The sequence below is a fragment of the Aureimonas frigidaquae genome (assembly GCF_001463905.1).
Lineage (GTDB): Bacteria > Pseudomonadota > Alphaproteobacteria > Rhizobiales > Rhizobiaceae > Aureimonas > Aureimonas frigidaquae.
The window spans coordinates 1-55,375 of record NZ_BBWR01000011.1 but is presented as its reverse complement, the minus strand read 5'-3'; the positions used below and the strand labels follow the sequence as shown (position 1 = coordinate 55,375).

Annotated in this window: 52 protein-coding genes, 2 tRNA genes and 1 pseudogene (1 of these 55 cut by a window edge); 27 read left to right on the top strand and 28 right to left on the bottom strand. The window is 67.4% G+C overall.

Annotated elements, in window-relative coordinates:
* Together cobD and cbiB are read left to right on the top strand one after the other, a co-directional pair.
* Positions 1-976, top strand: partial view of a threonine-phosphate decarboxylase CobD gene (gene cobD, locus AUL30_RS11830; protein ID WP_062228097.1) — the 3' portion only. 26 nt of this gene lie to the left of the window's left edge; only the last 976 of its 1,002 coding nucleotides appear in the window; the start codon falls outside the window, past its left edge; its stop codon occupies positions 974-976.
* A complete protein-coding gene (gene cbiB, locus AUL30_RS11825; protein ID WP_062228096.1) occupies positions 973-1,920 on the top strand; it encodes an adenosylcobinamide-phosphate synthase CbiB in 948 nt (315 codons plus the stop codon). Before cobD ends, cbiB begins: the two co-directional genes overlap by 4 nt.
* Here cbiB and cobS read toward each other — a convergent pair.
* Complete coding sequence (cobS, locus tag AUL30_RS11820) at positions 1,912-2,685, bottom strand: adenosylcobinamide-GDP ribazoletransferase (protein ID WP_062228095.1); 774 nt, start codon at positions 2,683-2,685, stop codon at positions 1,912-1,914. The two genes, cbiB and cobS, sit on opposite strands and share 9 nt — an antisense overlap.
* 117 nt (positions 2,686-2,802) lie before the next feature.
* Here cobS and cobT point away from each other — a divergent pair, with 117 nt between their 5' ends.
* Positions 2,803-3,825 (top strand): nicotinate-nucleotide--dimethylbenzimidazole phosphoribosyltransferase, encoded by a 1,023-nt coding sequence (gene cobT, locus AUL30_RS11815; protein ID WP_062228094.1) that lies wholly within the window; start codon positions 2,803-2,805, stop codon positions 3,823-3,825.
* Between the two features lie 6 nt (positions 3,826-3,831).
* Here cobT and AUL30_RS11810 read toward each other — a convergent pair whose 3' ends face one another.
* From AUL30_RS11810 to AUL30_RS11785, 6 genes are all read right to left on the bottom strand, one after another.
* The gene (locus AUL30_RS11810; protein ID WP_062228093.1) at positions 3,832-4,023 is read right to left on the bottom strand and encodes a hypothetical protein; all 192 of its coding nucleotides are present in this window, start codon (positions 4,021-4,023) and stop codon (positions 3,832-3,834) included.
* A gap of 10 nt (positions 4,024-4,033) precedes the next feature.
* Positions 4,034-5,239, bottom strand: a complete 1,206-nt coding sequence (locus AUL30_RS11805) for an OpgC family protein (RefSeq protein ID WP_062228092.1) — start codon at positions 5,237-5,239, stop codon at positions 4,034-4,036.
* A gap of 14 nt (positions 5,240-5,253) precedes the next feature.
* Entirely contained in the window at positions 5,254-7,059 is a 1,806-nt protein-coding gene (mdoH, locus tag AUL30_RS11800) for a glucans biosynthesis glucosyltransferase MdoH (RefSeq protein WP_062228091.1), read from the bottom strand.
* Between the two features lie 57 nt (positions 7,060-7,116).
* A complete protein-coding gene (locus tag AUL30_RS11795; protein ID WP_062228090.1) occupies positions 7,117-7,446 on the bottom strand; it encodes a hypothetical protein in 330 nt (109 codons plus the stop codon).
* Positions 7,443-9,098 (bottom strand): glucan biosynthesis protein, encoded by a 1,656-nt coding sequence (locus AUL30_RS11790; RefSeq protein WP_244490807.1) that lies wholly within the window; start codon positions 9,096-9,098, stop codon positions 7,443-7,445. The genes AUL30_RS11795 and AUL30_RS11790 overlap by 4 nt, the downstream gene beginning before the upstream one ends.
* 169 nt (positions 9,099-9,267) lie before the next feature.
* A complete protein-coding gene (locus AUL30_RS11785; RefSeq protein WP_244490806.1) occupies positions 9,268-9,768 on the bottom strand; it encodes a MarR family winged helix-turn-helix transcriptional regulator in 501 nt (166 codons plus the stop codon).
* A 187-nt stretch (positions 9,769-9,955) separates the two neighbouring features.
* Between AUL30_RS11785 and AUL30_RS11780 the strand changes: the two genes are divergently transcribed.
* Together AUL30_RS11780 and AUL30_RS11775 are read left to right on the top strand one after the other, a co-directional pair.
* Positions 9,956-10,693 (top strand): Crp/Fnr family transcriptional regulator, encoded by a 738-nt coding sequence (locus tag AUL30_RS11780; protein ID WP_157070103.1) that lies wholly within the window; start codon positions 9,956-9,958, stop codon positions 10,691-10,693.
* Between the two features lie 29 nt (positions 10,694-10,722).
* The gene (locus AUL30_RS11775) at positions 10,723-11,130 is read left to right on the top strand and encodes a dihydrofolate reductase (protein ID WP_062228088.1); all 408 of its coding nucleotides are present in this window, start codon (positions 10,723-10,725) and stop codon (positions 11,128-11,130) included.
* Here AUL30_RS11775 and AUL30_RS11770 read toward each other — a convergent pair.
* Genes AUL30_RS11770 through AUL30_RS11750 form a run of 5 tightly spaced genes read right to left on the bottom strand, consistent with a single transcriptional unit; the run spans position 11,090 to position 15,930 of the window.
* Positions 11,090-11,683 (bottom strand): anthranilate synthase component II, encoded by a 594-nt coding sequence (locus AUL30_RS11770; protein ID WP_062228087.1) that lies wholly within the window; start codon positions 11,681-11,683, stop codon positions 11,090-11,092. The genes AUL30_RS11775 and AUL30_RS11770 overlap by 41 nt on opposite strands.
* Entirely contained in the window at positions 11,680-13,050 is a 1,371-nt protein-coding gene (gene pabB / locus AUL30_RS11765) for an aminodeoxychorismate synthase component I (protein WP_062228086.1), read from the bottom strand. Before pabB ends, AUL30_RS11770 begins: the two co-directional genes overlap by 4 nt.
* An 8-nt stretch (positions 13,051-13,058) precedes the next feature.
* On the bottom strand, positions 13,059-13,697 hold the full coding sequence (locus tag AUL30_RS11760; RefSeq protein ID WP_062228085.1) for a LutC/YkgG family protein: 639 nt from the start codon (positions 13,695-13,697) through the stop codon (positions 13,059-13,061).
* Entirely contained in the window at positions 13,694-15,124 is a 1,431-nt protein-coding gene (locus tag AUL30_RS11755) for a LutB/LldF family L-lactate oxidation iron-sulfur protein (protein ID WP_062228084.1), read from the bottom strand. Before AUL30_RS11755 ends, AUL30_RS11760 begins: the two co-directional genes overlap by 4 nt.
* Complete coding sequence (locus AUL30_RS11750; protein ID WP_062228083.1) at positions 15,121-15,930, bottom strand: (Fe-S)-binding protein; 810 nt, start codon at positions 15,928-15,930, stop codon at positions 15,121-15,123. The genes AUL30_RS11755 and AUL30_RS11750 overlap by 4 nt, the downstream gene beginning before the upstream one ends.
* A 297-nt stretch (positions 15,931-16,227) precedes the next feature.
* Here AUL30_RS11750 and AUL30_RS20135 point away from each other — a divergent pair.
* A pseudogene (locus AUL30_RS20135) lies at positions 16,228-17,247 on the top strand (acyltransferase family protein); the annotation flags it as partial.
* Positions 17,248-17,269: 22 nt separating this feature from the next.
* Here the strand turns inward: AUL30_RS20135 and AUL30_RS11740 are convergent.
* Genes AUL30_RS11740 through AUL30_RS11730 form a run of 3 tightly spaced genes read right to left on the bottom strand, consistent with a single transcriptional unit; the run spans position 17,270 to position 20,553 of the window.
* Positions 17,270-18,565: an O-antigen ligase family protein gene (locus AUL30_RS11740; protein ID WP_062228081.1), complete on the bottom strand. Its 1,296-nt coding sequence runs from the start codon at positions 18,563-18,565 to the stop codon at positions 17,270-17,272.
* Between the two features lie 10 nt (positions 18,566-18,575).
* Entirely contained in the window at positions 18,576-19,814 is a 1,239-nt protein-coding gene (locus AUL30_RS11735; protein WP_062228080.1) for a polysaccharide biosynthesis/export family protein, read from the bottom strand.
* A gap of 55 nt (positions 19,815-19,869) precedes the next feature.
* On the bottom strand, positions 19,870-20,553 hold the full coding sequence (locus tag AUL30_RS11730) for a sugar transferase (RefSeq protein WP_062228079.1): 684 nt from the start codon (positions 20,551-20,553) through the stop codon (positions 19,870-19,872).
* A 617-nt stretch (positions 20,554-21,170) separates the two neighbouring features.
* On the opposite strand from AUL30_RS11730, the gene AUL30_RS11725 reads away from it, so the two are divergent.
* On the top strand, positions 21,171-21,416 hold the full coding sequence (locus AUL30_RS11725) for an exopolysaccharide production repressor protein (RefSeq protein ID WP_062228078.1): 246 nt from the start codon (positions 21,171-21,173) through the stop codon (positions 21,414-21,416).
* A gap of 110 nt (positions 21,417-21,526) precedes the next feature.
* Complete coding sequence (locus AUL30_RS11720) at positions 21,527-22,519, top strand: glycosyltransferase family 2 protein (RefSeq protein WP_062228077.1); 993 nt, start codon at positions 21,527-21,529, stop codon at positions 22,517-22,519.
* On the opposite strand, the gene AUL30_RS11715 is transcribed toward AUL30_RS11720, so the two are convergent.
* Complete coding sequence (locus tag AUL30_RS11715) at positions 22,477-23,475, bottom strand: glycosyltransferase family 2 protein (protein WP_083507889.1); 999 nt, start codon at positions 23,473-23,475, stop codon at positions 22,477-22,479. The genes AUL30_RS11720 and AUL30_RS11715 overlap by 43 nt on opposite strands.
* Before the next feature lie 490 nt (positions 23,476-23,965).
* Here AUL30_RS11715 and exoK point away from each other — a divergent pair, with 490 nt between their 5' ends.
* The 6 genes from exoK (at position 23,966) to AUL30_RS11680 (ending at position 31,216) form a co-directional block, all read left to right on the top strand.
* On the top strand, positions 23,966-24,745 hold the full coding sequence (gene exoK, locus AUL30_RS11705; RefSeq protein ID WP_062228212.1) for an endo-1,3-1,4-beta-glycanase ExoK: 780 nt from the start codon (positions 23,966-23,968) through the stop codon (positions 24,743-24,745).
* Between the two features lie 102 nt (positions 24,746-24,847).
* A complete protein-coding gene (locus AUL30_RS11700; RefSeq protein WP_062228075.1) occupies positions 24,848-26,017 on the top strand; it encodes a glycosyltransferase family protein in 1,170 nt (389 codons plus the stop codon).
* Positions 26,014-27,000: a glycosyltransferase family 2 protein gene (locus AUL30_RS11695; RefSeq protein ID WP_062228074.1), complete on the top strand. Its 987-nt coding sequence runs from the start codon at positions 26,014-26,016 to the stop codon at positions 26,998-27,000. Before AUL30_RS11700 ends, AUL30_RS11695 begins: the two co-directional genes overlap by 4 nt.
* Positions 26,997-27,944 (top strand): glycosyltransferase, encoded by a 948-nt coding sequence (locus tag AUL30_RS11690; RefSeq protein WP_062228073.1) that lies wholly within the window; start codon positions 26,997-26,999, stop codon positions 27,942-27,944. Before AUL30_RS11695 ends, AUL30_RS11690 begins: the two co-directional genes overlap by 4 nt.
* The gene (locus AUL30_RS11685) at positions 27,934-28,866 is read left to right on the top strand and encodes a glycosyltransferase family 2 protein (protein ID WP_062228072.1); all 933 of its coding nucleotides are present in this window, start codon (positions 27,934-27,936) and stop codon (positions 28,864-28,866) included. Before AUL30_RS11690 ends, AUL30_RS11685 begins: the two co-directional genes overlap by 11 nt.
* Before the next feature lie 43 nt (positions 28,867-28,909).
* A complete protein-coding gene (locus AUL30_RS11680; protein WP_062228071.1) occupies positions 28,910-31,216 on the top strand; it encodes a polysaccharide biosynthesis tyrosine autokinase in 2,307 nt (768 codons plus the stop codon).
* A 3-nt stretch (positions 31,217-31,219) separates the two neighbouring features.
* Here AUL30_RS11680 and AUL30_RS11675 read toward each other — a convergent pair whose 3' ends face one another.
* The gene (locus AUL30_RS11675) at positions 31,220-32,038 is read right to left on the bottom strand and encodes a metallophosphoesterase (protein ID WP_083507888.1); all 819 of its coding nucleotides are present in this window, start codon (positions 32,036-32,038) and stop codon (positions 31,220-31,222) included.
* A 228-nt stretch (positions 32,039-32,266) separates the two neighbouring features.
* On the opposite strand from AUL30_RS11675, the gene AUL30_RS11670 reads away from it, so the two are divergent.
* Both AUL30_RS11670 and AUL30_RS11665 read left to right on the top strand, forming a co-directional pair.
* On the top strand, positions 32,267-32,527 hold the full coding sequence (locus AUL30_RS11670) for a GlsB/YeaQ/YmgE family stress response membrane protein (protein WP_062228070.1): 261 nt from the start codon (positions 32,267-32,269) through the stop codon (positions 32,525-32,527).
* Positions 32,528-32,615: 88 nt separating this feature from the next.
* A complete protein-coding gene (locus AUL30_RS11665; RefSeq protein WP_062228069.1) occupies positions 32,616-33,587 on the top strand; it encodes a DUF808 domain-containing protein in 972 nt (323 codons plus the stop codon).
* A gap of 9 nt (positions 33,588-33,596) precedes the next feature.
* Here the strand turns inward: AUL30_RS11665 and AUL30_RS19415 are convergent, their stop codons facing one another.
* Positions 33,597-34,331 carry an SH3 domain-containing protein gene (locus AUL30_RS19415; RefSeq protein ID WP_083507887.1) on the bottom strand — a complete coding sequence of 245 codons (735 nt, stop codon included), beginning with the start codon at positions 34,329-34,331 and terminating at the stop codon, positions 33,597-33,599.
* A 195-nt stretch (positions 34,332-34,526) separates the two neighbouring features.
* Between AUL30_RS19415 and AUL30_RS11655 the strand changes: the two genes are divergently transcribed.
* Positions 34,527-34,838, top strand: coding sequence for a response regulator (locus AUL30_RS11655; RefSeq protein ID WP_083507903.1), 312 nt, complete (start codon positions 34,527-34,529; stop codon positions 34,836-34,838).
* Here AUL30_RS11655 and AUL30_RS11650 read toward each other — a convergent pair.
* Entirely contained in the window at positions 34,805-35,959 is a 1,155-nt protein-coding gene (locus AUL30_RS11650; RefSeq protein WP_062228066.1) for a sensor histidine kinase, read from the bottom strand. The two genes, AUL30_RS11655 and AUL30_RS11650, sit on opposite strands and share 34 nt — an antisense overlap.
* Before the next feature lie 116 nt (positions 35,960-36,075).
* A complete protein-coding gene (gene bluB / locus AUL30_RS11645) occupies positions 36,076-36,723 on the bottom strand; it encodes a 5,6-dimethylbenzimidazole synthase (protein WP_244490805.1) in 648 nt (215 codons plus the stop codon).
* 126 nt (positions 36,724-36,849) lie between these two features.
* On the opposite strand from bluB, the gene AUL30_RS11640 reads away from it, so the two are divergent.
* Both AUL30_RS11640 and AUL30_RS11635 read left to right on the top strand, forming a co-directional pair.
* Complete coding sequence (locus AUL30_RS11640) at positions 36,850-37,587, top strand: DUF3750 domain-containing protein (RefSeq protein WP_062228065.1); 738 nt, start codon at positions 36,850-36,852, stop codon at positions 37,585-37,587.
* A gap of 130 nt (positions 37,588-37,717) precedes the next feature.
* Positions 37,718-39,646, top strand: a complete 1,929-nt coding sequence (locus AUL30_RS11635) for an AI-2E family transporter (protein ID WP_062228064.1) — start codon at positions 37,718-37,720, stop codon at positions 39,644-39,646.
* Positions 39,647-39,686: 40 nt separating this feature from the next.
* On the opposite strand, the gene AUL30_RS11630 is transcribed toward AUL30_RS11635, so the two are convergent.
* Positions 39,687-39,761 (bottom strand) — tRNA-Thr (locus AUL30_RS11630).
* A gap of 163 nt (positions 39,762-39,924) precedes the next feature.
* Between AUL30_RS11630 and AUL30_RS11625 the strand changes: the two genes are divergently transcribed.
* Positions 39,925-40,000: transfer RNA gene (locus AUL30_RS11625), tRNA-Phe, on the top strand.
* Between the two features lie 14 nt (positions 40,001-40,014).
* On the opposite strand, the gene AUL30_RS11620 is transcribed toward AUL30_RS11625, so the two are convergent.
* Positions 40,015-40,476 carry a response regulator gene (locus tag AUL30_RS11620; protein ID WP_062228063.1) on the bottom strand — a complete coding sequence of 154 codons (462 nt, stop codon included), beginning with the start codon at positions 40,474-40,476 and terminating at the stop codon, positions 40,015-40,017.
* A 234-nt stretch (positions 40,477-40,710) separates the two neighbouring features.
* Between AUL30_RS11620 and poxB the strand changes: the two genes are divergently transcribed.
* A complete protein-coding gene (gene poxB, locus AUL30_RS11615) occupies positions 40,711-42,441 on the top strand; it encodes a ubiquinone-dependent pyruvate dehydrogenase (protein ID WP_062228062.1) in 1,731 nt (576 codons plus the stop codon).
* 18 nt (positions 42,442-42,459) lie between these two features.
* Here poxB and AUL30_RS11610 read toward each other — a convergent pair whose 3' ends face one another.
* Positions 42,460-42,945 (bottom strand): 2,4'-dihydroxyacetophenone dioxygenase family protein, encoded by a 486-nt coding sequence (locus AUL30_RS11610; RefSeq protein ID WP_157070120.1) that lies wholly within the window; start codon positions 42,943-42,945, stop codon positions 42,460-42,462.
* A 20-nt stretch (positions 42,946-42,965) separates the two neighbouring features.
* A complete protein-coding gene (locus tag AUL30_RS11605) occupies positions 42,966-43,730 on the bottom strand; it encodes a FadR/GntR family transcriptional regulator (protein WP_083507886.1) in 765 nt (254 codons plus the stop codon).
* Between the two features lie 80 nt (positions 43,731-43,810).
* Here AUL30_RS11605 and AUL30_RS11600 point away from each other — a divergent pair, with 80 nt between their 5' ends.
* From AUL30_RS11600 to AUL30_RS11585, 5 genes are all read left to right on the top strand, one after another.
* On the top strand, positions 43,811-44,590 hold the full coding sequence (locus AUL30_RS11600) for an SDR family oxidoreductase (RefSeq protein WP_062228059.1): 780 nt from the start codon (positions 43,811-43,813) through the stop codon (positions 44,588-44,590).
* Positions 44,591-44,681: 91 nt separating this feature from the next.
* Positions 44,682-46,358, top strand: a complete 1,677-nt coding sequence (locus AUL30_RS11595; RefSeq protein ID WP_062228058.1) for a thiamine pyrophosphate-dependent enzyme — start codon at positions 44,682-44,684, stop codon at positions 46,356-46,358.
* A gap of 95 nt (positions 46,359-46,453) precedes the next feature.
* Positions 46,454-46,621: a hypothetical protein gene (locus tag AUL30_RS19760; protein ID WP_157070102.1), complete on the top strand. Its 168-nt coding sequence runs from the start codon at positions 46,454-46,456 to the stop codon at positions 46,619-46,621.
* A gap of 123 nt (positions 46,622-46,744) precedes the next feature.
* The gene (locus AUL30_RS11590) at positions 46,745-47,203 is read left to right on the top strand and encodes an RrF2 family transcriptional regulator (protein ID WP_062228057.1); all 459 of its coding nucleotides are present in this window, start codon (positions 46,745-46,747) and stop codon (positions 47,201-47,203) included.
* Positions 47,204-47,216: 13 nt separating this feature from the next.
* A complete protein-coding gene (locus AUL30_RS11585) occupies positions 47,217-48,596 on the top strand; it encodes an FAD/NAD(P)-binding protein (protein ID WP_062228056.1) in 1,380 nt (459 codons plus the stop codon).
* 113 nt (positions 48,597-48,709) lie between these two features.
* On the opposite strand, the gene AUL30_RS11580 is transcribed toward AUL30_RS11585, so the two are convergent.
* The 3 genes from AUL30_RS11580 to oiaX form a co-directional block, all read right to left on the bottom strand.
* Positions 48,710-50,017: an MFS transporter gene (locus tag AUL30_RS11580; RefSeq protein ID WP_062228055.1), complete on the bottom strand. Its 1,308-nt coding sequence runs from the start codon at positions 50,015-50,017 to the stop codon at positions 48,710-48,712.
* Positions 50,018-50,095: 78 nt separating this feature from the next.
* On the bottom strand, positions 50,096-51,424 hold the full coding sequence (locus tag AUL30_RS11575; RefSeq protein WP_062228054.1) for a four-carbon acid sugar kinase family protein: 1,329 nt from the start codon (positions 51,422-51,424) through the stop codon (positions 50,096-50,098).
* 22 nt (positions 51,425-51,446) lie between these two features.
* Positions 51,447-52,718 (bottom strand): 3-oxo-isoapionate-4-phosphate decarboxylase OiaX, encoded by a 1,272-nt coding sequence (oiaX, locus tag AUL30_RS11570; RefSeq protein ID WP_062228053.1) that lies wholly within the window; start codon positions 52,716-52,718, stop codon positions 51,447-51,449.
* 118 nt (positions 52,719-52,836) lie between these two features.
* On the opposite strand from oiaX, the gene AUL30_RS11565 reads away from it, so the two are divergent.
* Positions 52,837-53,550, top strand: coding sequence for a transcriptional regulator NanR (locus tag AUL30_RS11565; protein WP_062228209.1), 714 nt, complete (start codon positions 52,837-52,839; stop codon positions 53,548-53,550).
* 19 nt (positions 53,551-53,569) lie between these two features.
* Here AUL30_RS11565 and AUL30_RS19950 read toward each other — a convergent pair.
* Positions 53,570-55,375: hypothetical protein (locus tag AUL30_RS19950; protein ID WP_192843062.1), on the bottom strand; the 1,806-nt coding region annotated here is incomplete at its 5' end.

Sequence of the window (55,375 nt, the reverse complement as noted above, 5' to 3'; positions counted from 1 at the left end):
CGGCGCGCTCGACGCCGCCATGCAACGCTACGGTGGCGCGCGGCAGGACTGGCTCGACCTGTCGACCGGCATCAACCCGGTGCCTCCGCCGCTGCCGGCCCTGTCGCCGGACGCCTGGGCGCGGTTGCCGGAAGCCATGGACGAGGAGCGGCTGCTATCGGCCGCGCGCAGCTTCTACGGCCGGGGCGAGGCCATCGTGGCGGCGCCCGGCAGCCAGGCACTCATCAGCGCCTGGCCGCGGCTCTTTGCGCCACGCCGGGCCGCCGTTCTCTCGCCCACCTATGGGGAGCACGCCGCCAGCCTGCGCGCGGCGGGCCATGCGGTCCTTGAGATCGCCGATCTCGACGCCGTGCCGGACGATGTCCGGCTCCTCGTCGTCGTCAATCCCAACAATCCGGACGGGCGGTTGAGCGATCCGGCGCAGCTGCGGGCGCTTGCCGGGCGCCTTGTGCGCCGGGGCGGGCTGCTTGTCGTGGACGAAGCCTTCATGGATGCGACACCGGAGCAGAGCCTGGCGGGCGAGGCGGTGGAGGGGTCCGGGCTTCTGGTGCTCAAATCCTTCGGGAAGTATTTCGGCCTGGCCGGGCTGCGCCTCGGCTTTGCCTTTTGCGGCGCAACGCTGGCGGGCCGGCTGTCCACGCAGTTCGGGCCCTGGGCCGTGTCGGGACCGGCGCTCGCCATCGGGGCGGCGCTTCTTCAAGCCGAAGCACAGACCGGGCATATCCGCGCCGATCTGCATGCGCAGGCCCGGCGCACGGCAGAGGTGCTGCAATCGGGCGGACTGACGGTTCGGGCGATGACGCCCTTCTTCTGCCTGGTCGATCATGAGGACGCGCATCGGCTCCATCAGGCGCTCGCAGCGCGCCATGTGCTCACGAGGCCCTTCGCCTATGCGCAGCGCTGGCTGCGGATCGGCAATCTGGCCGATGATGCGGCAGCCGATCGTCTGCGGCTGCGCCTGGCGGAACGTCCATGAGCGCGCTCGCCCTCCTGACGGGCACTTTGATCGACAGGGTGGTGGGCGATCCGCCCGGCCTGTGGCGCCGCGTTCCACACCCTGTCGTCCTGTTCGGCGCGGCCATCGGCGCCTGCGACCGGCGCTGGAACCGCACCGACCGCTCCCCATCCTGGCGCCGGCGGGCCGGGGTGCTCACCGTGCTCCTGCTTACGCTCAGTGCCATCCTGGCAGGCCTGGCGCTCGAGGCGTTGTTTTCGCAGCTCGGCGCGCTTGGCCTTGTCCTGCAGGCACTCGTCATTGCCGTGCTTCTGGCGCAGCGCAGCCTGGCCGAGCATGTGCGCGCCGTCGAGCGCGGGCTCGGCCGCTCGCTGGAAGAGGGCCGGGCGGCCGTGTCGATGATCGTCGGGCGTGACCCGAACCAGCTCGACCGACCCGCCATCTGCCGGGCGGCTATCGAAAGCCTGGCCGAGAATGCGTCCGACGGCGTTGTGGCGCCCTTTCTTTATGCCGCGTTCTTCGGCCTGCCGGGGATCCTCGCCTACAAGATGGTCAATACGGCCGATTCCATGATCGGCCATCTCGACGACCGGTACCGGCATTTCGGCTGGGCTGCGGCACGGCTGGACGATGTCCTGAACTGGCTGCCCGCCCGGGCGAGCGCGGCGGCCTTCGCCCTCCTGTCCCGCTCACGCGCGGCCTGGCAGGCGGCGCGGCGTGACGGGCCGCAGCACCGGTCCGTCAATGCCGGCTGGCCGGAGGGTGCCATGGCCGGGGCGCTGGGCCTGGCGCTGGGCGGTCCGCGCCGCTACGGCGCGCTCGTCGTGGATGCGCCGTTGATCAACGCCACCGGGCGGCGCGATGCCACGCTGGACGATATTGCGCAGGCGCTCCGCCTGTTCCGGCGGCTGTGCAACCTCCTCCTCGCGCTTGCGCTGGTCCTGGTGCTCATTGCGCTAGGCTGAGAGGGCTAGCCCTGCCAGAATGGCGATTTCCAGGAGTTGTTGCAACGCGCCGAGCGTATCGCCGGTCTGGCCGCCGAGCCGGCGCAGCAGCACGGCGCGGAAGCCGGCACAGGCACCGAGTGCCAGAACGAGGGCAAGGCCCACCCCGGCGGCACCCGCCGCCGTCCAGCCAAGGATTACAAGGCCGAGTGCGGCGGCGCACAGTGCGGCCCGGCTGGTCCGGGTGTCCGGCCGGCCCTGTCCGTGGGCGATGCCATCCGCGCGCGCGGGTGGCAGCGCGTGCCACAGCGCCACCATGCCGCCGCGGCTCGCGGCCGCGGCCGCCAGAAGCGCCGCCGCGCCGCCCGCCGCCGATGCTTGTGCGATCTCTGCCAGAAGCGCCACGCGCAAGAGGACGGACAGGATCAGCGCGAGGCCCCCATAAGTGCCGAGGCGGCTGTCCTTCATGATCTCCAGCGCGCGGGCGCGCGGATGATGGCCAAAGAGCCCGTCGGCCGTATCGGCCAGCCCGTCCTCGTGGAGCGCACCGCTGATCAGGATGCCGAGCGTCACGGCCAGCAGCGCCGCCGTAACCGGCGACAGGCCGGCCGCCACGGCCGCCCAGAGCAAGAGGGCGCCCGGCAGGGCGATCAGGCATCCGGCAAGGGGAAAGGCGGCAGCGTCGGCGGCAAGCGGATGCGGCTCGCCGGCAAAGGCGTCTGCGCTAACCGGATAGCGGCTCAGAAAGGCGAGCGTGCGCCGCAGTCTGGCAAGCGGGCGGTTCATGCCGGTTCGTGACGCTCCCATCTGGCGTTGCGGGTTGGCGGAAGTGGTTTGCGTCCGCCCTGTCGATTGCCTATCACCGGCAGCGTTCTATTGCATTCCCTACAAAGAGCGAGTCCCATGTCGGCCACCGGTCTCCCCTTCGATGACATCCGCGCCCTCCTGCGCCAGATGCCGCAACAGGACGGCCGTGCCCGCCACGATGCGCGGCACCGGCAGGAAAGCCTGACCAAGCCCTCGGGCGCGCTCGGCCGGCTCGAGGATATTGCCGAGTGGATGGCGGCCTGGCAGGGTCATGCCCCGACCGTGAACCGCCCGGTCGTCGCGGTCTTTGCCGCCAATCACGGTGTGGCCGCGCGCGGCGTTTCCGCCTACCCGCCGCAGGTGACGCAGCAGATGGTGGAGAACTTCGCGGCCGGCGGGGCGGCGATCAACCAGCTTTGCGCCACCTTCGACCTGGGGCTGAAGATCTTCGACCTGGCGCTCGATCATCCGACCGGCGACATCACCCAAGAGGCCGCCCTGTCCGAGCGGGACTGCGCCGCCACCATGGCCTACGGCATGGAATGCCTGGCGGGCGAGCCGGACCTTCTGTGCATCGGCGAAATGGGGATCGGCAATACGGCCGTGGCCGCAGCGCTCCTGACCGCGCTCTATGGCGGCACGGCCGAGGAGTGGGTTGGCCCGGGCACCGGGCTCGATGCGGAAGGGATGCGCCACAAGGCGGCGCTGGTCCAGGAAGCGGTGGATCTGCACCGCAACCACGTGTCCGATCCGCTGGAGGCGCTGCGCCGCCTGGGCGGGCGTGAGATCGCGGCCATGGCGGGCGCCATACTGGCGGCGCGCATGCAGCGTGTCCCGGTGATCGTGGATGGCTTCGTGGCCACCGCCGCGGCGGCCGTCCTGTACCGCCTGGACCCGGCCTCTCTGGATCACTGCCTGTTCGGCCATGTTTCGGCGGAGCCGGGGCACCAGCGTATCCTGCAGGCCATGGGCAAAGTGCCGCTTTTGGCGCTCGGCATGCGGCTGGGCGAGGGGACGGGCGCGGCCCTGGCGGCTGCGATGGTCAAGGCGGCAGTGGCCTGCCACAACGGCATGGCGACCTTCGCCCAGGCCGGCGTCACCGACCGGCCGGCCGTTTGAGGGTGCCTATTCCTCGTCGGCCGGCTTGTAGTTGATGAACAGCGTGAAGATGCCATAGGCCGCGATCGCCAGGGTGATCGCGCCCCAGAGCTGCTGCCCGTTCCACCATTCGACCGCCGACCAGGCAAGGCAGATGCCGACGATCAGCACGCGGCGCCAGAGCGGTCGAAAGAAGGGGTGGTTGCTGTCGCGATACATGAACCGTCCTCTATGGCGTGCGGCGCAGGTTGGCCGGCACCGCAGCCGGGCCTGTGGCGATGGGCCGTTGCTCGGTCGCCGCGCGGGGCGCGGGAGCGCCTGCTGCGCGACTGACCGCCTGCCACCAATCCAGGTAGCGCGCAAGCGCGAACTGGATGGAGAGGCCCAGGACGACGATCGCCGTGTCGTAGGCAAGCGTCGTTTCGTTGCCGAAGCGCAGCGCCTGCGCCCAGAGCGACAGGAAGGTGCCGACCGCAAAGACGGGCAGCGAGTGGCGGCCGAGCATGGTGAAGGGATTGTCCCGCCCGACACGGCTGAAGGCCGAATGCGCCGGTGCATGCGCGAAAACGTAGACGAGCGCGGCCAGATGCAGAAGACGCGGCACCGAAGCGAAGGTCTTGTCGAAGCCGACGAAAAGCGAGGGGAGCGGAATCATCCGCTCGAGAGACCACCATCCGAAGCCGATGAAGGCCCAGGAAAAGGCAAGATAGCCGAGCGCCGCAATGTAGAGCCGGGGGTAGTAGGCAACGGCCGCACGCCCGCGCATCTTCTCGAAGCCGCAATAGAGGCCGGCGGCGAAGATGAGCTGCCAGGCGAGCGGATTGAAGAACCAGCCGCCGGGATTGGGATAGTTCGGAATGTTGATCCGCACGAGCCCGACGACGAGCCAGGTGACGGCCGAGCCTGCCAGCATGCCCTTCAGCCCGACGGCCCGGATCGCATAGAGCATGACCGGCAGAAGCAGGAGCAGCACGCAGTACATGGGCAGGATGTTGAGATAGCCGAGCTGGTTGCCGAGCGTGGCGATGCCGTAGAGGGCGTCGAGCGGCTGGGTCAGGAGCGTGCCGAGCCCGATCTCCCGCAGCACGGCCCCCTTGCCGCGCGCCAGGGCGAACCAGATGAAGAGCGAGAGGATCGCCATCGTCAGCGCGATGTGGACGAGGTAGAGCACCCCCGCCCGCCGCGCCGCCTTCAGCGCGGCCACAAGGGGGGAGCCCTGGAGGAACGGTCGGCCATAGGCATAGGCGCTGGCAAAGCCGGCCAGATAGACGAACAGTTCGGCCGAATCCGAAAAGCCGAAATTGCGGCTTGTATAGTTTTCCCACAGCACGCCGGGAATGTGGTTGACGAAGATCATCACCAAGGCGATGCCGCGGAAAAAATCCACCCGGTAGTCTCTTTCCGGACGGAAAGAGACATCTGCATGATGCGTCATGGATGCATTGACCTTCAGCCTCTGGCGGCCGTCTCGACCTTTACGGTCCGCGAGTCCCTTCGCGGTTGAGATAGTGTCTTCTGTTCGCCGGCAAGGCGTTGGCGCCAGGCTTCTGAGGCGCGGATCACGGGTTCGGGAGCGATCTCGAACGGCGTGGCGAAGATCGACATGGCGCGTGCCTTGTCGCCCAGAGTCGGGTCCCCCGTGAAGGAGATAAAGAAGGGCGCGACGAGCAGCGGGAGCGCGATCGGCAGGACCCACAGGAAGAGATTGATCGCATAGATGAAGGTCGTCACCAGGAGCAGCGCCCCGACGATCACCATCCACCAGCTCGCCGCGAAGGCGGTCGAGAGCGGCAGCCCCTCATCGTCGCGATCCGTCGATGGCCACCCGCTGTCACGCGCCATCAAGATTTCGGCAACGGCCTTGGACTGGAACAGCATCATGATCGGCGCGAGCGCGCTGGTCAGGATAAGCTCGCAGGTCGCGCCCATCAGGACGGCGATGCTGCCGCCGAAGCGGGCCGCCCGGTGCGAAAAGGCCGTGCGGAAAGCGATCAGCGTCTTGGGCAGGAGCAGCAGCGTGAAAATGCCGAGCAGGAGCAGGAGCGCCTTGGTCGTCTCCGGCCGGGGGAAGACCGGAAAGAGGCTGTCGCCCGGGAAGTAGTTCGGCGCTGGCGCCAGGATCGGATCCAGCATGGAGACGATCAGGAAGACGAGCCATATGGGCGAGGCGGCATAGGCCATGATCCCGCTGATCATGGCAACGCGGCTCCAGAAGGCGATGCGCGGTGCCGCCACCAGGCGACCGTGCTGCAGATTGCCCTGGCACCAGCGGCGATCCCGCTTGGCATATTCGATGAGGTTCGAGGGTGCTTCCTCGAAGGAGCCTTCCAGCTCGGGATCCACACGCACCTTCCAGCCGTCGCGCGCCAGAAGCGCAGCCTCGACGAAATCGTGGCTGAGGATATGGCCACCGAAGGGCGGCTGGCCCGACAGATGCGGCAGGCCGCAGCTCTGGGCGAAGGCACGCGTCCGGATGATGGCGTTGTGGCCCCAGAACGGGCCTTCGCGGCCCTGCAGGGCGGCGATCCCGCGTGAGAAGAAGGGCGAGTATAGGGCTGCCGAGAATTGCAGCGCCCGGCCGAACAGAGTGCGCCGGTTGATGATGAGCGGCTGCGTCTGCAGGAGGGCCAGCTCGGGATCGTCGTCCATGCGGGCGACCATCTCGACCATCGTCTCCGGCCGCATCAGGCTGTCGGCGTCCAGCACGAGCATATAGGCATAGGCCCCGCCCTGCTGGGTGACGAATTCGGCGATGTTGCCAGCCTTGCGGTTGGTGTTCTTTTCCCGGTGGCGGTAATAGAGATGGGTTCCCGTCTCCAGCGCGCCGGCCACTTCGAAGACGGCGCGGCGTTCCGCTTCCACCGCTTCCGGCTTGGTGGAATCGGACAGGATCAGGACGTCGAACCCATCGAGCCGCCGGATCCGCCGAAGGCCCTCGATCATGGCGGCGACACGCGCCATGACGGCGGCCGCGTCCTCGTTATAGACGGGCATCAGAATTGCGGTGCGGTTGGATGAGACGGGGGCCAGGACGCCCGCGCGCCGCGTCGGCCGGGTGCGGGAAAAGAAAATGCCCGCCACGGCGGTGTTGAAGCCCCAGGCGAGCCACATGCAGCAGACGATCAGAAGCACGATCTGCGCAAAATGCAGCCATGTGGCCCCGTTGGCCGTGATGACGGTCGCGAAAAGGAAGCCGGCCAGCACCGCAAGCGCAAGCGCCACCAGCGCGAAGATGAGTCTGCCTAGGACGACCAAGTGCTCTTAAATCCGATGTTCCGGGCGCGTAACGCCGACGCGCGAGGTTATGGACCTTCAATCGTGCGAAGTCACGCCGTAATGCGACCGCAGGATGGGCTGCTCGGGCATGTCCAGCCTGCCGCGCGGCGGCGGCAGAACCAGCTTGCGCAGAAAGGCCAGCGCCTTGCGCTTGCCGAGCCGGGCCGCCAGCAGGACCACCTCCGGCTCCGGCCCGTGGCGCTTCTCGAAGGCCAGCCGTTCCACGATGGCCGCACGTACCTCATCCTCGGAGAGGTCCGGCCGGCCGACGAGAATGCCGGCCGGGATATCGGGAACCGTCCCGTGCAGACCCGCGCTCGCGCCCGTACCCGTGCCCGTCATGTCGGCCGGATGCGCGGCGATCATTGCCCGATCCACTGGTAGAGCCAGGTTTCGCTGACCACGCGGCCGCCGACGGCCAGCTTGGCCCGCAACTCGACCGGCGCGTTATCCAGCTTTTCCAGTTCGAGCGACAGGCGCCACCCGCCGCCCGGCAGGCGGTTGACGCCCACATGCTCGATGCGCGCATTGGCTGGCACGTCCACGATGGGCTCGACCACCGATCCGGCCGGCATGTTGGCCGCCGTGCCGCCATCGAAATTGATCTCGAAGCGGCGGGTGCCGATATCGCCCGTATGGGCGGCATTGCCGCCCAGCCCGGCGAAGCTGCCCAGGACGACGGCGACGTCGCTGCGCATCTCCTCGAGCATGCCCCAGCGCATGCGGTAGCGGAACTCGTACTGGCTGCCGGCCTCCGGCCGCTCCTCCGGAACCCAGAAGGCGACGATATTGTCGTTCACCTCGGACTCGGTCGGGATCTCCACGAGCTGCACCACGCCGCGGCCCCAATCACCCTGCGGCTCGATGATGAGCGAGGGGCGGACCTCGTAGCGGGCCTCGACATCCTGGTAATGGTCGAACTCACGGTCGCGCTGGAGAAGGCCGAACCGGCGCGGCGACGACTCGCCGAAATAGGACAGGGCCAGCTCGGTCGGGTTCTTCAGGGGGCGCCAGAGACGCTCGCCATTCACGCGCTCGATGAACAGCCCGTCGCTGTCGTGCACCTCCGGACGGAAGTCCTCCCGCTCGGGGTGGTCGTTCTCTCCGAAGAAGTACATGGAGGTCAGCGGGGCGACGCCGAGCCGTTCCACGGGCTGGCGGAAATAGAGACGTTTGGTAACGTCGATCACCGTTTCCGCGCCCGGCCGGATCAGGAAGGAATAGGCGCCCGTCACGCTCGGGCTGTCCATTTCCGCGAAGATCTGGATCGTGCGATCGCCTTCCTTGGGCTGGATCAGGTAGAAGGCCGAGAAGCGGGGGAATTCCTCCGCCACGCTGGTGGCGGTGTTGAGCGCGAGGCCGCGCGCGGACAGGCCGTAGCGATTGCCCATGCCCAGCGCACGGAAGTAACTGGCGCCCAGGAAGGACACCAGCTCGTCGAAGCGATCGGGCCGGTCGAGCGGATAGTTCAGCCGGAAGCCGGCAACGCCCGGGAGCTGGAGGTTCTGATAGAGCTCGGCATCCAGCGGCGCGAGGAATTCGAAATCCGAGCCGGAGAAGGGATAGAGCGAAAAACGCGTCCCGTCGCCGATCAGGACGCGGGTCGTCACCTTGTAGAGGAAGCCCGGGAAATAGGCCTGAAGGTGGAAATTGAACGGATCGTTCGCCCAGACGGTGCGGTCGCGCCGGAACAGGATGCGGCGATAGCCGTCGTAATCCAGGTCCTGGATCGGCTGCGGAAGATCGTTGGGCGGCCCGGCATAGGGCTGTGCGGCGCGGTTGCGCATGGCTTCGGACAGGGCATCGAAGCTGAAATTGTTCAGATCGACCACGGTCGGGTCGGCCGGCGGGGGAGCCTCCGGCGCCGGGGCCGGGGCAGCATCGGGTGGCGGCGTTTCCTGCGTGGGGACCGGCTCGGCGGTCTGCGCATAGGCGCGCCCGGCCAGAATTGCCGTCATGATGCCGCCGAGGCCATAGCCCATGGCGGCGCGTCGCGTGGTCGAGAACGGGGAATTCAAGGGATCGAGATTCTTCTTCCGGGATCGTGATGTGAGCATACGCAAAAACGCCGATTGTTCCAGCACCCTACGCGGTGTTGGGCGCACCATACATAAAGCTCATGAACGGCTTCTGAACCGTTTGAACCATCATTGGGCGAAATTTACGGCGGATTGCGATGCGAAAAGGTCAGCGATGCCGGCGAAGCTTGGTGGCGAGGAGCGTTTCCATGCGGTTCATCGCCGTGGCGAGCGTATCGGCCTCTTCCACGGTCATGGCCCCGGCCAGTTCCTTTTCGAGGCGCGCCCAGACGGCTTCGACGCGCGGACGGATTTCCAGTCCGGCCTGCGTCAGCACGACCATGGTGCGGCGTGCATCCTCGCTGCTCACGGTGCGCTGCACCAAATTCTTGTCGACGAGCCGATCGAGCATCTTGGATACGGTGGACGGCCGCACGGCGATCCGGTCGGCAAGCTCCGACACGCTGATTGCGCGGCCCGGCTCCAGCCCGGCGACAAGCTGGTCCTGTCCGAGATGAAGGTCGATCTCTGCCAGCATCAGCGTCAGGAACGCGCGGGTCGACTTGGAAATCGACAGAAGCGAACGCACCAGCGGCAGGTCGCTCGGCTCGGGATCAGCAGCGCTCGTTCCCGAACGGTTCGCCCGGAGAGGGTATGAAAGTTCATCCATGAGCGATCTATAGAAGCCGGGGAGGGGAAGTTGCATTTAACGGCTTAAATCCTGCCGACTCGCGGGCCAATCGAATAAAGCTTTGACGGGCACCTATTGCCGGCTCACAATTCCAGGGTGAAAGCATGAAATATCATAACGTTACATCGTCCGGCCTGTGGTCATCGGCTCGCGAGTTCATGCGCAGATGAAGAGTTGTCTGGTTGCCAAGCTTTCGCACTATCTCGACCTGACGCGGGAGGAGAGCCGTTTCCTGGCGACGATGGAGGGGCGCACGGAGCGCTACCCGCGGCGCCGGCCCATCATCGCCGGCAATGCAGAGTTTTCGGATATCTATGTCGTGCGTCAGGGGTGGCTCTACGCCCATACGACGGACCTGGAAGGAGACCAGATCGTCACCGAACTGTTTCACCCCGGCGATGTGGTCGGCGTCAGCCAGCTCGGCTGCGCACAATCGACCCTCGTCTACACGGCCGCGACGGATGTCGAACTGTGCCCTTTTCCCAAGGCCGGGCTGCGGGAGGCTTTCGCCAACTATCCTCGGATCGCGGCCCTGTTCTTCACGTTCGTATCGCTGGAGCGGGTATCGATGATGGATCGGCTGCGGGCCGCCTCCAGCATGAATGCACGCGACCGCGTCGCCCTGTTCCTGATGCAGTGCCGCGCGCGCCAGCGCATTGCCGGCGCGCTCGAGGGCGGGGCCTTCGTCAATCCGCTGTCGCAGGAGCTGATCGGCGATGTGGTCGGATTGTCGGTCGTCTCCGTCAACCGCGCCTTGCGCCTGCTCGAGGAACAGGGTCATCTGCGGCGCGACGGGCGCGTGATGGAGCTTCTCAACCCGGAGCGGCTCGGCTACGAAATCGACTTCGTCGACCGCATGTACCAGATCGACGCGAGCTGGTTTCCGGAAGCCGCGAGCGCCTGATCCACCGCGCGAAGGGGAGGAAGAACCACATGGCGGACATCCGCGTCATCTGCGCCATCGGGCAGAGCGGTCAGATCGGACTGAACGGCGTTCTGCCGTGGGAGGGGGCGCGCGAGCGTCCCTTCGTGGAGGATGTGGAGCGATTCTTCGAGATCACGCGGGGGCACGTCCTGATCGCCGGTCCGCGCACAGTGGCATCCTTTCCCGACTTTGCCCGGTCGGACCGCACCATCGTGGAGATCCGCTCACACGAAGACCCGGCAACGGTCCTGTCGCGCTTTTCCGACCGGGTCGTCTATATCGGCGGCGGGCCGGCGGTGTGGGACGTCTATGCGCCCTTCGTCCGGCACTGGGACGTCAATCGTATGCCATATGACGGGCCGGCAGATCGCTGGTTCAACCCGCAGTGGCTCGTGGCGTCCGGATCCGCGCTGTAAAATTGGCGAGTATCTCCATCCCGTGTGGTGTCAGCACGGATTCGGGATGGAACTGGATGCCGTAGGTCGGGTGAAGGCGGTGGGTCAGCGCCATGATCTCGCCCTCCGGCGAGCGCGCATCCACCACCAGCGCCTCGGCCATGACGGGCGTTTCCTGCACGATCAGCGAGTGGTAGCGGCCGGCTTGCGCCAGATCGGGTACGCCCTGGAAGAGGTTGTGCCCCGTATGATGCAGGGGTGAGGCCTGGCCATGCAGCGGGCGCCCGGCATGGGTGACCACCCCGCCGAAAGCCGCGCCGATGACCTGATGCCCGAGGCAGACGCCCAGGATCGGCAGCCGCCCGGACAGCTGCGTGACGAGATCGATCGATATGCCGGCTTCACGCGGGGTGCAGGGCCCGGGCGAGATGACGATGGCGTCCGGCGAAAGGGCCAGGATCCCCTCGATGTCCGTGCCGTCGTTGCGCAGAACGGTGACGTCCTCGCCCAGACGTTCCAGGTAGCGCGCCAGGTTGAAGACGAAGCTGTCGTAATTGTCGATCATCACGATCATGCGTCGTCTCCGAAGGCGGCCAGAAGGCGTGCCGCCTTGGCCAGGCTTTCGTCGCGCTCGGCCTCCGGGTCGGACAGGATGGTGATGCCGCCGCCGGCCGACAGCGCTACGCTTTCCGGCGTGAAGCTGGCGGTTCGGATGGCGATGTTGAGGTCCATCCGCCCGTCAAAGCCGATATAGCCGATGCTTCCGCAATAGACGCCGCGCCGCTGCTGCTCGATCTGCGTGATGATATCCATGGCCCGGATCTTCGGCGCTCCGGTGATCGATCCGCCCGGAAAGGTGGCGGCGAGGAGGTCGAGCGCGGTGAGCCCGGGGCGCAACCGGCCCTCCACCACGGAGACGAGGTGGTGGACGGAGGCGTAGGTCTCGACCTGGCAGAGGGCCGGAACCTCGACGGAGTCCGGCGTGCAGACGCGGGACAGATCGTTGCGCAGAAGATCCACGATCATCACGTTCTCGGCGCGGTCCTTCACCGAGGCCGCAAGAGCGCGCGCCGCCGCGCGGTCGGCCGCCGGTGCCGCGGCCGGATCGGCCGGTCGGCGCGCCGTGCCCTTGATCGGGCGCGTCTCCACCCGGCCCTCCACCAGCGACAGGAAACGCTCGGGAGACGAGGAAATGAGCGTCTCGCCCGGCATTTCGAGGTATGCCGCGAAGGGCGCCGGGTTGAGCGTGCGCAGCCGGGCATGGAAGGCCAGGGGATCGTAGCCGGGCGGCAAGTGGTGGGTGAAGGTCTGCGCGATGTTGGCCTGGTAGATATCCCCCTCGCGGATATAGGCGCGCACGCGGTTCACGGCCGCCCGGTACGCGTCGGGCGAGAGGTTCGAGGTAAAGTCCCGCAGGGGCGGATTGTCCGGCAGGGGCGGCGGCGCGTCGGACAGGGCGGCGGCCAGCGCGTCGAACTGGCGTTCGGCTTCCCGGTGCCGATGCTCGGCAGGTGCGCTCGCATCGAGCGCGGCATTGAAGCCGGCGCTCGATGCGACGACAGCGCCGGTCGCATGATCGAATGTCACGACGGCGCCATACAGGCCGAAATGGGCGAGCCGCGTGTCGGGGCGAAGGTCCGGCGGCGCGACGAGGCGTTCCAGCCGATGGGCGAGGTCGTAGGCGACGTAGCCGATCGCCGCGCCGGGCATCCATCCGTCGGTGGATGCCGTCCGATAGGGCCGCAGCGCAGCCTCCAGCCTGTCGAGCCCGCCATCGGCCAGCCGGATATCGACCCGCGCGAAGGGCGCGGCCGCGGCAAAGGAGCGTTGCGACAGGGGCGAGTCCGGCTGGGCGCTGTCCAGGAAGGCGAGGCCGCCGAGCGGACGCATGCGGCGGGCCGCCTCGAAGGGCGATATGGCGGGCAGACGGCGCGTCCACATGCGGAGTGTCAGTCCACGACGACGATGTGCAGCGTGGCGGGGCCATGCACGCCGATGACGAGGCTTCCCTCGATATCGGTGGTGCCGCTCGGCCCCGTCACGATGACGAGGTTGCGGCTGGCGGCCAGATCCGCCGTTGCCAGCGCATCGTCCAGGAAGGGGACGATGCCCGAGGCCGGCACGGCCACGATGTGATGCAGCGGAAGGAAAGCGTCGAGGATCGGCATGTCCGGGCCCGAGCGCAGCACGAGGCTGGCCGTCTCGGCGATGGCCGTCCGGGCGAGCGACAGGGATACGCCATCGTTGACGGCCTCGTCCCGCGCGATGCCCGCGCCGGCGAAGTCGAGTTCCGCCAGTTCGGCGACGGGTTGGATCTTCAGGCGTGGCGGGCGCCCGAGCGCGTCCAGGCGGGCACGGACCGCGGCGGGCAGCGCCGCCATTCCGGCGATCCGTTCCACGGATGCGCCGGGGGGCAGGCGGCCGACCGCATCCATGAAGCGGGTCGTCAGATCGCCCTGCGCGGCCGGCGGGCGCACACTCTGCGGATCTTCGAGAAGCGCAGCCGCCTCGGCGCGGATCGTGTCGGCCGAACGGGCGGGGCCCAGCGCGGCATCGATGCGCCGCAGGATCGCGTTGCGTGCGCTCATGGCCGGCTTTCCTGCTTGCGGGCTGCATGTTGCGACAGGAACGATGGTGCGTCCGGCGCCGGCATGTCGCGGTGGGCCGTCCATCCCGCGCCTGCCAGCGGCAGGCGGGCAATGCGGCCCGCCTTGCGGCCCATCAGCCGCAGGGCAAGGTTGGCGGTGCGGGTCGCCAGGCGGTAGAGGCGCGGATGGGCGGCAAGGAAGACCCAGGCGCCGACCCCCGTCCGCACGCTGAGCGGCTCCAGCCCCTCGCGCCAGCTCCTGTCCCGCCAGCCCTTGATCAGGGTGGGCAGCGGTATGTCGACGGGGCAGACCTCGCGGCAGCGCCCGTTCAGGGTGCAGGCGCCGACAAGGTCGCGGGAGCGTTCCAGCCCGTCGAAGACCGGCGTCAGCACCGCGCCCATGGGGCCAGGATAGGTGCCGCCATAGGCGTGGCCGCCGATCTGGTTGAAGACGGGGCAATGGTTCATGCAGGCGCCGCAGCGGATGCAGCGCAGCATATCGCGCAGGGCCGGATCGGCCAGCATGCGCGTGCGGCCGTTATCCACCAGGACGATGTGGAACTCCTGCGGGCCGTCGAGATCGCCCTCGCGGCGCGGGCCCGTGTGGAAGGTCGTGTACTGCGTCAGGGCCGCACCCGTCGCCGAGCGCACGAGAAGGCGCAGCATGGTCGCCGCATGCGCGGCCGAGGGGATGAGCTTCTCGATGCCGGCGGTGACGATATGGACGCGCGGCGGCGTCGTCGTCATCTCGGCATTGCCTTCGTTGGTCACGGTGCAGACCGAGCCCGAGTCGGCGACGAGGAAGTTGGCGCCGGAAATGCCGATATCGGCGTTCAGGAACTTGACGCGCAGATGCCGCCGGGCCGATGCGGCCATGGCTTCCGGCGTTTCCTCACCGTGCGGATCCTGGTGGGCGACGCGGAACAGCTCGGAAATCTGCTCGCGCGTCTTGTGCAGGGCCGGCCAGATGATGTGGCTCGGCCGCTCGCCCGCCAATTGCACGATATGTTCGGCAAGGTCGGTCTCGACCCGCTCGATCCCGGCCTCTGCCAGGGCATGCGGCAGGCCGATCTCTTCGCCCAGCATGGATTTGGACCGGGTCACGCTGCGTGCCCCGGCCTCCTGGCACAGGCGCACGACCAGATCAGCCGCCTCGTCCGCCGTCTGCGCATAATGCACCTTGGCGCCGCTGGCCCGGGCGTTGCGCTCGAACTCCACGAGGTAGTGGCCGAGATTGGCCACCACATGGTCCTTGATGGCCTTGCCGCGTGCCCTGGCTACCTCGAAATCCGGCCACAGGCCGACGATGGCGGCCCGCTTGCTGCGCGCCGTGCCGGTGGTGCGATCGATGGCGACCTTCAGCAGGCGGTCCGACAGGGCGGTGCCGGAACGTTGCTTGAAGTCCGGCAGGGGCGTCGCCGCGCTCATCGCCCGTCGCTCCCATGGCCGATGGCCGGGCGGTCCGTGGCGCCGGCCAGGACCTCGACCGTGTGGTAGACGCGCACGTCCGAGCCGCGGCGCTGGAGCTTGCCGGCCATGTTCATCAGGCAGCCCAGATCGCCGCCAAGCAGCATGCGCGCCCCCGTGCTTTCGATCGCATCTGCCTTTTCCCCGACGATGGCGTTGGAGATGGCAGGATATTTGACGCAGAAGGTGCCCCCGAAGCCGCAGCAGACATTGGCATCGGGCAAGGGGCGCAGTTCCAGCCCCTCGACGGCCGCCAGGAGCTGGCGGGGCTGGGCGGATATGCCGAGCTCCCGCAGGCCGGAACAGGTGTCGTGATAGGTGGCGGTGGTGCGCAGCGCCGGCGGTTGCGGGCTGAACTTCAGAACATCGGTCAGGAAGGACAGGACCTCATGCGTCCGGCCCGCCAGGGCCGTGGCCCGCCGCTGCCATTCCGGCTCGTCCTTCAGGCTTTCCGGCCAGGTGTGGATGATGGTCGATGCGCAGGAGCCGGACGGTAGGACCACGTAGTCATAGGGCTCCAGAAGCGCGATCTGCCGTTTGGCGAGGCGCGCTCCTCCCTTTTCATCGCCCGAATTGAAAGCCGGCTGGCCGCAGCATGTCTGGTCCAGCGGCACCGCCACATCCGCCCCGGCCGCTTCCAGAAGCGCGATCGTGCAGTCGGCGATGGTCGGGCGCATTACATTGACGAGGCAGGTGACGAACAGCGCGACGCGCGGCCGCCGGTCTGTGGCAGTGGGGCTGGTCGGAAAGCGGTCGGGATCGGACATGGCTGGCAGGACACTCGCAACGATCGATGGCGGGCCGCCCGCCGGGCGGCGCAACCGCGCGCCTTCAGAACTAGTGCCTTTCGACGGCAATTGGAACCATTCCGCATTCGCCCCGGCGCAAGGGCCCACGCGAAAATGTGATGCTGCGCTGCACTGTTGCCACAACTGCCTTATAATCAGTTCTACGGACTATCGCGGTCGGCCCGATGGGCTGGCCATCCCTGCCACGGCACCCGAGTAAGGGCACAAGCCCGGAACGCGGCGCTGCGGCCCCCGACGGTTACGGAGGGACAAAGGATGACGGCGACGACCCATCCTGACCGGGCGCCAGGCAAGCTGGACCCCGTCGTCTCGGAGCGGATCCGCATTGCGCGGACGATCTGCATTTTCCTGATGATGTTCGTGCATGTGCAGGCCGGGGTGGCCGACGATGTCAATCAGCGGCCGGCGGATGACTGGTTCGATATCGTCTACTTCATCCTCACGCGGATTTTCGGCCTCAGCTCCGTGGCGCTCCTGACCATCGTGTCGGGTTATCTGATCGTCTCGACACTGCACAAGCTCGGCGCGGTGCCCCTGATCCGGTCCAAGGCCCGCACGCTCCTGGTGCCGCTGGTCGCCTGGAACCTCGTCATGCTGGGTTGCCTTGCCGCCTACGGCGTCCTGACCGGCAAATGGGACGCCATGCCGGCGCTGGAGGCCCTGCCGCTCGCCGACGCGCTCCTGGCGCTGACGCAGTGGCCGCAGGTGGTTCCGCTCTGGTTCCTTCGCGATCTCTTTGTCTGCTGCCTCTTGTCGCCGCTGCTCCTTTGGGGCCTGCGGCGCGCCCCGCTGGCGAGTTTCGGCGCCGTGGCAGCCTTCGCCTTCCTGGGCGATGGCGCCCTGGTCCTGCAACGGCCCCCCATGCTTCTGTTCTTTGCTGCCGGCATGTGGCTGCGCCAGTCGGGCATGGAGCGGGGCGATATCGACCGCCTGTCGCGCCCCATCGCGCTCCTGCTTCTGCCGGTCATCGCCGTCTTCCTGGGGCTCCGGCTCCAACAGGGGAGCATCGCCGCCTACAGCGAAACCGCCTCGACGGCCTTCGACATGGCCCTGCGCTTCAGTATGGCGGCCTTCATGTGGCAGCTGACGATACGCCTGTCGCGCCTGCGGTTCGGCGCGCTGTGCCGTGAGCTCGAGCCTTATGTCTTCTTTGCTTTCTGCAGCCACGCGATTCTGTTCGACTTCGGGCAGATCATCCTGCGCCGGGCCTTCGGCAATTATGGCTCGGACCTCTTCCCCATCACCTTCTTTGCGCTTCCCATCGTCGCCATGGCGACATCGGTGGTGGCGCTGCAGCTTATCCGGGGATGGCCTGGCCTGCTGGCGGTGCTGAATGCCGGACGTCCGTCTCCGGCCTGGCCGCCGCGCCTGGCGGCGCCCGCGCCGGCAAGGGCTTTGCCAGAAGCCCGGCAGCGTAGAACATGAGGAAGGCGCCGACCGTATAGGGCGTCATCACGTCGATCTCGACGAAGGAGCGGATCAGGAACATCGCCATCAGCCCGAACAGGAGGTGCGATGCCCGGTTGCGATTGTCGGACACCAGCCTGCCAAGATGACCCAGGACGGTGCGCAGGATCAGGAAGGCCATAAGGGCTACGCCCACCAGCCCCAGTTCGACATAGAGCTCGATATAGGTGTTGTGGAAATGGAAGCCGCTGCGCGTGGCGATGTAGAATTCGTACCAGAGCCGCTCGGCTTCGCCGAAGCCCTGGACCCAGTAGGCATAGTAGCCGGCGCCGAAGACCGGGTTGAGGTTGCCGGCCGCGATCCCTTCCGACCAGAGATAGGTCCGGCCGGTGAGCGTCGTATCCTTGCCGAAGATGCCGAGGACGGAATCGGCCACTCCGCTGCCGAAGACGACCGGCAGGGCCGCCGCCAGTACGACGATGCCGAGCGCCAGCAGCGCCTTGCGATGGCGGGGCCGGAAGGCGAGGAGCGGCTGGAAGCCGAAGGTGATGGCCAGCGCCGCGACGGTGGCCAGGACCGAGGTGGCCGACTGCGCCGCGAAAAGGCCGTAGCCCGCCATGGGCACGCTGGCCAGGGTAGCGAGCCGCCACAGGCCGCGCTCGCCCAGGATGAACACCGAGGCCAGGGCAAAGTAGATGCCGAGCGAGGCGTAGAGGCCGAGCTGGTTCTTGGACGAAAAGGCGCCGACGAAACTGTAGGTCCCGTCCAGCGCATCGTAGCTGTAATGCCCGAAGATCAGCGAATAGACCATCACCAGCGCGGTGCCGACGACCATGCCGCGCGTCAGGCTGCGGATGGAGACGAGGTTGACCGCCAGAAGCGCGCAGAAGACATGGGTGGCGAACTGGACGCTTGCGCGCGCCGTCACCCCGGGCGCAGCCGACCAGAAGGTGGACAGAAGCGCCAGGCCCACGAAAGCGACGATCCACGGCGTCGAGAGGACACGCCCCAGGACGCGCCGGTAATCGATAAGGATCAGCGGCAGCCAGAGCGCGTAATAGGCCAGGATCGACACCTGGCCGAAGCGGGTGGAATAGGCGAAGACGAAGACCGACAGCGCAGTCGCGCACGTCGCATAGAGGCCGTTGCGCTCGGGATCGATCAGGGATGCCTTGGCTATGCGCATCGCGGCACCGTCAGTTCACGGCCACGGCCGCCATCTCGACCTTCACGACATCGCCCGGCAGGACCGGTTCCATTTCGCCGGCTTCCGTTTCCTGCGCCTGGCCATCGACGGTCCGCACGATCTTGTAGACGATGCGCACATTCTCGTTGAACGGCCCGACGCTGGCGGTCGGCGCCTGCGTCAGCGCTTCCTGGACGAGGTTGCGGCTCGTGCCGATCTGCAGCTCGGCGGAGCGTATGTCGGCCTCGACCTCCTGGCGCTCGCGGGCGATCTCCGCGTCACGGTCGTTTTCCAGGTCGATAGCCGATTGCTGCGCCCGGGCGATCTCCTGGCGGGCCTGGAGAAGCGCGGTCTCGTAGTCGAGAAGGCGCGTCTCGAGCTCGGCCATGGTCCGCTCCACGGACAGGACGCGTGCGTTGACGACGAGGCCCTGGCTCGACAGATCGCCGATCCCGGCCAGTTCCTTGCGCGTCAGCTCGATCTGGCGATTCTGCGCCGTGATCTTCTTCTGCAGGGCCTCGACCTCGCTCGCCAGAAGCCGCTTCAGGTCATCCAGGGCTTCGAGCTGGAGCGTCAGCCGCTTCTGCCGCGTGTCCATGATGGCTTTTTCGTCGGCGATCATGGCGGTGAAGTCGGGCTGGTCGCGCAATTCCTGCGGGGGCTCGAAGGCCGTCTGGTCGGCGGCCTCCGCCTCCAGCCGCGCGCGCTTGACGATCAGGCGGTTGCGCCGGGCCACGGTCACGTCCTGTTCGCCGCTGGCCCGGATGATATCGCGCTCCAGGCGCATATTCCCGTCGGTGGCCCGGCGCAGGCCGCCCGCCAGGCTAACCGCCTTCAGGACGGTGAGGTCCGGATCGTAGGGGTAGCGGCCGGGGGTCTGCGCATCGCCGGCAACGAAGATCGGCCGGAACTCGGCCAGCTCGACCGAGGCGTTGGGGCGGTCCATCAGCCCCAGCGTCTGCTGCAGCTCGGTGCCGATCACGGCGGCGATGTCGGCGGTGCTGCGGCCTTCTGCGGGGATTTCGCCGATAAAGGGCAGGGATATGGTGCCCGAAGGCCCGACGAGATAATCGCCCGCCAGCGCCGTCCAGTCGCGGACCGCGCCCTCCGCGCTCTGCCATTCGACGACGCGGATCCGCAGCTTGTCCATGGGACCGAGCGTGTAACCTCCCTCGGCCTGAGCGCCTCCCGCAGCGCCGAGCGCAAGGATGAGGACGCCGAAGAGACGCACGAAACCGGTCCGCAGCATGAGGGGTGTTCTCCTGGGCAGGCGGCGCTCGGCCGTCATGCGCCGGCGGCGGTCGTCAGTAGCTCCCGCGGGAGGCGACGACGGCCGGCACGGTCTTGATGATGATGGCGAGATCGGTGGCGAGCGACCAGTTCTCGACATATTGTTTGTCGAAGGCGACGCGCGCTTCGTAAGATACGTCGTTGCGCCCGCTGACCTGCCACAGGCCCGTCAGGCCCGGGCGGGAACGCAGGTAGTGGCTGGCGGCCGAACCGTAGAGGTCGAGCTCGGCAGCCACGACCGGACGCGGGCCGACGACAGACATCTCGCCGCGGATGATGTTGATGATCTGCGGCAGCTCGTCGAGGCTGAGCTTGCGCAGGACCTGGCCGACGGCAGTGACGCGCGGATCGTTCTGCAGCTTGCGGGTGGCCTTCCACTCTTCGGCGGCGGCGGGATCCGAAGCCAGATGACGCTGCAGGACCTCGTCCCCGTTCTCGACCATGGTGCGGAACTTGAGGCAATGGAACGTGGCGCCGCCGCGCCCGATGCGCCGGTGGCCGTAGAATATGCTGCCCCCGTCGGACAGCTTCACCAGTGCCGCCAGCATGATGAACAGCGGCGACAGGACGATCAGCCCCGCAACGGAGGCCACGAGATCGAATGAGCGTTTGACCGCGCCTCCGACAGCGCGCAGATCCCCGACGGTTCCGTCGAGGAAGCCTTCCGCTTTTCCAAGGAGCCTATCAGCCGTTCGCATGTTGCCAACTCCGAACCATTGGTGATGAGCGATCCGAGCATACGCGAATTATGTTGCAGTGCAACGGTTTCATGATGTGGCGGCGCAATATTCTCATGAAACCCATAATTCTCATGGTTGGCGGTCGTGCGGTTGCGGGGGGCGGCGGAGATGATCGACGGTCCGAGAGGTGGAGTGGTCGGCTAAAAAACAGTCACGGGGGCGGTTAAGGGACCAGCAATTTGACATTTTTTTGTCAGCTGCTCCGCGGGCGGCAACAATTGGACAGCTAATGAGATCAGCGATCAGGAAATACTTGAAAATCCTACAACGTTGCTGGCCGGTCACGAACCGATCACGCAATTGAACAGTGCGGAATCAAATCGATTTGAGTGCGGAGCAAAAAGCCAACTACCAAAAATTGCGTATGTGGGGGGCATCCATATTGCGTGCGGACACGTTTGGTATTATCGAAGGTGCATATTGTGCGAAAGACTTGGGTTTTTTAACTCTGTTGGAAGAACGGCGCTGAGGAAGACGGCCGCGACGATAGAAGCATCAGGGCCATTGCAGGCTCAACGAATGCGGATATGCGTCCAGTCTGCGTCAATCTTCGTCATGATGATGGTCAAATAGTCATGTCGTTTGTTCTGTTTTTCCGTGGCATGCTGCTCACCCTGACGGCATTCGCCATTGCCATATACTGGCTCACCGGATCCGTATGGACCATGCTTGTCCAGACGCTTGTCTGCGCCGTCATCATACAGGTCGGTTACTTCCTGGCCGTCTTGTTCATGGTCTGGCGCAATGGCAACGCCGGCGCCACTGCGGGCGAGGCCAAGTCGGCCGACGTCGCTCCGGATGTCTACCACAATCATTTCTAAGCGCTCCTGCCGGGCAGGACCGTTGCCCGCGCACACTTGATGTTGCCGCGTTTCCCGTTCAGCCTGTGACGGCCCGGTACGATGACCGGGGCAAGCAGGGAACGCTCGCCATGATTACGGATCGCGTTGCAGTCATCATCGCTGCGATGAACGCATCGGCGACGATCGGTTGTGCGGTCGCTTCCGCCCTGGCCGATCGGCATGTGGCGGAGGTGATCGTCGTCGACGATGCGTCGAGCGACGACACAGGCGGTGCGGCGCGGGCCGCCGATGACGGAACGGGCCGCCTGATCATTCTGCGCCAGGATTGCAATACCGGCCCGGCGGCAGCGCGCAACCGGGCATTGGATGCCTGCACCGCCCCGCTCGTGGCCATACTGGATGCCGACGATTTCCTGCTGCCCGGTCGTTTCGCCGCGCTCCTGGCTGCGCCCGACTGGGATTTCGCGGCCGACGATATCGTCTTCGTTCCTGCAGAAAGGGCAGACGAAGCCCTGCCGGCTTTTGCGTCCAAGGCTCCGCGCGTGACGCGGCTGGGCACGGTGGAGTTCGTGGAAGGCAACATTTCCCGCCGCGGCCATGCGCGGGGAGAGATCGGCTTTCTGAAGCCCGTCATGCGCACATCCTTCCTGGAAGCGCATGGTCTGCGCTACCGCGAGGATCTGCGGCTGGGCGAGGATTACGAGTTCTATGTCCGCGCGCTCATGGCCGGCGCGCGCTATGTGGTCGTCCACAATTGCGGCTACGCGGCCGTGGTGCGCGGTGATTCCTTAAGCGGCCGGCACAGCACGCAGGATCTGCGGCAGCTCTGGCTGGCCGGCGCGGCACTGGCCGCCGGGGCCGAGGCCGGGCCCGTCAAGGCGATGCTCGAGCGCCATGCCCGTCACATTCACGGCCGTTACGTCCTGCGCGATTTTCTGGACCGCAAAGCCCGCAAGGGGCTCTTCTCGGCGGGGCTCGAAAGCCTGTCGCAGCCGCGCAGCGTGCCGGCGATCGTCTCGGGCGTGGCGCGCGACAAGCTCGACGCGCTCGCCCGCCGCGTCAGACCGCCCGTCCAGAATCAGGGGTTGCGGACCTTGTCCGAAGGCTGGCCGGTCGGCTGACCCTTCCGCAACCGCGACAGGCCAAGGCCGGCCAATGCGCGCAGGATGCGTGGATCGCGCCGGGCCCATTGACCGAGAAGCTTCCATTGCGGTGCCTTGCCGCGCCGGAGGCGGGCGGCCTGACCCCACAGCGCCTCGCGCCGCGCGCGCTCTTGCCGGCGCTCCAGCGCCTGCGCGCCGGACGCATTGAGGCCTGGTCTTGCGGCCAGCCGTTGCAGGGCGCTCAAGGTGATGAACTGCTGGCGCAGATAGTCCGGCGCCTGGTTGTCGACGCCGTGGAAGATGTTCGCGCCCTCGCCACGCCCGGCAGCCGGCGCCGCGGACAGGATGGCCCGATGCGCCGCCCGGAAGGCATCGTGGAAGAAGAGGATGTCCTCGGCGGCCAGCCGAAGATCCGGCGCGAAGCGGAGCCCTTCGAAGAGCGGCCGGGCGATCACCATGGCCGACAGGTGCAGATAGGACCAGTCTTCCAGCATGCGGTTGGCCATATCCGGCGCCGTCAGGACCATCGGGTCCGTGCTCAGCATCGTAACGCCGGGCTCAGCCGCCAGCGCCGACATGTCGGAATGATAGTCGAAGCCCGCGCCGCCCGAGATGGTGCCGAAAAAGACGTCCGCGCCATGCCGCTCCATCGCCTGCAGCGCCGCCGCCAGGTGCCCGGGGTGCCATTCGTCGTCCGAATCCAGAAAGGCGACATGGGTGGCGCTGCCGGGCAGGTTGGCAAGGCCGGTGTTGCGCGCGCCGCCCGGTCCGGCATTGGGCTGGCGTATGACGCGGATGGGCATGGAGCGCAGATCCAGCCCCTTGAGCTCGGCCGCCGCATCGACGGGTGATTCGTCGTCCACCACGATGATTCCGGCCGCGGCCCTGTCCTGTGCGAGCACCGACCGGACGGCGCGGGACAAGATGCCAGGCGATCGCTGGAAGAAGGGGATGACGACCCAGGCTTCGGTCATAGGCAGGAGAACTCCCGGCCCCGCCGCAGCGGGCAGTTTTGCAGTGCGGCAAAGTCTTGCAGGCCACCGGCCGATTGGCAAGCGCCGGGTCGCATGCTTGCAAAAGGCCGCAATTCCGGCAATCTTTCCAGCGCAATCACATCGCCGTGACAGATACTGTCACATTCTGCCCGTATTGAAGGGTGAGACATATCCGCTGCGCCGCAGCATGGAATGGCAAGATTTCGTGGCGTTCGGACACAGGTGGAAAGGATGGCGTGATGACGTTGGTCACGCATCGTGAAGATCGGTCCGAAAACCCGGTGACGTCGCCGGACGACGCCACGACGAGACTGCGATCGGACAGGGCGGCCGGGACGCGCCCGGCAGAATCCTATCCGGCTTTCTTCCATGGTGTCGGCTTTGCCATGGGCCCGGTCGGCATTTGCCGGAAGACGTGACGGACCGTCGCAATCTGGCCCGCAATGGGGCCCGCAATGGGGAATATGTCATGCGACAGCTTCTACTCGCCTTCCTGGCCATCACGGCTCCGCTCGCCGCGCAGGCGGCGGAGGGGGCCGGTAACGGAACCTCCTTCGTGGAGAATTTCGACCGGCTCGATCTGAAGCGCTGGTATGTGGCGGACGGCTGGTCCAACGGCGACCACCAGAACTGCACCTGGTCCAAGCGGCAGGTCGGCATCTCGGACGGCGTGCTGAAGCTGGCCTTTACACCCCGCAAGACGGGCGATCGGAACTTTGCCTGCGGCGAGATCCAGACCAACGGCGCCTTCCGATACGGCACCTACGAGGTGCGCATGAAGACGGCTGCCGGGTCCGGCATGAACTCGGCCATGTTCACCTATATCGGCCCGACCCACGGCAAGCCGCATGACGAGATCGATTTCGAGGTGCTCGGCAAGGATCCGTCCAAGGTACAGGTCAACCAGTATGTGTCCGGCGAAGGCAGGAACGAGAAGCTGGTGGAAGTGCCGGGGGGCGCGGAGGCGGCTTTCAACGATTATGCCTTTGTCTGGGAGCCCGACCGCATCCGCTGGTATGTCAACGGCACGCTGGTCCACACCGCGGACGACCCGGCCCGTCTGCCCACCCATGCCCAGAAAATCTACCTCTCGCTCTGGGGCAGCGATACGCTGACGAGCTGGATGGGCCCCTTTGAGGATCTCGGGACCCGGACCATGGAAGTGGACCGCATCGCCTTCACCGCGCTGGGAGAGGAATGCCAGTTCCCGCAATCCCTGGTTTGCGGTGTGGACATATCGGCACGCTGAAGTCATAGAACTCCCGGAATGCTGTGCTGCAGCATTCATGTTGCAAAGCGGAATCTTTCGCCGTAGCCTTGAACGCGAAAGATCGAACGGGATCACCGCCTTATGGCCAATATCCTCTACCTCGTGCACGATCTGACCGATCCCGCGGTGGCGCGGCGCGTGGCAATGCTGGAAGCCGGGGGTGCATCCGTGGTGCTGGCCGGCTTTACGCGGGGGACCCCCCCGGAGCGTGTCGGCCGTACGCGGCCCATGAGCCTCGGCACCACGGCGGACGGTCGTTTCGCACAGCGCATCGCCATGGTCGGCAAGGCCGTCCTGACGGCACGCGCCGCGCTTGCCGGCACGGAGCGGCCGGACGTGATCATTGGCCGCAACCTCGAAATGCTGGCCGTGGCGCAGCGTGTCGCCGCGCTGCAGCGCACGCGTCCTCCGGTCGTCTACGAGTGCCTCGACATTCACCGCCTGATGCTCGGCACGAGCATGGTGGGGCGGGCCATGCGCCTGGCCGAGCGCCGGCTGGCCGGCCGGGCGGCCCTGCTTATGACGAGTTCGCCGCGCTTCCTGGAAGCCTATTTCGAGCCCCGCGGGCAGGCCCATATTCCCACCCTCCTGGTCGAGAACAAGGTTCTGGAACTCGGGCCCGCGCCGCACCGCGCAGCAACGGCCGATCTGGTGCCAGGCCCGGGCGCGCCGTGGCGGATCGGGTGGTTCGGCGCCCTGCGCTGCGCCAGGTCCTTCGATATCCTGTCCGCCTTCACCAGGGCATGCGAGGGGCGATACGAGGTCCTGCTACGGGGGCGGCCGGCGCGTGACGTCTTTCCCGACTTCGAGGCGCGGATCGCGAAGGAGCCCTTCATGCGATTCGAAGGGGCCTATCGCAATCCGGAGGATCTGGCCGGGCTCTACGGCTCGGTCCAGTTCACCTGGGCCATCGACTTCTTCGAGGCCGGCATGAACTCCGACTGGCTTCTGCCGAACCGCCTCTACGAGGGTTGCCGGCACGGTGCGGTGCCGATCGCCATGGCCGGAACGCAGACCAGCCGCACTTTGGCGCAGATGGGGCTCGGCATCCACCTCGACGCGACGGAACCGGCACGGCTGGCGCAGGCGCTGCCTGCCGACGCGGCGGCCTATGCCGCCCTGCGCGACGCGGTGATGGCGCAGCCCGCGGCGCGGTTCGCCTGCGGTCCGGACGAATGCACCGCGCTCGTTCGCCGGCTGACGGGCCTGGCAGCGACCGGCCGCGCGCCGCTTCTGGCGGAGGCCGCATGATGGCGCGCTGTCTCATCGTCGTGCCCTGCCTGAACGAGGCCGCCCATATTGGCGGGCTCGTTGCCTGGCTGGTCGAAGCCGCCGAGCGGCTGGACGGGCATGTCGTGGTGGCGGATGGCGGCAGCACCGACGGCACGCTCGCCATCCTGGCCGCGGCGGCGCAAGCTGCGCCGCGCCTGACCGTCTTTCACAATGCGCGCCGCATCCAGAGCGCCGGCGTGAACGCCGCCGTGGCGCGGTATGGCGCGGATGCGCAATGGCTGATCCGGGTGGACGCGCATGGCGACTACCCTGAGGATTTCCTGGATCGCATCCTCGCGGATGCGGAAGCTCATGCGGCCGACAGCGTCGTGGTCGGCATGGTGACGCGCGGCGAGGGGCTGCGGCAGAGCGCGGCGGCCATGGCCCAGAATTCCCGGCTCGGCAATGGCGGCTCCGCCCACCGGGCGGGGGCGGCCGGACATTGGACGGACCACGGGCACCATGCGGCCATGCGGATCGATGCGTTCAAGGCCGTGGGCGGCTATGACGAAAGCTTTAGCCACAATGAGGACGCGGAACTCGATCACCGTCTGCGCATGGCGGGTAAGCGGATCTGGATGACCGGCGCAACGGCGATGACCTATTATCCGCGCACGAGCCTGCGCGCCCTGGGGCGCCAATATTTCGGCTACGGCAAGGGCCGCGCCATGAACATCCTGAAGCACCGCATGACGCCGCGCCTGCGGCAGATGATCCCGGTCTTCGTGGCGCCCGCACTGCTCCTGATCCTGCTGGCGCCTGTGTCGCTCGCTTTCCTGGTGCCGGCGCTGGCCTGGGCGCTCCTGTGCCTCGGCTACGGGCTGGCGCTCGGTCTTCGCGCCGGGCGGCCGGCCACGGGTGCTTTGGCCGGCGTGTCGGCCATGATCATGCATGCCGCCTGGTCGGCAGGGTTCTGGCGGGCCGTCCTGACGCTGCCGCGCCGCCGCGAGGCCCTGGCATGACGGCGCTCGTGGCGGACCGCATCGATATCGGCCTCTGCACCTTCCGGCGCCCGCAGATCGTCGAGACGCTCGCCTCCCTGTCCCGGCTGAGGGTCCCGGACGGGATGTCGCTGCATGTCATCGTGGCCGACAACGATACGACCGACAGCGCCCGCGCAAGAGTGATGGCCGCCGCACAGGATTTTCCGCACGGACTTACCTATCTCCATGCCCCGGCCGGCAACATTTCCATCGCCCGCAACGCCTGCCTCGACGCCGCGCAAGGCCGCTACATGGCCTTCATCGACGATGACGAGACGGCGACGCCGGGCTGGATGGCGGCATTGCTGGCCACGGCCCGCCAAACGGGGGCCGCCGCGACGCTCGGCCCGGTGAAGGCCCATTACACTGAGGGCGCCCCCGGCTGGATGCGCAAGGGTGACCTCCATTCCACGCTGCCCGTATATGTGGGCGGCGCCATTTTGACCGGCTATACCTGTAACGTCCTGTTGGACCGCGCCGCGTCCTCCGTGGCGGGGCGCCGTTTCGACCTTTCGCTCGGCCGATCCGGCGGCGAGGACACGGCTTTCTTCACGGGCATGGTCCGGGATGGCGGGCAGATCGCCGAGGCGCCGGACGCGCTTGTCGAGGAGGTGGTCCCGCCGCACCGGGCCAGCTTTCGCTGGCTGGCGGAACGCCGTTTCCGCATGGGGCAGACGCATGGGCGCATCGTGATCGGGCCGGGTAAGCCCCTGCGCCAGGCCGGGCATCTGGCCCGCGCCCTGGCCAAGGGTGGTTACTGCGCGGCCCTTGCGGCGGCAACATGCCTGCGGCCGGAGGCCTCGCGGCGCCACGCCCTGCGGGGCGCGCTGCATGTGGGGGTCGTCGCCGGTCTTCTCGGTGTCGACGCGATCGAGCGATACGGCCTGCCTACCCCGCGCGCGGGAGCTACGGATGCAACCTGACGTCAGCTTCATCATCCCGGCATGGCGGGCGGCCGACACGGTCGGCACGGCGCTCACCTCGGCCCTGGCGCAGACGGGCGTCAGCGTCGAATGTATCGTGGTGGACGATTGCTCGGGCGATGGCACGGCCGATGCGGCGCGTGCGCTCGGCGATCCGCGTGTGACGGTCCTGTCCCTGCCGGACAATCGCGGGCCGGCTGGCGCGCGCAACGCGGCGCTGGAGCAGGCGCGCGGCCGCTGGATCGCGGTACTGGATTGCGACGACCGCCTATTGCCCGACCGCCTGCACCGCATGATCGCCCGGGGCGAAGCGCGCGATGCGGCGATCGTCGTCGACAATCTGATCGTGGAGGAAGCCGGGCAGGGGCGCCCCATGTTCCCGACCCGGCACCTGGAGCGCCTGGACACGATTGCGCTCGACCGGTTCATCCTGTCGAACCGGATCTTCCGCAGCCGCTTCAACTACGGCTACATGAAGCCCATCCTGCGCCGCGATGTTCTGGAACGCCATGCCATCCGCTACCCGGAAGCGTTGCGCATCGGCGAGGATTTCCTCTTCATGGCCTCCGTCATGGCCTGGGGCGGCACCTGCGTTGTGGAGCCGAGTGCCGGCTATGTCTATGCGATCCGCCAGGGCTCGATCTCACGCGTGCTGCACCCCGAGCATGTGGAAGCGCTGATCCAGGCGGACGAAGCCTTCCAGGCGGCGCACAGTCTTAGTCCTTCGGCGCGCCGCGCCATGCAACGCCATGCCAAGAGCCTTGCCGACGCGGCGGCCTTCCTGGCACTGGTGGAGCATCTGAAACAGGGGGCCATCGGCCGAGCGTTCCGCCAGGCCATCGCCAACCCCGTCGCATTCACCCATCTGCGCATGCCGATCCAAGTCCGGCTGCAGCGGCTGACCCGGCCGCGCCTCGGCTGATGGCCGGGCCTTCGATGCAATCCACAAAGGCGCTGGCAAGAACATGAACCAGAACCATTTCCCCATGCATGGCAAAGTTCAGGTGCTGCCGCCGGTGAACGAGCGCAAGGACGAATTCATCGATCTGGACCGGCTGTATGGCATGGTCCGGCGCAACTGGAAGCTCGCGGCGGCCGGCGCCGCGGTGGGCCTGGTGCTGGGTGGGCTCTATCTCCTGACCGCTCCGCCGGTCTACACGGCCTCCACCCGCGTGCTCCTGGACGACGATCTCGGCCGCTTCGCCGAAGCCGATACACAGGCGCGCAACCCGCTGCAGATGGACTCGGTCGTCCTGAACCAGGTGGAGATCCTCAGCTCGTCGCGCCTTGCCCGGACGGTGGCGCAGGACATGGGCCTGGCCGACAACGCAGCCTTCCTGAACCCGCCGCAATCGGCGTTCGGATGGCTGAAATCGCGCCTGCGGGGCGTCATCGAGCTCGTCTCTGCCGGCCCCGAACTGACCGAGGAAGAAATGGCCAATGCCCGGCTCGGCAAGGCCCAGGCGCTGCTCCAGCAGGGCCTCGATGCCGAGCGCGTCGGCCGCAGCTTCGTCATCGAGCTGTCCTTCCGCGCGTCGGACCGTGTCCTGGCAGGGGATATTACACGCGCCTATGCCAGGGCCTATCTGGCCGACCAGCTCGACGCCAATTTCGAGGCCACGCAGCAGGCCACGGCCTGGTTGCAGCAGCGGCTGGACGAGTTGCGCAGCTCGTCCCAGACGGCGGCGCTGGAAGTGGAGCGCTTCCGCGCCGAAAACGGGCTGACGGCCGCGCGCGGCGAACTCATCTCCGAACAGCAGCTCAGCGAGTTGAACGGCCAGCTCATCCTGGCCCAGGCGGAAACGGCACGGGCCCAGGCTCGCTTCCGGCAGTTCCAGTCGATCGTGGATTCGGGACCGGAAAACGCCGTCCAGAACGCGACCATCTCCAGCACCGAGCAGCCCGGCACCGAGGCCATGGTGGACCTGCGTCAGCGCTACCTGCAGGTGGTGCAGCGCCGGGCGGGCATTGTCGAGCAGTTCGGCGCGGAGCATCCGCAGGCCGTGGCCCTGGCGCGGCAGGAAGCCGATCTGACGCAACAGATCTTCCGCGAACTGCAGCAACTCGCCAACAGCTACCGCAACGAGTACGAGGTCGCCCAATCCCGCGAGAGTTCGCTGCGGGACAATCTCGCCCTTCTGACCGGCCAGGCACCGGAAACCAACACGGCGCTCGTCCGGCTGCGCGAGCTGGAGCAGCATGCCAACACGCTGTCCACCCTCTACCAGACCTTCCTGACACGCTACGAGGAAGCCTCCCAGCACCAGTCCTTCCCCATCGCGAAGGCACGCGTCATTTCGCCCGCCGGCAATCCCGTCAGCCCCTCGAGCCCGCGGCGGACCCTGACGCTGGCGCTGTCGCTCGTGCTCGGCCTGATGGGCGGGGCGGCCGTGGCCGGCATTCGCGAGCTGCGTGAGCGTGCCTTCCGCACCGGCGGCGAAGTGCCCCATACGCTCGGGCTGCGCTTCTTGGGTTACCTGCCGCTCTTCGACCGCGCCATCCTGTCGGCGGCGGCGGCCCGCGCCGCGCCGCTGTCGGACGGCGAAGCGCTGATGCCGCCGGAACTGCGCTTCGCCTCCATTGCCCCGGGATCCAGCATGGCCGAGAGCCTGCGCCATGCCCGCATGGTGGCGGAGGCATCGCTTCCGGATACGGCATGCCGGGTGATCGGTTTCGCCTCCGTCCTGCCGGGCGAAGGCAAGAGCACGAGCTCGGCCAATTTTGCCGCGCTCCTGGCCGCGAGCGGCTACCGGACCTTGCTGATCGATGCCGATATGCGCAATCCCGGCCTCAGCCGCGCGCTTCTGCGCCCGCCGCAGACCGGCCTGTCCGATGTCCTGTCGGGTGCGGCGCCGTGGCACAATGCCCTCCTGCAGGATCGCTATACGGGGGTGGTCATCCTGCCCTCCGTGCCGCAGACGCGCTTTGCGCCGACGGCCGAGCTTTTGGCCGGCGCCGCCACCGGCACGCTCCTTGCCGAGGCGCGGCAGCATTTCGACTATGTCGTGGTGGATCTGCCGCCGCTCGGCGCCCTTTTGGATGCCCGCGCCTTCGAGCCGCATTGCGACGCTTTCGTCATGGTGGCCGAATGGGGCAAGACCCCGCGCGATCTGGTCCGGTCGGCGCTGGAAGGCCAGCGCGAGATCAACTCCAAGGTCCTGGGGCTTCTGCTCGCCAAGACGGATATGAAGCGCCTGGCGCTGTACGGCACGCCGGACGGGCCGGAGCAGTATGCCCAGCGCTACCGCGCCTACTATACCGAGGAAGCCTGACGCTCAGGCGATGGCCGGCCGGATGCTGCCGCCCGGCCGGTTCGACAGGAAACGCCCGGTATTGTGCCACAGGCGCAGGCCCGTCAGGCGGCCGGTGAAGCAGGCGCCCGTATCGATCCCGATGCGCCGCTCCGCCTGGACGGGCTCGTCCCTCGGCGTATGACCATGAACGACGATGCGCTCGCAGGCCGCCGACCGGCGGTAGAAGGCGTCCCGCACGGTCGCCAGATCCCAGTCCGATTGCCGGCCGAGTGGCTTGTCCGGCCGGTAGCCCGCATGCACGAAGCGAAAGCCCGGCATGTCCACCAGAATGGCAAGGTGCCGCAAGAAGGTCTGGTGCGTCTGCGGTATGTTCTGCCGGATGAGTGCATCGCGCTCGGCCGGGCTGGAGATCTGCTGCAGGCGGGTCAGGTCCAGCCCATAGGACGTAAGCGTCTTGTCGCCCCCGTAGCCGAGCCAATCCTCGAGCCTCGCCCGGCCGTCCAGATAGTCCAGCATGACCAGTTCATGGTTGCCGGCAAGGCAGAGGCGGGTCATGTCCTGCGCCAGCGGCTGGATGAGATGCTCGATCACCTGCGCCGAGGACGGTCCGCGATCCACGTAGTCGCCCAGCATGATAATGCATTTGGGGCCTGGAAAATGCGCCGCGTCGCGCAGGATCTCCCGTTCCAGGTCCAGAAGGGCATCGAGGCTGCCATGGACATCGCCCACGGCATAGACCGGGCCTGTCGGCCAGGGGAGGGAGAGCCGCGCATGGACCTTGCGGCCCGCCCGATCGGATCGCCCGGAGCGCATCGACAGGAGGCGCGACAGTGTCTTCATCCGATCAGGTCCTTTCGCGGATGATCGACGGGCGGAACGGCACGTCGGTCATTGCAGCGCAGTCTACCCTCGAACGTTTTCGGACGGGCGGACAGGCCGGATCGGAGCCTTTATCATGCTTTCCACGCGGCATCGCGCACATAAAAGCCGTATTTTCAGATGCCGCTTCTTGACGAAGGGCCGTTGCGCTTCACTTCCTGTGCCGAAGGTCTTGTTCAGGAGAGTGTTATGGACGGCGTAGGTTGGATTGCGGCAATCATCATCGGCGGTCTTGCAGGGTGGCTGGCTACGATATTCATGAAAAGCGATACGGGGGTGTTCATGAACATCATCCTCGGCATCATCGGAGCCGCGGTCGCGAGCTTCCTCTTCGGTCTGTTGGGCGTGTCGTTCGGCGGCTGGCTCGGCTACCTGATCGCCGGCTTCATCGGCGCCTGTATCCTCATCGCCATTGCGCGCGCCCTTCGGGGAAACCGCGTCCGCCACTGACGCGGACTTGCGGTTGATAAGGAACTCTTCGGCCCGCCCGGCATTGTCGGGCGGGTTTTGTTTTGCCGGCTGACGAGGTGGGACGGGTATGGCGACGGGTCTTCTGGCACTTCTGGATGACGTGGCGGCCATCGCCAAGGTGGCGGCGGCCTCGCTCGACGACGTCGTGGCGCAGTCCGGGCGGGCGGGGCTGAAGGCTGCCGGCATCGTCATCGACGATACGGCCGTGACCCCGCGCTACGTGGTCGGCTTTGCCGCCGAGCGCGAGCTGCCCATCGTCTGGCGCATCACGCTCGGCTCCTTGCGCAACAAGCTTTTGTTCCTGCTGCCGGCCGCCTTGCTCCTCAGTGCATTCGCCCCATGGCTGATCATGCCGCTTCTGATGCTGGGCGGTTTCTACCTGTGCTACGAAGGCGCCGAGAAGCTGCTCGAATACACGATGCCGCATGCCGGTCCCGATCCCGCGGCAAAGCCGGTGGGAGACGCCCTCGCACAGGAGGACGCGAAGATCGCCTCCGCGATCCGGACCGACTTCATCCTGTCCGCAGAAATCATGGCGCTGACGCTCGCCACGATCGATGCCGATTCCATCTGGATGCGCGCCGTGGTCCTGGCGGTGGTCGCGGTCATGGTCACCGTTTGCGTGTATGGGCTTGTCGCCATCATCGTGAAGGCGGACGATGTCGGTGTCGCCATGGCGGCAAGCCGCGTGCGCACGCCGGTCTTCGGGTCGGTGGTCCGGGGTATTGGCCGGGGCCTCGTCAAGGGCATGCCGGGGTTTTTGAAGCTGCTGGCGGCCGTGGGAACCGTCGCCATGCTGTGGGTCGGTGGCGGGATCCTGGTGCACGCACTGGAAAGCTGGCAGGTGAACGCGCCGGGCCATGTCATGCACGCGATGTCCGATGCCGCCGCGCAGGCGCTGCCACAGATCGCCGGTGTCGCATCTTGGGTGGCGGGCGCCTTCATCGCCGCGCTCATCGGCCTGGCGGTCGGTCTCGTCATCGTCTTTCTGGTGCACCGGATCGTGCAGCCGGCGCTCGGCATGCGCGGCGGCCATTGATCGGCCGGCTCAGCGGCTCCCGGTCACGTCCGCCTGCGGGCGGGGCGGCGTCTGCCGCGTCGGTGTCCGCACGGTGGGTGCGGTCATGGCGGCGGGGAGCGCGGCCGCACCATTGCGCGTGCCCGTGCCGGTTCCAGTGCCAGTGCCAGTGCCGCGCAGGGCATTGGCCTCGATCCAGCCGGTGAAAATTCCCGCCTCCACCCGGCGCCATGTGCCCCGGGCCTCGATGACCTTCAACGCCCTGCCGGCTTCCAAGGTCGTGCGCACACCCGAGCGCGCGCTCGGCTCCGCGTGGAGGGGCGTGCGGGCAGCGGTCAGGGCCGGAGCCCGACCGCCCGTCGGAACAGCGGCGACACGGGGCGTTGGCAGAACGGGCCGAACCGTCGGCCGTACCGGCACATTGGCCGCCGGGACGGGATTTGCCGCCGGAGCCCTGGCCTGCCCGGACGCGGCGTCCGGACTCCTGCGGGTCGGTTCCGCAGGCGCGCGGGATGCTTCGCGGCGGGGTGCGGGCTCGACCTTGCGTTCCGGCGCGGGACGGGCGGCCATGCGCGCCGGCTCTCGTTTTGGCTCACCGGCCAGAAGCGCCTCCACGCGGCTTTGCGCCGAGCGGAACAGGGCGGGATTGGCGCCGTGCACCGCCAAGCCCACCGCCACGATTGCGGTGAGCCACCACCCGGCTCCGATGCCGGACCGTTGCGGCGCGGCGCGTCGGGCCGGTTTGCGTCGCGTCTTCTTGACCATCAGTCCCCCGTCGGCATGGTGGGCAGGATGGCACGCGCTTCGTTAACAAAGACCGACCTGCAGGCCCGGCTTGACCGCCCATTCATGCCACCTTAGTCAGGCGCCTTTACGCGAGCGGGACGTGTCCTAGCTTTTATCGCAACGCAGTGTGTCGGGTGTGCAGAATTGCTGGCATTGGTCGTCGAAGACGAGCCCATGGTCCGCATGGCTCTGGTGGATTTCCTGGAAGACAACGGCATCACCGTCCATGAGGCGGCGAGTGGTGACGATGCCTGGGACATGATCGAGCGTGGAACGGGCTACGACGTCGTCTATACGGATGTGAACATGCCCGGCGGGATCGACGGGCTGGACCTGGCGCAGAAGGTGGCGCGCCGCGGCGGGCAGACGCGCATTGTCATCCTGTCCGGGCGTCAGCACCCCGGCCGCGACGCGCTGCCGCCGGGGGCCGTCTTCCTGGTCAAGCCCTATCGCTACGAAGAATTGCTGGCATTGGCTGCCGCCTGATCTCCGGTGGGGACGATCTCCTCCAGCCGTCCGGTCAGTTCGAAGACGAGGCCCGTCGGCTCGAAGCTCAACTGCGCCGCCCCCCCGAAATAGCTGGCCACGATGCGTTGCAGGAGCCGCGTGCCGAAGCCGCGCCGCTCGGGCGCCGAAACGCTCGGGCCGCCCATTTCCGCCCAACGGAAGGTGAAGGCGCCATCCTCCGTCGCCGTCCAGCCGATGGAGACATGGCCGCCCGCAGCGCTGAGCGAGCCGTATTTCCAGGCATTGGTGGCGAGTTCGTGGATGGCCAGGGTCAGCCCCATGGTCTGTTGCTCGTTCAGGAAGGCTTGCGGCCCCTGAACGCGGATCCGCTCGTCCTTGTCACGATGCGGCACAAGGGCCGCTTCCACCGTATCGGCGATGCTGGTGCTGGTGGAGACCGATCCCGTCAGAAGATCCTGGGCACGGGCCAGCGCCGACAGGCGGCTCGCCACGGCGTTGCGCGCATTTTCGAGCGAGCTCGCGGTGCGGAAACTCTGTCCGACGATGGATTGAACCACGGCCAGCGTGTTCTTCATGCGGTGCGACAGCTCCCCCGTCAGCACGGCGCGCCGCCGGTTCGCCTCCCGCAGCTCCTCGATGCTGGCGTCGCGCTCGGCGATCAGCCGGCGCATTTCGAGCTGCGCCACGGCGGTGCGCGCCAGCATGCGCAGCGTGCGGATCTGATGTTCGCTGAGGCTGCGCGGGACGGTGTCGAGGACGCAGATCGTCCCGAGTGCGTGCCCGCCGGGCGATGTCAGAACCGCGCCGGCATAGAAGCGAAAGCCGGCCGCGACGATGTCGGGATCCTGCGCAAAGCGCGGATCGGCCAGCGCGTCGTGAACCAACAGCAGGGGGCCGGCCTCTACGGCATGGTCGCAGAAGGCGATCCGATCCGGCATGCGCGCCGTGTCCAGCCCCAGCTCGGCCTTGCGGAACTGGCGATCCTGCGCCACCAGATTGACCAGCGCCATCGGCGCCTCGCAGACATCTGCGGCAATTTTCACCAGGTCGTCGAAGTCGGTCTCGGCGGGCGTATCCAGAATGCCGTAGGACACGAGCGCGGCCTGGCGCGCGACCTTGGCATCGTCAACTGCGGACATATCGCCTGGAATGACCCGACCTCCTGTTTCGACCCTTGAAAACACTGTGACACTTTAGCGCAATTTCACCGCGTCGGGCCGCAGCAATCAAGTCTTAGCTAATCATAAGAGGTAGCCTATCGGCAAAGGATTTCCGGGAGTGCGGCGCGCTCTTCCCAGCCCGCGCTTTCGAGCTCCGGCACGTTCGAGGATTGACGGGGGTAACCCACGCAGAAATAGCCGATGAAATGCCACGCCGCGGGCGGCGTCAGCGCGGCGCGGACTTCGTCCGGGTTAAGGATCGAGACCCAGCCGAGCCCGATCCCCTCGGCCCGTGCGGCGAGCCAGAGCGTGTGCAGCGCCATGACGGTGGAATAGTCCAGCGTCTGTGGCATGGTGCGGCAGCCGAGCCCGTGCCCCTTGCGGGTCGCCCGATCGCAGAACAGGGCAAACTGGCACGGCGCCTCGTCCAGGCCGGCGAGTTTGAGCCGGGCGTAGAGTGCCGCCCGCTCACCGGACAGGCTGGACAGGGCATCTTCATTACAGCGCTCGAAGGAGTTGCGCACCGCCCGGCGTGCGGCAGCGCTTTCGACGAGGACGAAACGCCATGGCTGGCTCAGCCCGACCGACGGCGCACAGGCGGCCTGCGCCACGAGCCGCTCGAACGTGCCGCCGGGCAGGGGTGTCGTCTCGAAGCGCCGCACGTCGCGGCGCCATTCCAGGAGCCGAGCGAAGTCTGCCCGGAAGGCGGGATCGAAGACCGGTTCGTGCCCCTCGTCCATCATGCGGCTCCGTCCTTCCAAGGGGCGCGGCAGGGCTGCGCCGTTCCGCCGCAACTTGGCCCGAATGGCGCGGCACAAACGGTGCTTGCCTCACTGCGACGGCAATCACAATGGAGCGTGCCGAACGACATGACGATCGTCCGCGGTGTTTCGGCGGCGTTTGCCTGCCTGTTCGTCCTGCCGGTTCTCCTGGGCCTGGGCTGGTGGTCGCTGGGCGATCATCCTGCAAGCTGGCGCAACGCAAGCTGGAGCTCGGCCGGGCTTCTGCCGCCGCCGGAGCGCGGCCAGGCCGCCATCTATGTTCTGGCGGCCCGGACCGGCGGGCTGAAGGGGGCGCTCTCCGTGCACAGCTGGCTGATCCTCAAGCGCCCGGACCAGGACCGCTACGAGCGCTACGACAAGGTCGGGTGGGGCATGCCCATCCGCCGTGACCAGTACGAAGCGGACGGCTACTGGTACTCCAACCCGCCCTTCATCGTGCATGCGGTGACAGGATCGGACGCAATCGCCATGCTGCCGCAGTTCGACGCGGCCATCGCGGCCTATCCGTACCGGGAAATGGGGGCCTACCGGATCTGGCCCGGACCCAACTCGAACAGCTTCGTGGCCTATGTCCTCAATGCCGTCCCGGGCTTCGGCGGCCGATTGCCACCCAATGCGGTGGGCAAGGATTATGCGCCCGGCTGGGGCACCTTCGGTCTGACACCCGACGGGCGGGATTTTCGCGCCTCGCTCGGTGGCTATGCGGGCGTCACGGTCGGCACCGCCAGCGGGATCGAGGTCAATCTTCTGGGGCTTGCCGCCGGCATCGATTTCGAGCGGCTCGGCATCAAGCTGCCGGCCGTCGGAACGCTCGCCTTGCGTTGACCCATCGGCCTCGTAGCGGGCCGCGTTCGGCATGCGACAATTTATTGCGCGGCCGGGCCTTGGCGCTGCTCGCTGACGTCTGTTGCGCGCCTATATGCCTCCTGCGACCGATCAGTGGAGGATTGCGGGAATGAGCGAGCTGCGCAGCGACCGAGTTCCGGCAGCCGCTACCGCCAAACCGGCGGACATGGCGCAGCGCCCGGCACAGGGTGTCTCGGCCGTCGTCATCCTGATCGCGGCAGCGGCGATTCTCTACGTCGCGCGGGACGTACTCCAGCCCCTGGCGATCGGCCTGCTCCTGACCTTCGCCCTGGCGCCCGTCGTGTCCTTCCTGCGCAAGCGCCATGTGCCGCGCATCCTGGCCGTGGTCCTGTCGGTCGGCTTCGCCTTTGCGCTGATCGGCGTCTACAGCGCGGTGGTGGGCGCGCAGGTGGCGGGGCTTGCCCAGAACATTCCGAGCTACCAGGCCAATATCATCGCCAAGGTGCGCAATCTGCAGGAAATGGGCGCGGGAGAGGGTATTCTGTCACGCATCACCACCGCCGTGCAGAATGTGGGGGCGCAGTTGAACCAGGGTCAGGCGGTCGTGGACGCGCAAGCCCCCATGCCGGTGGAGATCATCGACCGTACGAGCCCCATCACCACGCTTTTGAGCTATATCGTCCCGCTGATCAGTCCCTTCGCCACGCTCGGCCTGATCATCGTGCTCGTCATCTTCATGCTTCTCGAACGCGAGGAGCTGCGCGACCGCTTCATCCGGCTTGTCGGCTATGACGATCTGCACCGCACGACGCAGGCGCTCCAGGATGCCGGGCGCCGTGTGGGGCGCTATCTCCTGGCGCAGCTTCTCGTCAACACGCTCTATGCCGTGCCCATCACGGTGGGTCTGTGGCTTCTCGGCATTCCCAATGCCCTGCTCTGGGGATCGCTCACCCTGGTGCTGCGCTTCATCCCCTATGTCGGGCCGATTCTCGGCATGGTCCTGCCGCTCTTCCTGGCCGTGGCCGTGGCGCCCGGCTGGAGCCTCCTCTTGTGGACGGCAGCGCTCTTCATCGGCATGGAGCTGATCAGCAACAACATCGTGGAGCCCTGGCTCTACGGGTCGCGCACGGGGCTGTCCTCGCTCGCCATCATCGTCGCGGCAATCTTTTGGACATGGCTTTGGGGCCCGCTCGGCCTGCTGTTGTCGACGCCGCTGACGGTGTGCCTGGTGGTGCTCGGCCGGCATGTCCCGCAATTTTCGTATCTGAACGTGCTCCTCGGCAACGAGCCGGTGCTGGAGCCGCATGCCCGGCTGTACCAGCGCCTTCTGGCGGGCGATCCGGAGGAGGCGACCGACCATGCGGAGACCTACCTGGCGGAAGAGTATCTGGTGGACTTCTACGACGAGATCGGCGTCCCGGCGCTGATCCTGGGGGAAAAGGACCGGCAGCGCGGCGTGTTGAGCGATGTGCAGCGGGTTCAGGTCCGCGACACGGTGCACGACCTCATCGCCAATCTGAACGATATTGCCGAGGAAGAGGAAAACGACGTCGAGGCCTCGGAAGACGCCAAGGTCGAATGGACCAAGCGCCAGGACACACTGGCCTCCGCCGCCCCCGACGGGACGGGCAAGACCGTCCTGTGCATGGGCGGGCGCGGCGATCTCGACGACGCCGCCGCCATGATGGTCGCCCAGTGCCTGGAAGTGCTCGGCGCGGAGGCCGAGACAGCCAATCACCAGACGCTGCGCCTCGACCGCATCCAGGCCTTGCCGAGCGTCAAGGCGGACGCCATCGTCGTCGTCTACCTGAACCCACGTTCCTTGCCCCAGGCGCGCCAGGTTGTGCGCCGGTTAAAGCGCATGCGCCCCAACATCCGCATCGGCCTCCTTGTGCCCGACGCCGCGGAAGACCGCGGGGCGGCCATGTCCCCGGATACGACCAATGCCGACTTCGTGGCAGGCTCCATCGCGCAGGCGATCGGCGAAGCGCTCTCCGACACTTCGGCCATCCCCCTGCGCCAACCGCAAAGCCGCATCGGCTTCCAGCGCAAGCGCCTGGAAGCGGGCGCAGCGTGAGCAGGTGGCTGTAAGGCAACGCAACTTTTATGGGAGCGTCTGGTGCTGCGAGAGAGGATTGAACTCTCGACCTCTCCATTACCAATGGAGTGCTCTACCACTGAGCTACCGCAGCTATCGACGGCGCGTCTATTGCATGATGACGCACGGAGCGCAAGGCGTTCGATGCAAGTTTGCGACGGGGCAACAAAGGGGCTGGACAGGGTTCCGGCGCTTGCCTATAAGGCGCCCATCCTCGGGTTGCGGACCCGCTGAAAAGCGGCGCGCGAACCCGAAATGCCTAGGTAGCTCAGTTGGTAGAGCATGCGACTGAAAATCGCAGTGTCGGCGGTTCGATCCCGTCCCTAGGCACCACCTACTTTTCAGAATCATATGTCTTCTGGCCAAGCTTGCGGCTGAGCGCACGCCGTGCGTAAGCCCGTCGCCTTCTCGACCAGCGGCCTCGGCTTCTTGCCGTCGGGAAGCACTTCTTGCAGATGCTGGTAGACTACATCGGCTGAAAACGGCTTCAGGATAAAGCGGGCGCCCTCCGGCATCGCGCCGGGTTCGGGCTTTGCCATGCCGGATGCAACGATGATGCTGATGTGCGGCCAGCGTTCGGCGGTCAGTCTGGCCAGTTCGAAGCCGTCCCGCTCGCTCGGCGGCATCTGGACGTCGGAGAACAGGAGCTGGATGCTTTCGGCATTCTCCTCCAGAATCGCCACCGCCGCATCGACATCGGCAGCCTGAAAGGTTCTGAAGCCCGCATCCTCGAGAATCTGGCAGGCGTCCATGGCAATGAAGGCGTCGTCGTCCGCGACAAGAGCGAAGGGCGAATAATCGTCGACCATTGTCTGTCGGACCTCCGGTTTGCACGGGGCTAACGCCACGCACGCGCCAATCGATCCGCACGGTGCGGCATACTGCCCGTACAGCCAGCCCCGATCGAGAGGCGGTCATTGGTCGTCGGGCGCGCATTTCGAGCGCCCTCAGCCCTTCGCAAGACGCATTGGACTTATGCGCGGCCTTTCAAGTCACGGCCGCCGCGCCACCTACACCTAGAGTTGCAGGCACGGGGAACGACCATGGCACGGACGGTTGCGGATCAGATCGTGGACACGCTGGCGGCGGCGGGCGTGGAGCGGATGTGGGGCGTGACGGGCGACAGCCTGAACGCTATCAACGACAGTCTGGAAAAATCGGGCGCGATTGCCTGGATGCATGTGCGCAACGAGGAGGCGGGCGCCTTTGCCGCCGGTGCAGAGGCGCATGCGACTGGCAGGCTCGCCGTCTGTGCCGGGAGTTGCGGGCCGGGCAATCTGCACCTCATCAACGGCCTTTACGACTGCCACCGCAACCGTGTCCCCGTTCTGGCCATCGCGGCGCAGATCCCCTCCACGGAGATCGGCCTGAACTACTTCCAGGAAACGCATCCGACGGAGATTTTCCGGGAATGCAGCCACTTCGTGGAACTGGTGACCGATCCGCGCCAGATGCCGGAAGTGCTCCACCGGGCCATGCGCGCCGCCATCGGGGATCGGGGCGTCGCGGTGATCGTGATCCCGGGAGATATCTGCCTGAAGCCGGCGACAGCTGCGCGCGGCGCAGCTTTTGCGCCACTGGCCCGGCCGACCATCCAGCCGGACGAGGCGAGTTTGCGGCAGCTGGCGCTGCTCCTGAACGCTTCGCCCGCCGTGACGCTCCTGTGTGGCAGCGGTACGGCCGGGGCGCATGATGCGGTCGTGGAGCTGGCGCGGGCGCTGCAGGCGCCGATCGTCCATGCCTATCGCGGCAAGGAGCATATCGAATGGGAGAATGAGTTCGATGTCGGCATGACGGGGCTGATCGGCTTTTCGTCCGGCTACCATGCCATGATGGAATGCGACACGCTCCTGATGCTGGGCACCGATTTTCCCTATCGCAACTTCTATCCGGAAAAGGCGAGCATCGCGCAGGTCGATATCGATCCGCAGGCGCTCGGCCGTCGCGTGCCGCTCGACATCGGCATACAGGCCGATGTGGGTGCGCTCGCCGAACGCCTCCTGCCCATGATCGAGCCCGGCCGTGATCCGCAATTCCTGCGCACCGCACGGGCGCATTACGCCAAGGCGCGCGAGGGTCTCGACGATCTGGCGACGCCCAGCCCGGCGGGCAAGCCGCTGCATCCGCAATATGTCACCCGCATGCTCGACAGGCTGGCCAGTGAAGATGCGATCTTCACGGCCGATGTCGGCACGCCGGCGGTCTGGGCGTGCCGCTACCTGACGATGAACGGCAAGCGGCGGCTCATCGGCTCGTTCAACCATGGCTCCATGGCCAATGCCATGCCGCAGGCCATGGGCGCGCAGGCCGCCTTTCCCGAGCGCCAGGTCATCTCCATGTCCGGCGACGGCGGCTTCACCATGCTGATGGGAGAGGTGCTGACGCTCGCCCAGCACGCCTTGCCGGTGAAGATCATCCTGTTCAATAACGGGCAGCTCGGCTTCGTCGCCATGGAAATGAAGGCGGCAGGATATCTCGACGCCAATACGAGCCTGAAGAATGCCGACTTCGCCGCCCTGGCGGAGGCCGTCGGCATCAAGGGGCTGCGCGTTCGCGATGCGGATGGGCTGGAAGCGGTCCTTGCCGAAGCCCTGGCCCATCCCGGCCCGGTGCTCGTGGACGTGCCCATCGAGCCGCAGGAGCTGATCCTGCCGCCCAAGATCAAGGCGCAGCAGGCGCTCGGCTTCAGCCTCTACGCGCTGCGCGCGGTGATCAGCGGGCGGGGCGACGAGGTCCTGGAACTGGCATCGGCCAATCTCCTGAGGCCCCGCTAGCGCAGAGGTGCGTGCGCCTCAGCGCACGAACTGGTCCACATAGTCGCGCCCAAGCCCGACCTTTTCGTAATGGGCGCGGCACATATCGATCTTGGTGAAGACGTCCTCGTAGCCGATATGGCGATCATCCGCGTCCAGGTAGATCATGCAGCCGGTGATGTTGAAGAAGGTGATCATTTCCGCGACGTCGTCCGGAACGGTCAGGGTGTGAATCTCGCCCGGGGGCTCCATGACATAGGAGCCTTCCTGCGCCACCCAGTCATGTTCCAGATAGTGCCAGCGCCCCTTCAGGACGAAGCCGTGCACCGGATTGGGGTGGAGGTGGCGCGACAGGATGCCCGACTTGCGCACGCGCAAGAGATTGCACCACTGGCCGGCCAGCGTGTTGAGCATCAAGGGCCGGAACCAGACATCCGGCGCCTGGGGAACCCAGACGCGCTCGTCCTCCGGCATGGCGGTCACCACGATCTCCGGCGGGGCCAGGCGGTGGGTGGTCCCCGTCATGTCGCGATAGAAGCCGTTGGTCATTGCGTTTCTCCCTTGTGATCCTGCGGCTCGTACAAGCCGGCGCGCTGCATATTTTCCCGCGTGAAGCCGATCAGGCGCTGCATGGCGAAGCTGGCCTCTGACGGTTTGCGGGTGGCGATCGCCTCCAGCACCTCGGCATGCCGGAACAGATTGTCGCGAAAGCCGCCAATATGGTCCACCGCCTCGCGGAACAGGATATCCAGCATGGCGCCGACGGCCGCATCGAAGGCCCGCAGGACCGGATTGCCCGTCGCTTCCAATATGGCGAGGTGGAATGCCTTGTCGGCCCGGATGGCGGCCTGTCGGTCACCTTCCGTCGCGGCGGACTGCATGGCTGCGAAAGCCGTGCGCAGCCGCTGCAGATCCTGCGGCCCGGCGCGCTCGGCCGCCAGGGCCGCCGCCTGTGGTTCGATCAGGTAGCGGACCTCGTCGATCGCGCCAAAGAGGGGGCGGTGGGCGCCGCCGCAGACCATCCAGCCGAGCACGGCCGGATCGAGCAGGCTCCAGCGCTCCATCGGGTTGACGACGGTGCCCGTGCGCGGGCCGACGCGCAGAAGGCCCTTGGCCGCCAGCGTCTTGACCGCCTCCCGCACGACGGAGCGGCTGGCCTGGTGCAGGAGGCCGAGTTCGGGTTCGGCCGGCAGGGGCTCGCCCTGGCGGTAGACCCCGCCGGCGACATCCCGGCCGAGCCGGTCGACCAATGCCGGCAGCTTGCCGCGGCCGGTCGCGTCCCGCAATTGATCTGACGTTTCCTGCTGCATGAAGCCTGTTATCCCTGGATCAGGGGTGTCGCACTGTCTAAACATAAGATGTTTGCTGAGGAAAGAGCAGGGGGTTTTCCATGGATCTGCACATCACCGGCCGCAGCGCCATCGTCTGCGCGTCCAGCCGGGGGCTGGGTCTCGCCTGTGCCACGGCGCTGGCGCGGGAGGGCGTGCGGCTCGTCATGAATGGGCGCGATCGCGCGCGGCTCGACGAGGCCGCCCGGCACATCGCGGACGAGACCGGCGTCGACGTCGTGACCGTGGCCGGCAGCATGGACGATGCCGGGCTGCGGGCCGAGCTCGTCGCCGAGGCCGGAACGGTGGATATCCTCGTCAACAACAATGGCGGGCCGCCGCTGCGGGATTTCCGCTCCGTCGACAGGGAAGCCCTCCTCAGCGCGCTGGAAGCGAACATGATCGCCCCCATCGACATGGTGCGCCGGGTGATCGACGGGATGGTGGAGCGCCGCTTCGGCCGGATCGTCAACATCACCTCATCCTCGGTGAAGATGCCGCTGCCCATGCTCGACATGTCCAGCGGTGCGCGGGCGGGCCTGACCGGCTATCTCGGCGGAGTGGCGCGGCAGGTGGCGCGCGACAATGTGACGATCAACTTCCTTCTGCCCGGCTCCTTCGAGACCGACCGCCTGACCGGGTCCTTCACGCGGGAAGGGGCGAGCCGCGGGATCGATCCGGCCGAACTGGCACAGGCCCGCCGGGACGAGATCCCGGCCGCCCGTTTCGGCCAGCCGGCCGAATTCGGCGCAGCCTGCGCCTTTCTCTGCGCGGCGACGTCGGGCTACGTGACCGGCCAGAGCCTCCTGATCGACGGCGGCGCCTATCCCGGCATCCTGTGACGCGGGGTGTGCCAGGACGCGTTGACGCTGGCATCCGATGGCGTTGAAACTGCCATCGGCGGATGGGCGGGCAGTCGGGAGGAACGATCGAATGCGCAATGGTGGTGAACTCCTGGTCCAGTGCCTCATCGGCCTGGGCGCGACGCGGGGCTTCGGCGTGCCCGGCGAAAGCTACCTGGCGGTGCTCGACGCGCTGCATGACACGGTCGGGCGGCTGGACTTCACCCTGTGCCGGAACGAGGGCGGGGCGGCCTTCATGGCCGCGGCCTGGGGCAAGCTGACCGGGCAGCCGGGCCTGTGCTTCGTTACCCGGGGGCCGGGCGTGACCAATGCGTCGATCGGCATCCACACGGCCATGCAGGATTCTGCGCCCATGCTCGTCTTCGTCGGGCAGGTGGGCACGGACATGCGTGGCCGCGAGGCTTTCCAGGAGATCGATTATCGCGCCGTCTTCGGCACCATGGCCAAATGGGTGGTCGAGATCGACGATGTCGCCCGCCTGCCGGAACTCGTCGGACGGGCCTATGCCACCGCGATGACGGGCCGGCCGGGGCCGGTGGTGATCGCCCTGCCGGAAGACATGCTGACCGCCCGCACCGATGTGGCGCCCCTGGCCCGTGCGCCGCGCATCGCGGAGCCGGCGCCCGATCCGCAGGCCCTTCGGGACAGCCTCGACATGCTGCGCAGCGCGGAGCGCCCGTTGATCATCCTGGGCGGCTGCAACTGGAGCGCGGCCGGCCGGGCCGCCCTGCAGGCCTTTGCGGAAGCATCGGACATTCCCGTCGTCGCCGCCTTCCGCTACCAGGACCAGTTCGACAATAACTCCGACGTCTATGCCGGAGAGGCCGGCGTGGGCATGCCCCCCCATGTGCGGGCCCTGATCCGCGATGCCGACGCGATCCTGGCGGTCAACATCCGCTTCGGCGAGATGACGACGGATGGCTATACCCTGCTCGCGGTGCCTGTCCCCGCGCAGCGGTTGATCCATGTCCACGCCTCGGACCGGGAGATCGGGAAAATCTACCAGCCGACGATCGGCATACAGGCCGGGCCGAACGCATTCGCAGCGAGCCTGCGGCCCGTGGCGGGGCCCTGGGCGCAATGGCGCCGGGATGCCCGTGCCGCCTTCCAGGCCGCCTTCGACGCGCCTGCCCAACCGTCCCCGGTGGATATGGTCGCCGTCACCGCGCATCTGCGTGCGGTGTTGCCGCCGGATGTCATCCTGACCAACGGGGCCGGCAACTTCACGGTCTGGCCGAATAAGTTCTTCAAGTTCGGCAAGGGGGCGCGGCTGCTCGCGCCGCAAGCCGGGGCCATGGGCTACGGCCTGCCGGCCGCCATCGCCGCGCGGCTCGCCTGCCCGGACCGCATGGTCGTCTGCTTTGCCGGCGACGGCGATGTGCAGATGACATGCCAGGAACTCGGAACCGCCATGCAGGCCAAGGCACAACCGATCGTGCTGATCCTCAACAATGGCATTTACGGCACGATCCGGGCGCATCAGGAACGGCACTATCCCGGCCGCGTCAGTGGCACGACCATGGTCAATCCCGACTTCTGCCTTCTGGCGAAAGCCTATGGGTTCCACGCCGAGCGCGTCGAGCGCACGCAGGATTTTCCCGCCGCCTTCGCCCGGGCTACCGCCTCGACAACCGGCGCCGTCCTGGACCTTGCCATCGCGGCCGAGGCGCTGACGCCCCGCCAGACGCTGACCCAAATGCGGGAGGCGGCGCTCGCCCGGCAGCGCGCCGATGGTGGAACGCAATAAAATTGCTCAATCTATCGTGAGAATGGACAATTCCTTTCTGGTGGCTCCGCCGGTCGCCAGCCTATCCTTGCTTCATGGAACGCGATGAGGTGACGATGAGCGGCAGGCCACAGGGCGGAGCGAAACGCGGAGAGTTGGCCCTGGCGCGCCTTGGCGCCGGTCTGTCGATCGTGATCGTGCTGGCGGCGATCCTGGGTGTCGGACCTTTCGCCGGAACGTCGGACCATCTTCCCCGGCCGGATCTCGTCTCCGCTCTGCGATGACGGCAGGCATCGACTTCCCGAACCGGCAGGAACGGCCCTCGGGGCGTGGTTTTTTCAGACGGGTCAGTCTACATAGTGGCTGGACAACCTCGTCCGCCATGCCGTGGAGACCCGACAGCAGCCATGTTGACGATGAAAGGCAAGTATGGCCTGAAGGCCATGTTGCACCTTGCGAACATGCCCGACGGAGAACGTGCGCTGTCGGAAGAGATCGCCAGGGCGAACAATATTTCCAAGAAGTTCCTGGATACCATTCTGGCCGATCTGCGGATGGCCGGCATGGTGCATGCGCGCAAGGGCCGCGGCGGCGGCTATGTGCTCAGCCGCGCTCCGGACGACATTCGGATCGGCCACATATTGCGTGTGCTGGAAGGGCCGCTGGCGCCCATATCCTGCGCCAGCCGCACGGCCTACCGCCGCTGCGACGACTGCCGGGACGAAAAGACCTGTGCGGTGCGCCGGATCATGCTGGAGGTCCGCAATGCCATTTCGGCCGTCCTGGACGAGAAGAGCCTGGGCGACGTTCTGAACGCGGCCGAGCACGAGGATGCCGGCCTGAAGGAAATCATGGCGAGCCTCTAGCCGCCGCTTCGCCATGCGGGGTACCGTCCTGAACGCCGGCTCTATTCTCATCGTCGGCGGCGGCGCCAGTGGCGCCATCCTGGCGGCGCATCTGTTACGCTTCGGCGATGCTCGGCTGCGCGTGACGATCCTGGAGCGCCGCAGCGTGGTGGGCGCCGGCATCGCCTATTCGACCGACGAGCCCGACCACCTTCTCAACACGCGCGCCAGCGGCATGAGCGCCTGGCCGGACGATCCGGACCATTTCTGGCGCTGGCTGCAGGCGGATGACCGGGGCGCCGGTGTCGATTGCCGCGATCCCTTCTGCTTCGTGCCGCGCCGCGTCTACCGCGCTTATCTGAGTGATGTCCTGGCCCCCTTTCTGAGTGCCGATGGCACGGGGCGCCTGCGCATCGTCGAGGGCGAATGCGTCGACCTTGCGCAGATGCGGGGCGGCGTGGCGGTGGAACTGGCCGACGGGCGCACCGAACTGGCGGGCGTGGTCGTTCTGGCCACGGGACATGCCGAGCCGGAGGCGACGGATGCCACCGGCATTGTCGGCCCATGGGAAGACAGCCGCGCAGCGCCGCTCCCGGCGGACGCGCCGGTCGCTATTCTGGGAACCGGCCTGTCCATGGTGGACAATGTCGCCAGGCTTCGGCGGACGGGGCACCATGGCCCCATCACCGCCCTTTCCCGGCGCGGGCTTCTGCCGCTTGTCCATGCGCGGGCCTCGACCCCCTTCCGGCTGGATGCGGCCGATATCCCCTTCGGGACGAGCGTCGCCTATCTGACACGCTGGCTGCGTGGCGCGGCGCGATGGCACGGCGGAAATGGCGGGGACTGGCGCGATCTGATGGATGCCGTCCGGCCGCACACGCAGGCGATCTGGCAGTCCATGTCCATCGACAGCCGGGCGCGCTTCCTGCGGCACGCCCGCACCTTCTGGGAAATCCACCGCCACCGCATGGCGCCGCAGGCGGCCGAGGGCATTGCGCAGAGCCTGTCGGACGGACAGTTGCGGGTGCTGGCCGGGCGGGTGGTCGACAAGCGACAGGAGGGTGACACGATCCATCTGGCGCTGCGCCTGCGCGGCGGGGAGGCGAGCGCGCTTGCGGTGCGGCGGGTGATCGACTGCACGGGGATTTTGCGCGACCCGCTTTCGGGGCGCAACCATCTGATGGCCCGGCTCGTGGAGGCAGGGGAGGCGCGGCTCGATCCGCTTCGGATCGGCATCGAGACGGATGCCTTCGGCGCGCTCGTCGACCGGCGGGGCGCTGCCTCGCGGCGGCTCCTGGCCGTCGGACCCGTCACACGGGCGCTGTTCTGGGAAGTGACCGCCATTCCGGACATCCGGCTGCAATGCGCGGCCCTGGCTCGGCGGTTGATCCAGGAGGCCGGACGCACGGGCTGAGCCGTGCGCCCGGTGATTGGAGTGGAAGGCCGGGCAGACGGCTCAAGCCGTCCGCCCGACAATTGCAGCAGAAGGCCGAGCGGACGGCTCAAGCCGTCCGGTCGGCGGGCCCGTCAGGACCGTGGTTCTTTCAGCCGCGTCAGGACGGCGAAGGACAGGATGGCCGACAGAAGCATGAAGCCGCCGACGATCGTCATCGGAACGCCGTAGCCGCCGGTCGCGTCCTTGACCGCGCCGGTGATGTAGGGCGCTGCGAAGCCGGCAATGTTGCCCATCGTGTTGATGAGGGCGATGCCCGCCGCGGCAGCCGCCCCGGTGAGGAAGCGGGCCGGGAAGGACCAGAAGTTCGGAAGGGCCGAGAAGATCGCCGAGGCCGTGATGGTGATGACGATGATCGTCAGCGTCGGTGTCGGCATGATCAGCGCCAGAGGGATGGAGATGGCGCCGACAAGGGCCGGGATGCCGATATGCCAGGGGCGCACCCCGCGCCGCGATGCATCACGGCTCCACAGGATGAGCGCGACGGCCGCCGGCAGATAGGGGATGGCGGTGATGACCCCGCGCTCCATGATGGTGAACTTGGTTCCGAACTCCGCCTCGAAGCCGCCGATAATGGTCGGAAGGAAGAAGCCCAGCGCGTAGAGCCCGTAGACGAAGCCGAAATAGATCAGCGACAGAAGCCAAACCCGACCGCTCATCAGCGCCTGGGCGGAGCCACGGCCGTGGCTGGCCGCCTTGACCTTGTCTTCCCGCGAGAGTTCGCCGTTGAGCCAGTCGCGTTCGTCCCTGGTCAGCCACTTCGCATCGTCGGGACGATCCGGCAGGTAGAAGAAGGTGATGATGCCGACGATGATCGCCGGTACGGACACGCCGAAAAACATGATCCGCCAGCCTTCCAGTCCGAAGGCGCCATGCGCCTGGATCAGCGCGGAGGCGATCGGCGCGCCGATGACCGTCGTCAACGGCTGGGCGACGTAGAAGACCGCCAGGACCTTGGCCCTGTGGCGTGCCGGGACCCAGAGCGACAGGAACAGGATCGCGCCGGGGAAGAAGCCTGCCTCGGCGATGCCCAGGAGGAAGCGCAGCCAGTAGAGCTGCGTTGCCGTCTCCACCCAGGTGAAGAGCAGCGATACGATGCCCCATGTCACCATGATCCGGGCGAGCCAGCGGCGCGCGCCGAACTTGTGCAGGGCAAGGTTGCTGGGAATCTCCAGGACAATGTAGCCGATGAAGAAGATGCCCGCGGCAAAGCCGAACTGGGCCGCCGTCAGGCCGAGATCGGCCGTCATTCCGTTCGGACCGGCAAAGCCGATGGCCGTCCGGTCCAGGAAGTTGATGAAGAACATCAGCCCGAGAAAAGGCACGAGGCGCCAGGTGATCTTGCGGATCGCCGACGTCTCCACCGAGGGAGAGGCTTGCATGAGAGTAAACCTTAGAGGGTGAAAAACAATCGTCCGGGGAATGTGCCGGGCCGAGGGGCCCGGCCTGGCCTCGATGCGTCAACCGCCGTCGCGGATGCGCACGAAGTAGTCGTCGCCGCCCACCTGGCCGCCCTTCAGCGCGATCTGCAGCCCGTCGAAGGCGGCATCGTCGCTGAAGGCCGTGGATAGGGGGGAGCCGGGAGAGTCGGGAATGGGGTAGCGCGCGGTCAGCGCGAAGACGGAGAGCTGGCGCAGCGCATGGCTGGACGTATCGCCACCGGCGATGACCGCGCGTGACAGGCCCGCCCGCCGCACCAGATCGGCCTGCAACCGGCCGAGGCCGCGGCCGATGGCGTGCCGCGCACCGGGCGCTTCGGCAATCTCGGCGCCCAAATCGCTGTCCGGCCCGAGGGCCGTGTAGACGATGGGGCTGCCGCCGGCCTCCAGGGCGCGGGCGGCCCTGTCGCGCACGGCCGCGTAGCCGGCCTCGTCGCCCTGGACCAGGAGGCGCGGATCCATGGCGATGGCGTCGAAGCCATGATCCTGCGCATAGGCGATCTGCCGCGCAGTGGTGGGCGAGCAGCTTCCCGACACCACGGCCAGGCGGTCCACCGCTTCGAGCGGCGGGAAGCTGGCGGAACCGGGGATGATGCCCTCCGCCGTCCAGGCATGGGCAAGCGCGTATTCGACGCCGGACGAGCCGACGACGAACCGGCTTCCCGCCGCCGCGAGCCGGCCGAGGGCCCGGCCGGCCGCGGCCTGGCCCGGCAGATCGAGCACGTCGATCAGGATGGCGCCCGGCCCTGCGTCGCGCGCCGCATCCGTGGCTGCGGCGGCATCGGCGCCCGTCAGCGTCAGATGATCGAGGAGCGTGATGGACAGTTGCGTCTGCTTGGCAAGATGGCGGACGAGATCGGCCTCGTCCATCGGCGTCACGGGGTGGCGGCTCATGACCGGGTGGCGGTCGATGCGATAGATTTCGCCCCGATAGGCGGCAAAGAGCGTGCCGAAGGCCGTGAAGCGCTTGAGCTGCGGCGCGCCGACCAGGACGGGCACGGGCTGGTCCCCGAAGGCGGCGCGGCCGAGTTCCAGCGCGCGGCCGATGCTGCCGACATGCGGCGCGGAATCGAAGGTGGAGCACACTTTGTAATGGCTGATCTGGGCACTCTCCGCCGCCATGGCGGCGAAGATGGGCGGCAGGTGCTCATCCATCCATTCCGGCGTTTCGCTGCGGCTCGTGCCGGCGATGCCGAGGGCGCGGACGCCCGGAAAGCGGGCGCGCTGCTCGTCGGAAGGAATGTCGAGGAACAGGACGGCGTCCACGCCGCGCAAAGCGAGCGCCTCCATCACGTCGGTCGAGCCGGTGAGGTCGTCGCCATACCAGGTGAGAAGCAGGGGTTGGGTCATGAGGATCGGGTTCCTTGCGGCATCAGGCGCCCTTGCCGGTGCCGAACTTGGCGATGGCCGCCGCCAGTTCGGGATGGTGGCGCGCATGAAGATCGAGGGGGATGCCGGCCGTGGCGGCCTCCCACGCCTGCTGAACGGCCCGCACGCCGGCCGCCGGTCCGCCCGGATGGCTGACCACGCCGCCGCCGCACAGGTAGAGAAGGTCCGTCGTGGCCACCGCGGCGAAGGTCGCCGGGGCCTGGCCGCCCCATTGGCCCGAACAGACCACGGGCATGGGCCGGTCTTCAGCCGTAAAGAGCGGCTCGCGCAGCGCGCGGAAGGAGCGGACGAAGGATTCGTCGGGCTCCCAGTACTTCGCCCCGATGCCGTTGATCTGGAACTGGTCGACCCCCAGAAGGCGCCAGAAGATCTCGTAGACCGGGAAGTCCATGCCGAGCCCGGCATGCCGGGTGAGAATGTCCCAGCCATTGCGGTGGCCGTGCAGGACCAGCCTGGAGCGCCGTCGCAGGAAGGCCATGGCGCCCATGCCGATGGAGTTGATGTTGACGACGGCCGCGTTGCCGCCCGCCGCAACCACCAGATCGTGGTTGCGCATCATCTCGTCCGGATCGGTGGCCGTGATGCCGAAGGCGTACATCACCTTCTTTCCGGTCTTCTGCTCATGGTCGAGGATGACCGGCATGATCGCCGCCACGCGCTCGGCCAGGGGCGCGTAGGCGGGGCTCATCAGCTTTTCGTCGTCCTTGATGAAGTCGACGCCAGCCTCCACCAGCTCCTTCACCAGCGCGGCCGTCTCGTGCGGCCGCAGGCCCAGCGCCGGCTTGACGATGGTGCCGACGATGGGGCGCCCTTCGACGCCGGTCAGGCGCCGGCTGCCCGCAATGCCGAATTGCGGGCCGGGCCAGGCTGCGCCGAAGGCGGCCGGCAGGCGCATCCCGGTGATCCGCACGCCGCTCAGACCCTTGATCGAATAGACGCCGCCGATCGCGATCGTCATCAGGGCGGCAAGATCGGTTCCCACCGCCTCGATCGGGAAGGCGATCTCGGCTTCACCCCGGTTGAAGAGCGTGGGCGTGGCAAGATCGGCATGGCTGCGGCCGAAGGAGGGCTCGGTCACCGGGTCGAGCATGCGCAGCCCGATCACCTCTGCGGCGACGCGGGCCTTCAACTCCGGCGTCTCGCCCGGCAGGGCCACGAAGGTTCCGGTCGACTGATCGCTGGCGATCTTGCGCGCAAGCGCTTCGACGCCTCCCGGCGTTTCGATGAGATAGGTCAGGACGATCCTATCGGACATCCGGTATATCCTTCCTGTGCTGATTGCGTCTGGAGCGATTCCATGATGGTGTCGCTAATGGTATACTGACCATACCAGTCGCCCGATCATCGCCGTTCCCATCCGCAGGACAATGCCCATGGCCAAGCCGCTCGAGCCGATCATTCGACGGAAGCTCTCCGAGGAAGTGTTCGACCGGCTGAAGGCGATGATCGTGTCGGGCGAACTCGTTCCCGGGGACGCCATGCCAGCCGAGCGGGAGCTGATGGCCCGGTTCGGCGTGGGGCGTCCGGCCGTGCGGGAGGCCATGCAATCCCTTGCGGGCATGGGGCTCATCGCCATCAACCATGGCGAGCGCGCGCGTGTCCTGGCGCTGACGCCGGAATCGGTCGTCCAGCAGGTGAACCGCGCGGCCGAGATCATGCTGTCGACCTCGCCCGAGGCGCTGGATCATCTGAAGGAGGCGCGGATCCTGTTCGAGCGGGGCGTCGTCCGGCAGGCGGCCGAGCGCGCCACGCCGGCCGACGTGGACGCGCTCCGGACGCTGCTCGACCTGCAGCGCGCGGCGCTCGGCACGCCCGAAAACTTCGTGGCCGCCGACATGCGGTTCCACAACCGCATTGCGGCGATCTGCGGCAACCCGATCCTCAGTGCCGTATCGCAGTCCATGCTGGGCTGGCTGAAGCAGTACCACACCGAGCTTCTGCTCTGGTCCGGCAAGGAGAACGTCACGCTGGCCGAGCATGCGGAGATCCTGGAGGCGATTGCCGCAGGCAAGCCGGAAGCGGCCGAGGCCGCCATGGTGCTGCACCTGGAGCGCGCCCGCGGGCTCTACGTCCACCAGACGGCCTGACGATCCTGCCGCGCCCGCATCACCCATGCGCGCGGCCCGTCAGCCAGGCCGTCGCATAGGGCGGCAGGGACAAGGGGGCCGAGCCGTCCTGCCCATCCCACACATGCGTCTGCGGCAGGGTAACCGATTGGTCCTGCGCCGTCAGATTGGCCAGGAGGAGCGTTACCGAACCATCGGGCTGGCCGGCCGCGATGCCGTCCACCCGGCCTTGCGCATCGCTGGCGAGCGACAGGCGCGGTAGACCCGCAAGCGCCGCCAGGCGTGTGACGATGGCGTGGGCCGGCGTCGGCGCGCCATCCGGCAGGACGATGCCGCGCGGGCCGGCGAACTCGCCCGCGATCCATGACTGGAGTTGCGTGCGCGCCAAACGCGCCGCATAGCCGACCAGCCAGGCGGCGCCGAACAGGCCGCGTGCCCGGGGATCGTCGTCGGCCATCGGAACCCGCACCCCATCGGGATTGGGCATGGTGCGCGACCCGTAGGGGTTCTGCCGCATGCCGATCAGCGTCGGCCCGAGCCGATAGGGCGTATCGGGGCAGAAGCCGCGGGTCGATGCGGTGATGAAGGGAATGGCTTCCAGCGTTTCCATGACGCTGCGATCGTCGGCCGCGTGCACGATGGCGCATGTGGCGTGGGTGACGAAGTCGAGCCGTTCCGTGGGGACGCGCTTGCGGTTCAGCTCGGTGAAGTAGCTGAACATGCCGCCGCCGATCCGGCAGCCGGGAAAGGCACGCTGCGCCCCAGCGTAAAGGCTGTCGAGCGGCGGGCAGGCAGGCCAGGCACTGCCCGGCGGAGTGGACTGGCGGTCGACATCGGCAAGCACGGCCACCGCATCGATGGCAAGGCCAGACTGGGCGACGGCCCTGGCGGCATCCGCAAAGACTGCGTCGAGCGGCAGCGCCGTGGGGACCACGAATTCGAGGACATGTTCGCGCCGCGGCGCTTGAGCGCAGCCTTGCGCATAGGCGCGCAGGGTCTCGACATCGTGGCCGCTGCCCGGATCGTACAGGAAGGACAGGCTTTGCGGCCCGATCTCGGCGATCCGGTCGGCCCAGTCCGGCACTGTCAGCATGGCCGGTGCGAGGGACAGGCCAATGGCCGGCATGCGCGTTCCGTCCGCTGCCCCGAGCGTCAGGGCAATGCTGTCCGGGGTGAGGCGCGGCGCCACGGGCGCGGTCTCGCGGATGGTCAGGGTGATGCACTGCCGCTGCGTGCGGCCGGATTCGAGGCGATAGGGCCAGGGCCGGGCAAGAGGGCGCACATAGGTCTTGAAGGAGGCGTCGGTCCAGGCGCGCTGGTCCTCCATCTCGAACGTATCGCCGTCCATGTGGCAGGTTGCTTCCAGGCCTTCCACCGGCCAGTGGGTCAGCGCACGGATGTCCAGGAAGGGTTGCCAGGGCGCGATGGCGTCCGGGAACCGGGCGGCCTTCGTCGATCCGTCAACATGCGTCACTGTGACGGCCTGTCCGGCGACGCCTTCGATCGGGTGCAGGATGCAGAAGCCCGTCCGGTTGGTTTCGAAATCGCCGCGCGGCGTCGCTTCCACGATGAAGCGCAACCGGCCGTCCGAGGACGCCTCGATCCGCGCCGCAAAACCCAGGCTGGCGCCGTCTGGGGCAACGCAGCCGGCATTGTAGGTGACGGTGAAGCCGTCCGCGCCTTCCTCGACCGACAGGTCGTTCAACGCGGGATCGTAGGTGCCCCAGTCCCTGTCTCGCACGATATAGGCGATGGCGCGCAGGATCTCGTGGCCGCGATAGCGGATGGCCCCCAGATTGCCGCCGGACAGTTCCACGCTGAGCGGGCCCGCCGTGATGCGGCGGGG

Excerpts from the sequence above, each read along its gene's own strand:
- cbiB (WP_062228096.1), top strand. The coding sequence starts at position 973 with ATGAGCGCGCTCGCCCTCCTGACGGGCACTTTGATCGACAGGGTGGTG.
- cobS (WP_062228095.1), bottom strand. The coding sequence starts at position 2,685 with ATGAACCGCCCGCTTGCCAGACTGCGGCGCACGCTCGCCTTTCTGAGC.
- cobT (WP_062228094.1), top strand. The coding sequence starts at position 2,803 with ATGTCGGCCACCGGTCTCCCCTTCGATGACATCCGCGCCCTCCTGCGC.
- AUL30_RS11810 (WP_062228093.1), bottom strand. The coding sequence starts at position 4,023 with ATGTATCGCGACAGCAACCACCCCTTCTTTCGACCGCTCTGGCGCCGC.
- AUL30_RS11805 (WP_062228092.1), bottom strand. The coding sequence starts at position 5,239 with ATGACGCATCATGCAGATGTCTCTTTCCGTCCGGAAAGAGACTACCGG.
- AUL30_RS11795 (WP_062228090.1), bottom strand. The coding sequence starts at position 7,446 with ATGATCGCCGCGCATCCGGCCGACATGACGGGCACGGGTACGGGCGCG.
- AUL30_RS11785 (WP_244490806.1), bottom strand. The coding sequence starts at position 9,768 with ATGGATGAACTTTCATACCCTCTCCGGGCGAACCGTTCGGGAACGAGC.
- AUL30_RS11780 (WP_157070103.1), top strand. The coding sequence starts at position 9,956 with ATGAAGAGTTGTCTGGTTGCCAAGCTTTCGCACTATCTCGACCTGACG.
- AUL30_RS11775 (WP_062228088.1), top strand. The coding sequence starts at position 10,723 with ATGGCGGACATCCGCGTCATCTGCGCCATCGGGCAGAGCGGTCAGATC.
- AUL30_RS11770 (WP_062228087.1), bottom strand. The coding sequence starts at position 11,683 with ATGATCGTGATGATCGACAATTACGACAGCTTCGTCTTCAACCTGGCG.
- pabB (WP_062228086.1), bottom strand. The coding sequence starts at position 13,050 with ATGTGGACGCGCCGTCTGCCCGCCATATCGCCCTTCGAGGCGGCCCGC.
- AUL30_RS11760 (WP_062228085.1), bottom strand. The coding sequence starts at position 13,697 with ATGAGCGCACGCAACGCGATCCTGCGGCGCATCGATGCCGCGCTGGGC.
- AUL30_RS11755 (WP_062228084.1), bottom strand. The coding sequence starts at position 15,124 with ATGAGCGCGGCGACGCCCCTGCCGGACTTCAAGCAACGTTCCGGCACC.
- AUL30_RS11750 (WP_062228083.1), bottom strand. The coding sequence starts at position 15,930 with ATGTCCGATCCCGACCGCTTTCCGACCAGCCCCACTGCCACAGACCGG.
- AUL30_RS11740 (WP_062228081.1), bottom strand. The coding sequence starts at position 18,565 with ATGCGCATAGCCAAGGCATCCCTGATCGATCCCGAGCGCAACGGCCTC.
- AUL30_RS11735 (WP_062228080.1), bottom strand. The coding sequence starts at position 19,814 with ATGCTGCGGACCGGTTTCGTGCGTCTCTTCGGCGTCCTCATCCTTGCG.
- AUL30_RS11730 (WP_062228079.1), bottom strand. The coding sequence starts at position 20,553 with ATGCGAACGGCTGATAGGCTCCTTGGAAAAGCGGAAGGCTTCCTCGAC.
- AUL30_RS11725 (WP_062228078.1), top strand. The coding sequence starts at position 21,171 with ATGTCGTTTGTTCTGTTTTTCCGTGGCATGCTGCTCACCCTGACGGCA.
- AUL30_RS11720 (WP_062228077.1), top strand. The coding sequence starts at position 21,527 with ATGATTACGGATCGCGTTGCAGTCATCATCGCTGCGATGAACGCATCG.
- AUL30_RS11715 (WP_083507889.1), bottom strand. The coding sequence starts at position 23,475 with ATGACCGAAGCCTGGGTCGTCATCCCCTTCTTCCAGCGATCGCCTGGC.
- exoK (WP_062228212.1), top strand. The coding sequence starts at position 23,966 with ATGCGACAGCTTCTACTCGCCTTCCTGGCCATCACGGCTCCGCTCGCC.
- AUL30_RS11700 (WP_062228075.1), top strand. The coding sequence starts at position 24,848 with ATGGCCAATATCCTCTACCTCGTGCACGATCTGACCGATCCCGCGGTG.
- AUL30_RS11695 (WP_062228074.1), top strand. The coding sequence starts at position 26,014 with ATGATGGCGCGCTGTCTCATCGTCGTGCCCTGCCTGAACGAGGCCGCC.
- AUL30_RS11690 (WP_062228073.1), top strand. The coding sequence starts at position 26,997 with ATGACGGCGCTCGTGGCGGACCGCATCGATATCGGCCTCTGCACCTTC.
- AUL30_RS11685 (WP_062228072.1), top strand. The coding sequence starts at position 27,934 with ATGCAACCTGACGTCAGCTTCATCATCCCGGCATGGCGGGCGGCCGAC.
- AUL30_RS11680 (WP_062228071.1), top strand. The coding sequence starts at position 28,910 with ATGAACCAGAACCATTTCCCCATGCATGGCAAAGTTCAGGTGCTGCCG.
- AUL30_RS11675 (WP_083507888.1), bottom strand. The coding sequence starts at position 32,038 with ATGAAGACACTGTCGCGCCTCCTGTCGATGCGCTCCGGGCGATCCGAT.
- AUL30_RS11670 (WP_062228070.1), top strand. The coding sequence starts at position 32,267 with ATGGACGGCGTAGGTTGGATTGCGGCAATCATCATCGGCGGTCTTGCA.
- AUL30_RS11665 (WP_062228069.1), top strand. The coding sequence starts at position 32,616 with ATGGCGACGGGTCTTCTGGCACTTCTGGATGACGTGGCGGCCATCGCC.
- AUL30_RS19415 (WP_083507887.1), bottom strand. The coding sequence starts at position 34,331 with ATGGTCAAGAAGACGCGACGCAAACCGGCCCGACGCGCCGCGCCGCAA.
- AUL30_RS11655 (WP_083507903.1), top strand. The coding sequence starts at position 34,527 with ATGGTCCGCATGGCTCTGGTGGATTTCCTGGAAGACAACGGCATCACC.
- AUL30_RS11650 (WP_062228066.1), bottom strand. The coding sequence starts at position 35,959 with ATGTCCGCAGTTGACGATGCCAAGGTCGCGCGCCAGGCCGCGCTCGTG.
- bluB (WP_244490805.1), bottom strand. The coding sequence starts at position 36,723 with ATGATGGACGAGGGGCACGAACCGGTCTTCGATCCCGCCTTCCGGGCA.
- AUL30_RS11640 (WP_062228065.1), top strand. The coding sequence starts at position 36,850 with ATGACGATCGTCCGCGGTGTTTCGGCGGCGTTTGCCTGCCTGTTCGTC.
- AUL30_RS11635 (WP_062228064.1), top strand. The coding sequence starts at position 37,718 with ATGAGCGAGCTGCGCAGCGACCGAGTTCCGGCAGCCGCTACCGCCAAA.
- AUL30_RS11620 (WP_062228063.1), bottom strand. The coding sequence starts at position 40,476 with ATGGTCGACGATTATTCGCCCTTCGCTCTTGTCGCGGACGACGACGCC.
- poxB (WP_062228062.1), top strand. The coding sequence starts at position 40,711 with ATGGCACGGACGGTTGCGGATCAGATCGTGGACACGCTGGCGGCGGCG.
- AUL30_RS11610 (WP_157070120.1), bottom strand. The coding sequence starts at position 42,945 with ATGACGGGGACCACCCACCGCCTGGCCCCGCCGGAGATCGTGGTGACC.
- AUL30_RS11605 (WP_083507886.1), bottom strand. The coding sequence starts at position 43,730 with ATGCAGCAGGAAACGTCAGATCAATTGCGGGACGCGACCGGCCGCGGC.
- AUL30_RS11600 (WP_062228059.1), top strand. The coding sequence starts at position 43,811 with ATGGATCTGCACATCACCGGCCGCAGCGCCATCGTCTGCGCGTCCAGC.
- AUL30_RS11595 (WP_062228058.1), top strand. The coding sequence starts at position 44,682 with ATGCGCAATGGTGGTGAACTCCTGGTCCAGTGCCTCATCGGCCTGGGC.
- AUL30_RS19760 (WP_157070102.1), top strand. The coding sequence starts at position 46,454 with ATGAGCGGCAGGCCACAGGGCGGAGCGAAACGCGGAGAGTTGGCCCTG.
- AUL30_RS11590 (WP_062228057.1), top strand. The coding sequence starts at position 46,745 with ATGTTGACGATGAAAGGCAAGTATGGCCTGAAGGCCATGTTGCACCTT.
- AUL30_RS11585 (WP_062228056.1), top strand. The coding sequence starts at position 47,217 with ATGCGGGGTACCGTCCTGAACGCCGGCTCTATTCTCATCGTCGGCGGC.
- AUL30_RS11580 (WP_062228055.1), bottom strand. The coding sequence starts at position 50,017 with ATGCAAGCCTCTCCCTCGGTGGAGACGTCGGCGATCCGCAAGATCACC.
- AUL30_RS11575 (WP_062228054.1), bottom strand. The coding sequence starts at position 51,424 with ATGACCCAACCCCTGCTTCTCACCTGGTATGGCGACGACCTCACCGGC.
- oiaX (WP_062228053.1), bottom strand. The coding sequence starts at position 52,718 with ATGTCCGATAGGATCGTCCTGACCTATCTCATCGAAACGCCGGGAGGC.
- AUL30_RS11565 (WP_062228209.1), top strand. The coding sequence starts at position 52,837 with ATGGCCAAGCCGCTCGAGCCGATCATTCGACGGAAGCTCTCCGAGGAA.